Annotated in this window: 50 protein-coding genes (2 of these 50 only partly in view); 16 read left to right on the top strand and 34 right to left on the bottom strand. The window is 67.6% G+C overall.

Annotated elements, in window-relative coordinates; all coding sequences use genetic code 11:
* On the bottom strand, positions 1-429 hold the beginning of the coding sequence (locus tag AB0H21_RS37140) for a helix-turn-helix transcriptional regulator (protein WP_358526197.1). Its footprint begins 1,029 nt before the window's first position; only the first 429 of its 1,458 coding nucleotides appear in the window; it begins with the start codon at positions 427-429; its stop codon lies off the left edge, out of view.
* Between the two features lie 123 nt (positions 430-552).
* Here AB0H21_RS37140 and AB0H21_RS37135 point away from each other — a divergent pair, with 123 nt between their 5' ends.
* Genes AB0H21_RS37135 through AB0H21_RS37100 form a run of 8 tightly spaced genes read left to right on the top strand, consistent with a single transcriptional unit; the run spans position 553 to position 14,968 of the window.
* Positions 553-2,247: an AMP-binding protein gene (locus tag AB0H21_RS37135; RefSeq protein WP_358526195.1), complete on the top strand. Its 1,695-nt coding sequence runs from the start codon at positions 553-555 to the stop codon at positions 2,245-2,247.
* The gene (locus AB0H21_RS37130; protein WP_358526194.1) at positions 2,234-2,485 is read left to right on the top strand and encodes an acyl carrier protein; all 252 of its coding nucleotides are present in this window, start codon (positions 2,234-2,236) and stop codon (positions 2,483-2,485) included. The genes AB0H21_RS37135 and AB0H21_RS37130 overlap by 14 nt, the downstream gene beginning before the upstream one ends.
* A 54-nt stretch (positions 2,486-2,539) precedes the next feature.
* Complete coding sequence (locus tag AB0H21_RS37125) at positions 2,540-10,054, top strand: amino acid adenylation domain-containing protein (protein WP_358526192.1); 7,515 nt, start codon at positions 2,540-2,542, stop codon at positions 10,052-10,054.
* The gene (locus AB0H21_RS37120) at positions 10,051-11,091 is read left to right on the top strand and encodes a pyridoxal-phosphate dependent enzyme (RefSeq protein WP_358526190.1); all 1,041 of its coding nucleotides are present in this window, start codon (positions 10,051-10,053) and stop codon (positions 11,089-11,091) included. Before AB0H21_RS37125 ends, AB0H21_RS37120 begins: the two co-directional genes overlap by 4 nt.
* Entirely contained in the window at positions 11,088-12,110 is a 1,023-nt protein-coding gene (locus AB0H21_RS37115; protein ID WP_358526188.1) for a hypothetical protein, read from the top strand. The genes AB0H21_RS37120 and AB0H21_RS37115 overlap by 4 nt, the downstream gene beginning before the upstream one ends.
* A 23-nt stretch (positions 12,111-12,133) precedes the next feature.
* Positions 12,134-12,901, top strand: coding sequence for a hypothetical protein (locus AB0H21_RS37110; protein ID WP_358526186.1), 768 nt, complete (start codon positions 12,134-12,136; stop codon positions 12,899-12,901).
* Positions 12,898-14,004, top strand: coding sequence for a thiamine pyrophosphate-dependent enzyme (locus AB0H21_RS37105; RefSeq protein WP_358526184.1), 1,107 nt, complete (start codon positions 12,898-12,900; stop codon positions 14,002-14,004). The genes AB0H21_RS37110 and AB0H21_RS37105 overlap by 4 nt, the downstream gene beginning before the upstream one ends.
* The gene (locus tag AB0H21_RS37100; RefSeq protein ID WP_358526182.1) at positions 13,997-14,968 is read left to right on the top strand and encodes an alpha-ketoacid dehydrogenase subunit beta; all 972 of its coding nucleotides are present in this window, start codon (positions 13,997-13,999) and stop codon (positions 14,966-14,968) included. Before AB0H21_RS37105 ends, AB0H21_RS37100 begins: the two co-directional genes overlap by 8 nt.
* A gap of 16 nt (positions 14,969-14,984) precedes the next feature.
* On the opposite strand, the gene AB0H21_RS37095 is transcribed toward AB0H21_RS37100, so the two are convergent.
* Positions 14,985-15,662 carry a pentapeptide repeat-containing protein gene (locus AB0H21_RS37095; RefSeq protein ID WP_358526180.1) on the bottom strand — a complete coding sequence of 226 codons (678 nt, stop codon included), beginning with the start codon at positions 15,660-15,662 and terminating at the stop codon, positions 14,985-14,987.
* Between the two features lie 104 nt (positions 15,663-15,766).
* Between AB0H21_RS37095 and AB0H21_RS37090 the strand changes: the two genes are divergently transcribed.
* Complete coding sequence (locus tag AB0H21_RS37090) at positions 15,767-16,762, top strand: TauD/TfdA family dioxygenase (RefSeq protein WP_358526179.1); 996 nt, start codon at positions 15,767-15,769, stop codon at positions 16,760-16,762.
* Positions 16,763-16,806: 44 nt separating this feature from the next.
* On the opposite strand, the gene AB0H21_RS37085 is transcribed toward AB0H21_RS37090, so the two are convergent.
* Both AB0H21_RS37085 and AB0H21_RS37080 read right to left on the bottom strand, forming a co-directional pair.
* Entirely contained in the window at positions 16,807-17,769 is a 963-nt protein-coding gene (locus tag AB0H21_RS37085; protein ID WP_358526177.1) for a phosphotransferase, read from the bottom strand.
* Positions 17,770-17,871: 102 nt separating this feature from the next.
* Complete coding sequence (locus tag AB0H21_RS37080; RefSeq protein ID WP_358526175.1) at positions 17,872-18,090, bottom strand: hypothetical protein; 219 nt, start codon at positions 18,088-18,090, stop codon at positions 17,872-17,874.
* Positions 18,091-18,836: 746 nt separating this feature from the next.
* On the opposite strand from AB0H21_RS37080, the gene AB0H21_RS37075 reads away from it, so the two are divergent.
* The gene (locus AB0H21_RS37075) at positions 18,837-19,679 is read left to right on the top strand and encodes a phosphotransferase (RefSeq protein ID WP_358526174.1); all 843 of its coding nucleotides are present in this window, start codon (positions 18,837-18,839) and stop codon (positions 19,677-19,679) included.
* Positions 19,680-19,720: 41 nt separating this feature from the next.
* Here AB0H21_RS37075 and AB0H21_RS37070 read toward each other — a convergent pair whose 3' ends face one another.
* Positions 19,721-20,170: an ATP-binding protein gene (locus AB0H21_RS37070; RefSeq protein ID WP_358526172.1), complete on the bottom strand. Its 450-nt coding sequence runs from the start codon at positions 20,168-20,170 to the stop codon at positions 19,721-19,723.
* 222 nt (positions 20,171-20,392) lie between these two features.
* Here AB0H21_RS37070 and AB0H21_RS37065 point away from each other — a divergent pair, with 222 nt between their 5' ends.
* Together AB0H21_RS37065 and AB0H21_RS37060 are read left to right on the top strand one after the other, a co-directional pair.
* The gene (locus AB0H21_RS37065) at positions 20,393-21,256 is read left to right on the top strand and encodes a helix-turn-helix transcriptional regulator (RefSeq protein WP_358526170.1); all 864 of its coding nucleotides are present in this window, start codon (positions 20,393-20,395) and stop codon (positions 21,254-21,256) included.
* 1 nt (position 21,257) lies between these two features.
* Positions 21,258-21,743, top strand: coding sequence for a DUF397 domain-containing protein (locus AB0H21_RS37060; protein ID WP_358526169.1), 486 nt, complete (start codon positions 21,258-21,260; stop codon positions 21,741-21,743).
* A gap of 79 nt (positions 21,744-21,822) precedes the next feature.
* On the opposite strand, the gene AB0H21_RS37055 is transcribed toward AB0H21_RS37060, so the two are convergent.
* The 8 genes from AB0H21_RS37055 to AB0H21_RS37020 are packed head-to-tail and all read right to left on the bottom strand — an operon-like array spanning position 21,823 to position 27,592.
* Positions 21,823-21,975: a hypothetical protein gene (locus AB0H21_RS37055; protein WP_358526168.1), complete on the bottom strand. Its 153-nt coding sequence runs from the start codon at positions 21,973-21,975 to the stop codon at positions 21,823-21,825.
* Positions 21,972-22,406 carry an arsenate reductase ArsC gene (locus tag AB0H21_RS37050; RefSeq protein ID WP_358526167.1) on the bottom strand — a complete coding sequence of 145 codons (435 nt, stop codon included), beginning with the start codon at positions 22,404-22,406 and terminating at the stop codon, positions 21,972-21,974. The genes AB0H21_RS37055 and AB0H21_RS37050 overlap by 4 nt, the downstream gene beginning before the upstream one ends.
* Positions 22,403-22,648, bottom strand: coding sequence for a hypothetical protein (locus AB0H21_RS37045; protein ID WP_358526165.1), 246 nt, complete (start codon positions 22,646-22,648; stop codon positions 22,403-22,405). The genes AB0H21_RS37050 and AB0H21_RS37045 overlap by 4 nt, the downstream gene beginning before the upstream one ends.
* The gene (locus AB0H21_RS37040) at positions 22,645-23,379 is read right to left on the bottom strand and encodes an MIP/aquaporin family protein (protein WP_358526164.1); all 735 of its coding nucleotides are present in this window, start codon (positions 23,377-23,379) and stop codon (positions 22,645-22,647) included. Before AB0H21_RS37040 ends, AB0H21_RS37045 begins: the two co-directional genes overlap by 4 nt.
* A complete protein-coding gene (locus tag AB0H21_RS37035; RefSeq protein WP_358526162.1) occupies positions 23,376-25,445 on the bottom strand; it encodes a tyrosine-type recombinase/integrase in 2,070 nt (689 codons plus the stop codon). Before AB0H21_RS37035 ends, AB0H21_RS37040 begins: the two co-directional genes overlap by 4 nt.
* Positions 25,442-26,512, bottom strand: a complete 1,071-nt coding sequence (locus AB0H21_RS37030) for a tyrosine-type recombinase/integrase (RefSeq protein WP_358526212.1) — start codon at positions 26,510-26,512, stop codon at positions 25,442-25,444. Before AB0H21_RS37030 ends, AB0H21_RS37035 begins: the two co-directional genes overlap by 4 nt.
* Positions 26,403-27,224, bottom strand: coding sequence for an aquaporin (locus AB0H21_RS37025; protein WP_358526160.1), 822 nt, complete (start codon positions 27,222-27,224; stop codon positions 26,403-26,405). The genes AB0H21_RS37030 and AB0H21_RS37025 overlap by 110 nt, the downstream gene beginning before the upstream one ends.
* Complete coding sequence (locus AB0H21_RS37020; RefSeq protein ID WP_358526158.1) at positions 27,221-27,592, bottom strand: metalloregulator ArsR/SmtB family transcription factor; 372 nt, start codon at positions 27,590-27,592, stop codon at positions 27,221-27,223. The genes AB0H21_RS37025 and AB0H21_RS37020 overlap by 4 nt, the downstream gene beginning before the upstream one ends.
* Positions 27,593-27,684: 92 nt before the next feature.
* On the opposite strand from AB0H21_RS37020, the gene AB0H21_RS37015 reads away from it, so the two are divergent.
* Positions 27,685-28,200: an ArsI/CadI family heavy metal resistance metalloenzyme gene (locus AB0H21_RS37015; RefSeq protein ID WP_358526156.1), complete on the top strand. Its 516-nt coding sequence runs from the start codon at positions 27,685-27,687 to the stop codon at positions 28,198-28,200.
* Positions 28,201-28,506: 306 nt separating this feature from the next.
* Here the strand turns inward: AB0H21_RS37015 and AB0H21_RS37010 are convergent, their stop codons facing one another.
* From AB0H21_RS37010 to AB0H21_RS36945, 14 genes are all read right to left on the bottom strand, one after another.
* Entirely contained in the window at positions 28,507-28,647 is a 141-nt protein-coding gene (locus AB0H21_RS37010) for a hypothetical protein (RefSeq protein ID WP_358526155.1), read from the bottom strand.
* A 518-nt stretch (positions 28,648-29,165) separates the two neighbouring features.
* Complete coding sequence (gene ltrA / locus AB0H21_RS37005; RefSeq protein WP_358526153.1) at positions 29,166-30,653, bottom strand: group II intron reverse transcriptase/maturase; 1,488 nt, start codon at positions 30,651-30,653, stop codon at positions 29,166-29,168.
* 701 nt (positions 30,654-31,354) lie between these two features.
* Positions 31,355-34,027: a Helicase associated domain protein gene (locus AB0H21_RS37000; RefSeq protein ID WP_358526152.1), complete on the bottom strand. Its 2,673-nt coding sequence runs from the start codon at positions 34,025-34,027 to the stop codon at positions 31,355-31,357.
* Positions 34,028-34,374: 347 nt separating this feature from the next.
* Positions 34,375-34,842: a hypothetical protein gene (locus AB0H21_RS36995; protein ID WP_358526150.1), complete on the bottom strand. Its 468-nt coding sequence runs from the start codon at positions 34,840-34,842 to the stop codon at positions 34,375-34,377.
* A gap of 15 nt (positions 34,843-34,857) precedes the next feature.
* Complete coding sequence (locus AB0H21_RS36990) at positions 34,858-35,502, bottom strand: hypothetical protein (protein WP_358526149.1); 645 nt, start codon at positions 35,500-35,502, stop codon at positions 34,858-34,860.
* 9 nt (positions 35,503-35,511) lie between these two features.
* Positions 35,512-36,384: an NYN domain-containing protein gene (locus AB0H21_RS36985; RefSeq protein ID WP_358526147.1), complete on the bottom strand. Its 873-nt coding sequence runs from the start codon at positions 36,382-36,384 to the stop codon at positions 35,512-35,514.
* Positions 36,385-37,489: 1,105 nt separating this feature from the next.
* Positions 37,490-38,338 (bottom strand): SAM-dependent methyltransferase, encoded by an 849-nt coding sequence (locus tag AB0H21_RS36980; protein WP_358526145.1) that lies wholly within the window; start codon positions 38,336-38,338, stop codon positions 37,490-37,492.
* An 81-nt stretch (positions 38,339-38,419) separates the two neighbouring features.
* Positions 38,420-38,611, bottom strand: a complete 192-nt coding sequence (locus AB0H21_RS36975; RefSeq protein ID WP_358526143.1) for a hypothetical protein — start codon at positions 38,609-38,611, stop codon at positions 38,420-38,422.
* On the bottom strand, positions 38,608-39,750 hold the full coding sequence (locus AB0H21_RS36970; RefSeq protein WP_358526142.1) for a cytochrome P450: 1,143 nt from the start codon (positions 39,748-39,750) through the stop codon (positions 38,608-38,610). Before AB0H21_RS36970 ends, AB0H21_RS36975 begins: the two co-directional genes overlap by 4 nt.
* Positions 39,732-41,138, bottom strand: coding sequence for a cytochrome P450 (locus AB0H21_RS36965; protein ID WP_358526140.1), 1,407 nt, complete (start codon positions 41,136-41,138; stop codon positions 39,732-39,734). The genes AB0H21_RS36970 and AB0H21_RS36965 overlap by 19 nt, the downstream gene beginning before the upstream one ends.
* Entirely contained in the window at positions 41,135-41,737 is a 603-nt protein-coding gene (locus tag AB0H21_RS36960) for an ATP/GTP-binding protein (RefSeq protein ID WP_358526139.1), read from the bottom strand. The genes AB0H21_RS36965 and AB0H21_RS36960 overlap by 4 nt, the downstream gene beginning before the upstream one ends.
* Complete coding sequence (locus AB0H21_RS36955) at positions 41,715-42,041, bottom strand: DUF742 domain-containing protein (RefSeq protein WP_358526137.1); 327 nt, start codon at positions 42,039-42,041, stop codon at positions 41,715-41,717. The genes AB0H21_RS36960 and AB0H21_RS36955 overlap by 23 nt, the downstream gene beginning before the upstream one ends.
* Positions 42,042-42,067: 26 nt before the next feature.
* A complete protein-coding gene (locus AB0H21_RS36950) occupies positions 42,068-42,466 on the bottom strand; it encodes a roadblock/LC7 domain-containing protein (protein ID WP_358526135.1) in 399 nt (132 codons plus the stop codon).
* Entirely contained in the window at positions 42,463-43,698 is a 1,236-nt protein-coding gene (locus AB0H21_RS36945; RefSeq protein WP_358526134.1) for an ATP-binding protein, read from the bottom strand. Before AB0H21_RS36945 ends, AB0H21_RS36950 begins: the two co-directional genes overlap by 4 nt.
* Before the next feature lie 1,010 nt (positions 43,699-44,708).
* On the opposite strand from AB0H21_RS36945, the gene AB0H21_RS36940 reads away from it, so the two are divergent.
* Entirely contained in the window at positions 44,709-45,956 is a 1,248-nt protein-coding gene (locus AB0H21_RS36940) for a hypothetical protein (RefSeq protein WP_358526133.1), read from the top strand.
* A 34-nt stretch (positions 45,957-45,990) separates the two neighbouring features.
* Positions 45,991-46,869: a DMT family transporter gene (locus tag AB0H21_RS36935; RefSeq protein WP_358526132.1), complete on the top strand. Its 879-nt coding sequence runs from the start codon at positions 45,991-45,993 to the stop codon at positions 46,867-46,869.
* Between the two features lie 484 nt (positions 46,870-47,353).
* Here AB0H21_RS36935 and mobF read toward each other — a convergent pair whose 3' ends face one another.
* Complete coding sequence (mobF, locus tag AB0H21_RS36930) at positions 47,354-52,369, bottom strand: MobF family relaxase (protein WP_358526130.1); 5,016 nt, start codon at positions 52,367-52,369, stop codon at positions 47,354-47,356.
* 483 nt (positions 52,370-52,852) lie between these two features.
* Here mobF and AB0H21_RS36925 point away from each other — a divergent pair, with 483 nt between their 5' ends.
* A complete protein-coding gene (locus AB0H21_RS36925; protein ID WP_358526128.1) occupies positions 52,853-53,374 on the top strand; it encodes a hypothetical protein in 522 nt (173 codons plus the stop codon).
* Between the two features lie 36 nt (positions 53,375-53,410).
* Here the strand turns inward: AB0H21_RS36925 and AB0H21_RS36920 are convergent, their stop codons facing one another.
* From AB0H21_RS36920 to AB0H21_RS36895, 6 genes are all read right to left on the bottom strand, one after another.
* The gene (locus tag AB0H21_RS36920; RefSeq protein WP_358526127.1) at positions 53,411-53,620 is read right to left on the bottom strand and encodes a hypothetical protein; all 210 of its coding nucleotides are present in this window, start codon (positions 53,618-53,620) and stop codon (positions 53,411-53,413) included.
* Positions 53,621-54,063: 443 nt separating this feature from the next.
* Positions 54,064-55,065, bottom strand: coding sequence for a DUF4192 domain-containing protein (locus AB0H21_RS36915; protein WP_358526125.1), 1,002 nt, complete (start codon positions 55,063-55,065; stop codon positions 54,064-54,066).
* 143 nt (positions 55,066-55,208) lie between these two features.
* The gene (locus tag AB0H21_RS36910) at positions 55,209-55,595 is read right to left on the bottom strand and encodes a hypothetical protein (protein WP_358526123.1); all 387 of its coding nucleotides are present in this window, start codon (positions 55,593-55,595) and stop codon (positions 55,209-55,211) included.
* Between the two features lie 465 nt (positions 55,596-56,060).
* On the bottom strand, positions 56,061-56,231 hold the full coding sequence (locus AB0H21_RS36905) for a hypothetical protein (protein WP_358526122.1): 171 nt from the start codon (positions 56,229-56,231) through the stop codon (positions 56,061-56,063).
* Between the two features lie 477 nt (positions 56,232-56,708).
* On the bottom strand, positions 56,709-56,921 hold the full coding sequence (locus AB0H21_RS36900; RefSeq protein WP_358526120.1) for a DUF397 domain-containing protein: 213 nt from the start codon (positions 56,919-56,921) through the stop codon (positions 56,709-56,711).
* On the bottom strand, positions 56,881-57,671 hold the 3' portion of the coding sequence (locus AB0H21_RS36895; RefSeq protein ID WP_358526119.1) for a helix-turn-helix transcriptional regulator. 64 nt of this gene lie beyond the right edge of the window; 791 of the gene's 855 nt are visible here — the last part of the coding sequence; its start codon lies beyond the right edge, outside the window; it ends in the stop codon at positions 56,881-56,883. The genes AB0H21_RS36900 and AB0H21_RS36895 overlap by 41 nt, the downstream gene beginning before the upstream one ends.

The raw sequence follows: 57,671 nt of genomic DNA, 5'->3' as shown, positions 1-57,671 counted from the left end.
TCCCCAGAAAGCGGGCTGTTGGTCGCTTTCCAACTTGGCATCTGCGCGACCGATGATCAGCGGCAGAAGAACCTGGCGTGGCATGCCGAGCAGGTCGGCGATCCGGAGAATCTCCCGGATGTCGTGGAAGGTGTCACGTTTGCGTCGTTCGACCTTGGTCACCACCGACTGCGACCAGCCCAGTAGTGCCCCGAAGTCCAGCTGGCTCATTCCGGTGGCACCGCGCAGGATCGCCAGCACCGCAGCCATGTCGGCGCGGGCCAGGGCCTGGCGCAGGGGCGCTGAATCCCAGATCCACACTGGTGCCGCTCCGGTGGCCTCACGGGCGGCGGCCAAGCAGGGTCCGCACAGCGGGTCGTGGTTGTAGCGGCTCAGCCGTGTGATGCGGCATGCCGGACAGACCCGATCGACTCGCTGCTCCTCGACCATACGCGTCGTCCCTGCCGTCGGCGTCACATGCGTTTTACCCACGGTAACGCGAGCCGACCACTCGATGAGGCCAATGTGGCCTGATCGACTGTGCCGGCGGTAAGCCGTATCGGCGTTGGGTCCATGACGCGGAGCGGTCACGCTCTCCCACAGAGCCGCGAATCGCCGCGCCCGCGAGCAGGAAAAGAAGCAGCTTCCGGCTCGCCAGTCGGCACGCCTCACCGATCCCCATGCAGAAGGGGTGTAGCGATGCAGCCCGCCATTCCCGGACGGTACGTCGAGCTCTTACCTGATCAGGCCCCTTCGGACCTGGAGACCTTGCCAGATCTGGTCCGGTGGGCAGCTGGGGCGTACAGCGAACAGCCAGCGGTCATCGGAGCCGCGGCCCTGAGTTACGGCGAGCTACAGGCTATGGTCGATGTGGTCGCCACGCAGCTGCTGACCGTAGGCATGGCGCCCGGGGGCGTCGTAGGCGTCGCCTCCGGCCGGTCGTACCTGGCGCCAGCACTCATCCTCGGCATCATGCGATCCGGCGCGGTCTACCTTCCGCTGGACCCACTCTATCCGGACGTTCTACTGGAGGCGATGGTCCAGGCGGCGGATGTCGGCACCGTCATCGTCGACCGGGCAGCCGCCGGTCGTGTGCCCACTATGCGAGCCTGTGTCATCGAAGCAGCTTCGCTGCTCTCGCGCGGTCGTTGCGGCACGTCGCTGCCCGCCGTCGATCTGTGTGGCGGGGCGTATGGCATGTTCACCTCTGGATCCACTGGAGCACCCAAGGGTGTCCTGCTGGGGCATGCCGGTCTGGGTGAGTACGCCCGGGCGCTGCCTGGCCGCGTCGGACTGGGCGCCGGGGACCGGTGCCTGGGGGTAGCACCATTGGGCTTCTCGTCCTCGGTTCGGCAACTGCTGCTGCCGCTCGCTGTGGGGGCGACTGTGGTGGTTCCCACCGACGGGCAGGTGCGCACGCCCTGGGAGCTCGCCGATCTGATCCAGGCGGAGCGGGTGTCGCATCTGGATGTGACGCCGTCTTTTTGGAGGGCGTTTTTGGACGCGCTGCCGGAGAGCGATGCGTGCCGGATGCTAGCCGGGGTGCGCCGCGTGCTGTTCGCCAGCGAGTCTCTGGACGTGCCGCTGGCGAACCGCACCCGGCGGCTCGCCCCGCACGCCCGGCTGTGGAACATGTACGGCTGCACCGAAACCACCGGCATCGTTACCGCCTACGAGGTCACCGGCAGCGAACCCGAGGACGCTGCGGTACCGATCGGCACCGCGCTGGACCACGTTATGGTCTCGGTGGCCCTCGCCGATGACGGCCCGAGCTGTGCCGGGTCCGGGCAGATCGTCGTCACCGGCCGCGCCGTGGCCCTCGGCCCTCTCAGCCGTGGGACCACTGCGGGATCGGCATGCGCGGTGCGGCGGCTTGAGACCGGCGACCGCGCCGAGGAGATCGCGGCCGGGCTGGTGTGGCATGGCCGCGGCGACCGCGTGCTCAAGGTCCGCGGGATACGGGTGACAGCCGAGAGTGTCGAACAGCAACTCCTCGCCCACGACCAGGTACGACGAGCCGCCGTCGTGGCCGCCACCGAACGCGGTCTGATCTGCACGGTCGAGCCCGCCCCCGAGACACGCGAGCCCGACCCCGGGCGGCTGATCTCGTGGCTGAGGCAGCGCCTGCCTGGCCACATGGTGCCCGCCGAGATCACCGTGACGACCGACTGGCCGCTGCTGCCCAACGGCAAGACCGACTACCGGCAACTTGCCGCCCGCCATCAGACCGACGACCGCACAGCAGGGGGCCTCGATGCCGACCACTGACGACGCCGACGCACCGGAGGTGGACGTGCGCGAACACGTCCGGAAGCTGTGGCTGGGCATCCTCCCCGACGGCACGAGCGGGACGTTCGCCGAGGCCGGCGGCGACTCGCTGTCCGGGCTGCGCCTTCTCGGCGCGATCCACAAGACCCTCGGCATCCGCGTTCCCTTCGGCGACCTCAACACCGCCGCGAGTGTGGAGGACTTCGTCGATCGCGTCGCGCGCCGGACCACCGGATAGCCCCGGTGACACGGTCCTGCTCTCTTCCCGTCACCTCCTCAGATGGGTATTCCCGTGACCAGTACCGCGCCCCACACGCCCACGCCCGCTGCTCCGGTTGTCCTGACGGAGGCCGAGGCGGTCTTATGGCGCTACCAGCAGCTACATCCCCTCACCTGCGCCTACAACATCTGCGCGGCCGTGGAGATCGAAGGCCGTCTCGACGCCGAACTGCTCCAGACCGCAGTCGCTGCGGTGATCGCCCGGCACCGCACCCTCCACTCGACCGTCGTCGAGGCGGGTGAACGGCTCGCCTGGCACCGAGCGAGCGTTGAGCCGCGCTGGCGAACCGTCCCCGTCACCGCACAAGATGTGCGGGAGTGGGCCAAAGGCCCGGGTGCCTCCTGGGTGCGGGCCGAGGCCCGCCGCCCGTTCCTGCCCGGCGAGGTGCTGCACCGCCTGGTGCTGTGGAGCCTCCAGCAGGCCGGGGCGCTGCTGCAGATCACCCTCCACCACTGCGCCTGCGACGGGCTGGGCCTGCGTCTCCTCGTCGATGAGATGATCGCCACCTACCGGGAACTCGCCGACGGAATGGCCGCGAAACCGGCCGAGCGTGAGGTGCTGCCTTACCAGCCTCTGGTCAGCCCGGTCGAGGCAGCCGCGTTCTTCGCCCCCCGCCTGGAACTGGCGGAATCCAAGGCGCTGCTGCCCCGCGGCCGCAACCGGGCGCGTGCGGCTGACGACGCCGGAGTGCTTGTGCGGCGAGTCCTGAAGGTCACCGTCAACGACGTCGCCGCGCGCGCCCGAGAGACCAGGGTGAGCCCGTTCGCGGTGGTGATGGCTGGCCTCGGGGTGGCGCTGGCCCGGTTCAGCGGCGAGCGGGACCTGGCGGTGCGGGTGCCGTTCAGCCACCGCCCGCCGGCCGAGGACACCGAGGCCAGCTACCGGGTCCGTGCCCTGCCGGTGAGGCTGTCGGTCACCCGCGGCGACACGGTCGCAGGCCTGCTGACCGACGCCGGCGGCGAACTGCTCCAAGCGGCGGTGCACGCGGACTGGGGTGAGACCGACGCCCCCTTCGCCGCCACAGTCACGCCGGGCGGCACCTCGGTGACCGTCGTCAATCAAATGCACCCGACCGGTCTGCTCACCCACTTCCGGCCCCCTTTTCTCCAGGCCGACGGACTGCGCTGGCGGCCCTACCTGGTGGCCAACGGTACGGCCAAGTTCGACCTGAGCATCCATGTCGCCGCCCACGAAGGGCGCCTGGCGTTGGCCTTCGAGTATCGCGCGAACACCGTGGATCGCACCGAACGCGAATGGTTCGCCGACCTCGTCGCCGCCATGGTGACCGACGCCGCCACCGCCGACCTCGACCAGACAGCCGCAATGCTGGGCCGCAGTGCCAGCAGCAGGGGAAAGGCCTGTGGACGACAGCTGCGGCAACGCGATGGCCGGGTCGAGGACCCCTTCTTCGCCTGCGCCGCCAGGGAGCCCAGCCGCATCGCCGTCATCGACCACACCCCCACCGGCGCCAACGCCGTGACCTACGCACAGCTCGCGGCCGCGAGCCTGGCGGTGGCCGAGCACCTCACCGGTCTGGGTGCCGGTGCCGGCCTTGCGGTCGCCGTGCGTCTGCCCCGCGGAGGTACGCTGATCGCCGCCGTCCATGGCGTGCTGCGCGCTGGCAGCGTGCTGTTGCTTCTCGACCCGGACCTGCCCCCGGCCCGCGCCGAGTTCATGCTCGCCGACAGCCGCGCCCATCTGATCATCGAACCCGGCCCGGCCGAAAGCCCCGACACCCTCCGGGTGCTGGACCAAACATTGCAGGTCACCGTGCTGACCGATCGTCCGGAGCCCGTTCCGCTGACTCGCGACGGCGCGGCGGCCGATGCGGCGTACGTGATGTACACCTCAGGCTCGACCGGCCGCCCCAAGGGCGTCGCGGTCTCCCACCCCGGCATCATCAACCGGCTGGCGTGGATGCAGCGCGCCCACCCGATCGGCCCAGGCAACGTGGTGCTGGCCAAGACCCCGCTCAGCTTCGACGTCTGCCTGTGGGAGCTGCTGTGGCCGCCGATGACCGGCGCGACGCTGGTCACTGCACAGCACGGCCGACACGCGGATCCGGCGTACCTGTGCGATGTGCTCGACCGCTACGCCGTGGACACGGTCCACTTCGTGCCCGCCATGCTCGCCGCCTTCCTCGACACCGCGGCCGGGCGCCGCTTGCCCGCGCTGAAACGGGTCTTCACGAGCGGCGAGCGCCTGCCGCTAACGCTGGCCCGCCGCGCGCACGCCCAGCTCGGGGCCGGGCTGCACAACCTTTACGGGCCGACGGAGGCGTCGATCGATGTCACCTGCTTCACCTACTGGCCCGGCGACGGGAGGGCGTTCGTGCCGATCGGCCGCCCGGTCGACAACACTACGGTGCGCATCTGCGACGAGGACGGCCGTGAAGTCTCCCTCGGGGCGCCCGGTGAGCTGGTCATCGAGGGCGTACAGGTGGCCCTGGGCTACGTGGGCGACGGCACGCAGGACGAGGGCCGGTTCGGGGTGAACCCAGACAGTGGGCATCGCATCTACCGCACCGGTGACCTGGTGCGGTGGCGCTCCGGCGGGGTGCTGGAGTTCCTCGGCCGGGCCGACGACCAGGTGAAGATCAACGGACAGCGGGTGGAGCTGGAGGAGATCGACGCGATCTTGGCCGGTCACCCGGACCTGGCTGCCGCAGCCGCCTACTGCGGCGAGGAGGCGGGACCGCGCCGCCTGCGGGCGTTCGTCGTACCTCGCGATGGAGCAGAGCTCACGGCGGCGGACCTGCGCGGCCACGTCGCCCACCATCTTGCGGCCGCCCTCATTCCGTCGGTGTTCACGGTGGTGGAGGCGCTGCCGTACTCGGAGAGCGGCAAGCTGGACCGCACCCAGCTCAGCAGGCTGCCCGGCCGCGACCTACCCGCCGCCACCGGCCGCACCGTGACGGGCGAGGCCGCAGAGCTTTTGGCGTCGGCGGTCCGCGACGTGCTGGGCGAGGCAGAGGTCCCGGCGGACGTCGATCTGTTCCACCTGGGCCTGGACTCCATCACTGCGCTGCGCCTGGTCGGGGTGCTACGCCGCCGCGGCGCGGTGTTGGAGGTCGCCGACGTATTCGAGGCCCGGACCCTGGCAGCGCTGGCCGCCCGGCTGCGGCCCGCGCCCACCTGGGAGCCAGATGCTTCCGCGCAGGTGGAATCGGCCGCGCCGGCCGGGTCGGTGGTGTGGAACGGGCACCGGGTCATGGCGCGGTTCCCGTTGTCCCAGGCGCAGCTGGGCCTCGTCTATCACCGGCAGGCCAGTGACGACTATCTGACCTACCTCACCTCCTATGAGCTCGACGGTCCGGTTGATCCAGCTCTGCTGCGCCAAGCCCTGACCGTCGTGGCCGGCTGGCACGAGTTTCTCCGCTCCGCCCTAGACCTGAGCGACCCGTCCGGGCCGCAGCAGCTCGTCCTTCAGCCCGTGGAGCTGAAGCTGATCGAGCACGACCTTGGTGCACTGGGCGAGACACAGCAGCGCACGGCGTGGGAGCGGTGGGTGGCGAAGATCCGCACACGCCCCTTCGCCTGGGACACCCCGCCCCTGTTCGCCTTCCACCTGCACCGCTTCACACCCAGCCAGGCGGTGTTCTCCATCGTCGAGCCCTTCCTGGACGGCTGGAGCGTGGCCGTGCTCGGCCGGGACATTCTCGACACCTACGAAACGTTCGCCGCCGCCCGCGCCGGTACGCCGCCGCCCGCGACCGTCCAGCTCCTGGACAGCCGACCCGCGCTGTCGTACGGGAGGTTCGTGGCGCTGGAGGCCGCGGCTGCGGCCGACCAGGAGGCGCTCGACCACTGGCGGACCCTGCTGGAGGAGCAGGAGACGGTGTGGCGCTTGGCACTGGCACCCGGTAGCGAGGAGGAGCCGACGACTTGGCACCGGTGGGACCACTACTTCGACGAGGCGAACCTGTCCGGACTCCGCGCGGCGGCGGGCCGACTGGGGGCGTCGCTGCGCACGCTGATGTGGGCGGTTCACATGCGCACCGTGGCTCTGTTCACCGGCAGCGCCCGCAGCGGGTCGGTGGTAATGGTCAACGGCCGGCTGGAAGATTCGGGCGCGGAGGACATGGTCGGGCTGTTCCTGAACATGCTGCCCGCCGCAGTCGAGATCGGTCCCGATACGACTTGGCGGGACCTGGTGGGCCAGGTGGTGGCTGCCGAGCGGTCCTCGTGGCGCTACCGCCGCACCCCCTACGCGCGACTGCGCTCGCTGGTGCCGGGCTTTGAGCCGAGCTGCGTGTTCAACTACACCGAATTCCACCGCTACCGCGACCTGTTCGACGACCCCGGCCGGGCGCTGCGGCTGCGTCAGGTCACGGCGCTGGACCAGACGTATCTGGACCTGACGGTGCAGTGCTCGCTGGATCCGGCCGGCCGCCGCCTGCGGCTGTCGGTCGACCACCGGTCCCCGGCCGTCACCGTGGCGGATGCGCGACGCTTCCTGGACTGCCTGGTGCACGCCGCCCGCGCCGCGGCCCGGGACGTCGACGCACCCGTCGAGTCCGACCGGCTGCCCGTAGCGGAACTTGCGCGGCTGGACGAGGTTGGCCGGGGGCCGGTACGCACCTGGCCCGAGGAGCTGTCCCTCGCCCGCGTAGTCGACGAGCACGCCGCAGACCGCCCAGGCGCGGTGGCCATCGAGGACGGCTCCGAGTCCTACACCTATGCCGAACTGGCCGCGCTCAGTCGCCACTACGCCCACAACATCAGGAAGCACGCCGACGAGGCGCATCCGGTAGTGGGGGTGATGGCGTCCCGGTCTGCCCGTTACTGGGCTGCGGTGCTGGGCATCTGGCGGGCTGGCGGCACCTACGTGGCCCTGGCGCCTGACCTTCCGGCCGAGCGGCTATCCCACATGACCGACCAGGCCGGGCTGCGGCTGGTCTACCTCGACCCCCGCGACACCAGCATCGATACCACGCTGCTGCCCGAGGGGGTGAGGCGACTGTCTCTGGAGGCGCTGCCCGCCGAGCCGGTGCCGGAGCTCGGGCAGCAGCAGCTGGCCGAGGCCGCTTACGTGCTGTTCACCTCCGGCTCCACCGGCCACCCCAAAGGCGCGCGGGTCGGACCGGCGGCGATGGTCAACCACTGGTGGGCCAAAACCGACTTGCTCGGCCTGGACCAGACCTGCGTAGTGGGCCAGTCAGCGCCCGCGTCGTTTGACGTGTCGATCTGGCAGTTCGCCGCGACGTGGATGCGTGGCGGCCGTGTCGTCGTCCTCGACGACACCCTCCTGCTGAACCCGGCCCGCCTGTTTGATGCGCTCGACGAGCGCGGCGTGCGGCTTTTCGAGACCGTGCCGAGCCACCTGGCCGCACTCCTCGACGCCATCGAGTGCGGCGCCGTGCGGCCCTGGCCCCGTCCCCGCGGCGAACTCACCTGGCTGATGGTGACCGGCGAGGCCGTCTCGGCCGAGGTGTGCCGCCGCTGGCTCCGCGCGGGCGGCGCACCGATCATCAACGCCTACGGGCCCACCGAATGCGCAGACGACATCACCCACCAGGTGATCGACGACCCTGGTATCACCGGCGCGGTGCCCATCGGCCGACCGATCCCGAACATCGTCTGCCGGGTCACCGACGAGCAGGGGCAGCCAGTGCCACTCGGCGTCGAGGGCGAACTCCGCGTCACCGGCTCCTGCCTCGGGCTCGGCTACCTCGAACCCGGCGACGAGCCCGGCCGGTTCCTGCGCGACCAGCAACACCAGGTCGTCGCCTACCGCACTGGTGACCGCGTTCGGTTCACCGAGAACGGTGAACTGCTGTGGCTGGGACGCATGGACGCAGAGGTGAAGGTCCGCGGCCGCCGGATCGAACTCGGCGACATCGAGACCCACCTGCGCACGCACCCAGCGGTCAAGGAGACCGCCGCCACCGTCCTGCGCGAGCGCGGCGGACGCCTGCGCGCCGTCGTCGTCCCCCGCGCCAGACACGCCGTGGATGGCCCCGAGCTGCGGGCCTACCTTGCGGCGCACGTGCCCGCGTGGATGCTGCCCGATGAGATCACCCTCGCCGAGCAGATGCCGCTGACCGCGCACGGCAAGCTTGACCGCAACGCCCTGGCCACCGCACACTTCACCCCCGCCCTCACGGCTGCGCCGCCACCCGGCGGGAAGGGAACGCACCGCCGCGTCGCGGTGATCTGCGCCGAGGAATGGGCGCAGATCACCGGGCGCACACCGACTCCGGACAGTGACTTCTTCGCCGAAGGCGGCTCGTCCCTGGACAGCGTCCGCCTCACCGCCCGCATCAGCGCCCGCCTCGGCCGTACGGTCACCGTGGCCGACCTGCTCCACACCCCGCGGTTCGCCGACCTCATCGCCCACCTCGCCCCGCCCGACAACGGCCCCACTCTCGCCGTTGGGCGGATGCCGGCGGCGGTCGCCGGGGTCGTCACCGCCGCTCTGGACGATCCCGACAAGCTCCTGGAACTCGTGCCCGGCGGATGCCTGGATGGGGCCGCGGTCGGCTACCTCACCCCCGCAGCGCTCGCCCGCGCCGGCCACCAGGCTCAAGACGTCCTGGATCGCCTCGGCGGGGCGCCCGTACTGCGCCGCGTCGTGTGCACACCGCTCGGCATGGTCGGCCACTACCTGCTGCCCCTCGTCGGCGACGACATCTTTACCGCTCCCGACCGACTGGCCGGCCTCATCGCCCAGGCCGCCGAACACGCACATCGCTACGGTGCGGCGCGCACCGTGCTGACTGGGCTCATCCCCGCAGCCAGCAAGTACGGCACCGCTCTGCCGCCGCTCGCGACTGAGGTGACGACCGGACACGACGTGACCACGGCCGCCGTTGTCCTCAACCTCGCACGCGCCCTGCGCACCATTGGCACCGATATGAGGAGGCGGCATGTAGCCGTCATCGGCCTAGGTTCGATCGGCCGCGCCGCCACCGAGCTGCTGCTCACCGTCCTCGGCCATCCGGCCTGCCTGACCCTCGTGGAGTCTCCAACCGCAGAACACCGCCTTCACGCCACCGTGCAAGCCGTACGGGGCGCGGGGTACGGCGGGCCGCTCACGGCGGTGACCGCCTCGCCGGAGGAGGTAACGGGTCAGGTGGCCAGCGCGGGCGTGATAGTGGGTGCGGCCAACGCCACCGGACTCCTGGAGGTCGAACATCTCGCCCCCGGCACGATCGTCATCGACGACTCCGCCCCTCACCTGTTCGACACCACCGCCGCCATCGCCCGTGCCCGGACCGCAGAGCTGTACATCAGCGAGGGCGGCGTCCTTGAGTGGCCCGAGCCTGTTCGCGAGGTCCGCTGGCTGCCGACCGACCCGCTCCTCGCCGACGTGCTCACCTCGCTGCGCGGATACCGGCCCACTCCGCACGCAGTGATGGGCTGCCTGACCGCCGCACTGCCCGCCCTGAACGGCCACATGCCGCCGGTGCTCGGCGAACCGGCCCCCGCCCAGACGACCGCGGTCTACCAGCACCTGGTGCAGGCCGGATTCGACGGGGCGCCGATGATGCTGGACGACACCGTCCTGACGGGAGGGCTGGCATGACACCAGCACCCCTACCCGCCCACACCCACGACGCACTGGCCGCTCCAGCGGCCAGTGCGGTAAGACTGCTGCACCTGCCGGTCGCGGGCCAGACGGTGCGGCTGCGGCTGTACCTGGAGGGCGAGAACCGCTACGGGTCGGTCAAGGCCCGCACCGCCCACGCCCTGCTCGGCGCGCTGGAGGAGGCAGGCCGCCTGTGCCTGGGCGGGCAGGTCATCGAATCCACCTCCGGGAACCTCGGCATCGCCCTGGCCGGGCTGTGCGCCGAGCGCGGCTACCGCTGCACCCTCGTCGTCGACGACACCACCCCTGCGTTCAGCCTGAGCCGCATGGCCGACCTGGGCGCCGAACTGATCCACGTGAAGGCCCCGGATGCCGCGCACGCGGTCACCGCCCGCATCCAGACCGTCCGCGAGTTCCTGGCAACCAACCCCTGGGCGGTATGGACCGACCAGTACAACAACCCGGCGGGGCCCGCCGTGCACGCCCACACCACCGGCCCGGCCTTCCTCCACCACGGCCAGCTGGCCCACCCAGACGCAGTGGTCGCGCCCGTGTCCACCGGCGGGACCCTGGCCGGCGTCGCCGCCTACGCCCGCGCACACGCGCCCGAGGTGCTGGTCTGGGCCGTGGACGCCGTCGGGTCCGCCGCCACCGGCCGCAAGGCCGCCCCCAGGCCGGGCAAACTGCCTGGCTTCGGCTCCGGACTGCGCTCCACCTTCCTCACCCCGCGGCACTACGACCACCTCGCGTACGTGACCGACTCCGACGCCGCGCTGGCCTGCCGGATCATCCACGACTGCACGGGGATTGCGCTCGGCGGATCAGCCGGCGCGGCCGTCCTCGCCGCCGTGGCCGCAGCCGCCCGCAGCCGGCGTGTCAGGGACATCGCGTGCCTATGCCCGGACGGCGGCGACCGCTACCAGGCCACGATCTACGCTCCCGGGCCGCCGCGCCTCACCCCCTGCGACCCGGTGACTGTGCCTGCCTTGGCCGCCCTGCACCGTCTCTACCCGGAGAGGGAATCCGACCGATGACGACCCCCGACACCCTGCTGTACCTCGACGCCGCACACGTTACCGAGCTGTGCCTTCGGATCGACCCACTCGAGGCGGTCACCAACGCCTTTCTCGCCGTGCGCGCCGGCCAGGCCGGGATCACCCCGGAGGCCGCGCTGCGTTGGACGGCGAGCGACGGCACCGCCGCCCGCAGCCTCACGCTCCCGGCCTGGCACACCAGCACCTACGGCTGCAAAGTCATCAACGCGTGCATCGGCAACCCCGACCGCGGCTTGCCCCGCGCCCACGGCCTGATCATCCTGGCCCACCCCGATACGGCAGTCCCCGTCTGCATCATGGAGGGCGCCCACCTCAGCGCGCTGCGTACCGCGGCCGTCTCCCTTGTCGCGCTTCGCGCCGTCCGTGACCTGTCCACGGTGCGGCACGTGGGCCTGCTCGGCGGCGGTCGCCAGGCACGCACGCACCTGGAACTGCTCGCCCCCCGGACCGGGCTTGAAACGGTCACTGTCTACGACGCCGACCCGGCGCGCGGGCAAGAGTTCTCCCGGTACGCCAGCCGGCTCCTGCCCGGCGCCCAGATCGTGGTCGCCGACCGGGCGGAGATGGCCGTGCGCGCCGGTGAGGTCGTCATCGCCGCCACCACGACCACCAGCGGATACGTGCAGATCATGTGGCTGGCCGAGGGCGCGGTGTTCATCAACGTCTCCCTCGACGACGCCACCGAGGCCCTGTTGCTCGGGTGCGACCACCTGATCGTCGACGACTGGACGCTGGTCGCCGAGGACACCACCCGGCTGCTCGGGCGTCTCGCCCACGCTGGCCGTGTCACCGGCCCCGGCCACACCCCGCCCCCAGGCGGACGGCAGGCGGACACCGATATCGGCACGCTCCTCGACAGCGCCTACCTGCGGCCGATCGGCCCCAGGGACCGGATCGTGATCAACCCGTTCGGGATGGGTGTCCACGACATCGCGCTGGCCGCCCGCGTCCATGCCACCGCCCTCGCCTGCGGCGCCGGCACCCGCTTGCCTCGCTGACGCACGTGAAGGAGCTGTTTGTCATGGATCTGCTCGCCACCGCGCTGGACGGCTTCGCCGTCCTGGCCCAGAACATCACCGACCTCGCCGACGGCACGCTGCGCGCCTACACCGTCAACGGCTGGCCCTCCCCGAGCTTCTCACCCGTCATCCACCTCGCCTCCCATACGCCCGGGCACCGTGAATTCGCCACCGCCCGCGCCTTCTGGGACCAGCAGTGGGCCGACGCCACGCCGACGGCCTGCCTGCTCGTCCCGGTCACCACCATGCCCGCCCCCGTCGAACTGCCCAGCGGCTGGCACGCCGACGAGCATCCCCTCCACGTGATCGTGGAGGAGTCCGGACCCGTCGAGGTCACCCCGGACGACGCCTCCACCCTGTGTGTCACCCCCCTTGGCGACAGCGAAGCCGAAGAGAAGTTCCTCCACCTGGTCACCGCCTGCTTCCCCGACACGTGCACCGCACCCGAGAAGGTCCTCACCCAGCTCCAGGAGGCCGATGCGCACACCGAGCTGATCACCCTCCACCGCGGCACCCCTGGCGAGCCGGCCGCCGCCTCAGCGCTCACCGTCAAGAACCAGACCGCCTTCCAGACCTGGGGAGCGGTCCCCGAGCCGTATCGGGGGCTGCGCCTGTCCCGGGTGCTGCAGCAGGCCGCGCTCCGCCGCGCTTACGAACTCGGCGCGGCCGCCAGCGTCACCGTCACCCGCAACCCCAGGGTCATCGGCACCCACCGCCCGCGCCTGGACCTTCGGATTTACCGCAACACTCCCAGTGGGGAGTACCGGTGACCGCCGACACCCTCCCCACGACCGCACCGTTCACCGGCCTGCTGCCCGCGCAACTGCGCCAGGTCCTGTCCGACCGGCCCGCTCCCGGCTCGACCATCAGCCTCGGCCGCCTACCCGACGGGGAGGAACTGCTGCGCCTGTACCGGATGATGGTGGTCGGCCGGGCGGTTGAGGACGCCGCGACAGCCATGGCCAAGCAGGGCCTGATGGCCGTCTACCCCGCCGCCCGCGGCCAGGAAGCCTGCCAGATCGGCGCCGCCGCCGCGCTCAGGCGCTCGGACTGGCTGTTCCCGACCTACCGCGACTCCATCGCGGTCATCAGCCGCGGGGCCGACCCAGCCGACGTCCTCGCCGGTCCGCTCGGCCGCCGTCACCTCGGCTACGACCCCTACGAGCAGCGCACCGCCCCGCTGTGCACGCCTCTTGCCACCCACGCACCGCACGCGGTCGGTTTCGCACACGCTGCCCGCCACCACGGCGATGGCACCATCGCACTGGTCCTGCTGGGTGAGGGGGCCACCAGCGAAGGCGACTTCCACGCTGCCTGCACCTTCGCCGCCGCCCACCAGGCCCCCGTCGTCTTCCTGGTACAGAACAACGGCTACGCGATCAGCACCCCTGCCCACCTGCAGAGCGCGGCCCCGAGCTTCGCGCACAAGGGCATCGGCTATGGCATCCCGGCCGAGCGCGTCGACGGCAACGACGTGCTCGCCGTCTTGATGACCACGCGCGCCGCAGTCGAACGGGCCCGCGCCGGGGCCGGGCCGGCACTCGTCGAAGCCGTCACCTACCGAATCGGCCCGCACACCAACTCCGACGACTCCACCCGCTACCGCACTGCGGCCGAAGCCGACCCCTGGAAGCAGAAGGACCCCCTCGATCGGTACGCCGCCTACCTCCACGACCACGGCCTGCTCACACCGGCGACCACTCAGGACGCCGCCTGCACGGCAGAAGCAGAGGTCCGCAAACTCCGGCTCCACGCTCAGGAGACCTTCGTGCCGGACCCCGCCGAGATCACCGCCCACGTCTACACGCAACCGCCCGGCCACCTGCTCGCCCAGACCGCGCGCCTGGCCCTGGAGGAAGACAGCGATGGCTAGCCTCGCCGGCGCACTGAACCAGGCGCTGCGGGACGCGATGGCCGACGACGGCCGCGTCATCACCTTCGGCCTCGACGTCGGTACGAACGGCGGGGTCTTCCGCGTCACCGACGGCCTGGCCGCCACCTTCGGACCCAAGCGGTGTTTCGACACCCCGCTGTCGGAGTCCGGCATCGTCGGCTGCGCGGTAGGCATGGCGATGAACGGCCTCCTGCCCGTGGTGGAGATCCAGTTCGACGCGTTCGCCTACCCCGCCTTCGAGCAGATCACGAGCCACGTCGCCAAGATGCGCAACCGCACGAGCGGCCGCGTCACCCTACCCCTGGTCATCCGCATCCCCTACGGCGGTGGCATCGGAGCGGTTGAGCACCACAGCGACTCCTCCGAGGCGTACTACACCCACACACCGGGCCTGACCGTCGCCACGCCCTCCACCGTCGCCGACGCCTACTCGCTGCTGCGTGAGGCCATCGACCACCCCGACCCCGTGATCTTCCTCGAACCCAAGCGCCTGTACTGGCACAAGGACGACACCCCCCTGCCGCGGCGCACCGGCCCCTTCGGGCAGGCCGCCATCCGCCGCCCTGGCCGCACCGCCACGCTTATCGCCTACGGCCCCACCGTCAACGTCGCCCTCCAAGCCGCCGCCCAAGGCACAGCGGCCGGCTGGGACCTGGAGGTCATCGACCTGCGCACCCTCGTCCCCCTCGACGAGCACACCCTAACGGGCAGCATTCACCGGACCGGACGGGCGGTGGTCGTCCACGAGGCGCCCGGCTTCGGAGGCTACGGCGCCGAACTCGCCGCACGACTCACCGAAGCCTGCTTCTACCACCTCCAAGCGCCGATCGGACGCGTCACGGGCCTGGACGCCCCCTACCCCCCGCCCCTGCTGGAGGAGTACCACCTGCCCAACGTCAACCGCGTGCTCCACGCGGTGCACTCCTTGCTGCAGTACGCATGATCACCAGCGGCAGGTCTCAGCGGTCCTTGACGATGACACCAAGCGCCTGGGCGAACAGCGGCGCCAGGTCCAGCAGCTGCCCGTGGTCAATGGTGGCGCCCTTGAGCGCCTCGATCCCTTCGGCGATCCCCAGCGCCGCAGCGCCCCGCAGGTCCACCTTCTTCAACTGGGCCTTGCTCAGCCGCACCCCCTCCAGGGTCGAGCCGGGAAAGGTCACGTCCGTGAGCCTGGCGCCGCCGAAGTCAACCCCCCGCAGCAGGCAGCCCACGAACTGCACCTCCTGCAGGGTGGCGGTGCGCCAGTTGACCGAGTCGAACTTGCAGTCGAAGAACCTCACCCGGCGCAGCTCCGCGCTGAACGCCGCCACCCCGGCCAGTGCGCCCGAGACGACCTCGGCATCCAGCCAGCTCGTCTCGGCCAGGTCGGTGCCCACCCAGCGCACGGTGTGGAGCCACACGTCATGGAACCGGGCGCGCTGCATCCGACCCCCGGTGAACGTCACCGACGAGAACACAGACTCGGTGAACCCTGCGTTGCCGGCCTCAGCGTCCTCAAAGACCGTCCCGTCGGCGTGGACGGTGTTGTAATCGCCCTCTTGCTCCAGGTCGCCGCGCAGCGGCTCCAGGTAGCTGGCGTAGGGCAGATCGGCGAGTTCGCGGGGCGTGGCGGACGACACGGCAGACCTCACAGACATCGGAAGAGGACATACGGCACCGGTCCGGGCCCGGCGATGGCCTTGCTCGCCGAGCCACAGTAGGAGACCCGACTCTATCGGCGCACCCACCAGCGGGAGAGACAATGAGCCAAGACCACGCCACCAGGATCGCCCTCGCCGGCCCGTCCCTGCACCAGCAGGGGACCGGCCCCTGGCAGCCCGCGACCGTGACCGTGAAGACCGAGCACCAGCCCGTTGACGTGCTCGACTGGACCCGCGCGCATCTGCGTACCGCGCGCTGCCTGCTCACCGACTATGGAGCCTTCCGGCTCCGCGGCACTGTCACCACCACCCAGACCTTCGGCCAGACCGTCGCGCTCATCGCCGACGCCCCGCTGCTGGAATACCTCAACCGCTCCACCCCTCGCAGCCGCATCAAGGGCAAGGTGTTCACTTCCACCGAGTATCGGAGCGACCAAGCCATCCACATGCACAGCGAACAGTCATACGCCGCCACCTGGCCAGCCGTGCTCGGCTTCTGGTGCATCACCCCGGCCACCAGCCGCGGCGAGACCCCGCTCGCCTCCACCGCCGACGTCCTCGACCGCCTCCCCGCCGACCTCGTCTCTCGCTTCCAGGCCCACGGCGTCCGCTACGACCGCTGGTACCGGCCCGGCCTCGACGTTCCCTGGACCGACACCTTCCAGACCGAACACCGGGCCAAGGTCGACCGCCTATGCGCCGAGACCGGTATCACCACCGAGTGGCACGACGACGGCACCGTCCTGCACACCGTCCACACCGCCCAGGCCACCCACGCACACCCCGGCACCGGACGGAAAGTCTGGCTCAACCAGGCGAACCTCTTCCATCCCGCAGCCTTACCGGACGACATCGCCGCCGCAGTCCGGGATCTCCCCGAAGACCACCTGCCACGCAATGCCTGCTTCGGCGACGGAACCGCCATCCCCCACAGCGATATCACCACCATAAACGACACCTTCACCGCGTGCAGCTGGGCCGAACCCTGGCAGCAGGGCGACCTGCTGCTCGTCGACAACACTGCCGTCGCACACGGCCGCCGCCCCTACCAGGGGCAGCGCCAGGTGCTCGTCGCCATGGCAGGGACGGCTCAATGAGGACCGCTGCTCCGCCAACTTCTGTCACCCGGCATGCCGGTGGTTCAGCGAGGTCGGGTAAGCCTCTGGCGGATCAAAGCCACGGCCTGGGCAAACAACGCATGGTCCGGCGGGCGGGTCAGCAGATCCGCGAGCGCGAACAGGTCGAGGGCCTTGCTGATCTCCGGCCACCCCTCCGGCAGCACCCCACCGGCCTTCTCGTACGCCCTAGGAAACTGCTCGGCAAAGCCAGGCGGCAGGTCCCGCGGAAAGCGCAGCATGTTGCCCAGATCGAACAGGCCAGAACCCGAGAACGCGTACTCCCAGTCCAAAACCGCCGACACCTGCCACCCCCCGCGCTCGCCTGGGCGCATGATCAGGTTCTTGGGGTTGAAGTCGGAGTGCACCAACTGATCCGCATCCCCCACCGCGGCCACCAGCGGTGCGCTCGCTGCCGCGAGCGCGATCAGAGCCCGCTTCTCCACAGCGGCGAGCGCAGCATCGGCATGCCCCCTGGCCAAGCTGGCCTCAACGAAGGCCACCAGATCGTCATGGTGATCCGGCGGCGCGGCGTCCGGCCGCAGGGCACCGTCGGAGAAAAAGCCCGGCCGACCGAACCGTACGGAATGAACCGTGGCCAGGATCCCGGCCACGGCCTCGGCCAATTGCGGGCCTTCCTCTTCCCCGGCCCCGGCGAACACCGCCGTCAGCGGCACCCCAGAGACGAACCGCGTCAGCATGAACGGCTCACCCAGCAGCTCCCCGCTGCCGTCGGCGTAGACCACCTCCGGAACCGGAATCCGGTCCGCGACCAGTTGCATCAACGCCGCCTCGACGGCGCACGTATTCCTGCGGGGATAGCGCCGCAGCACGAACGATTTCCCCTGGTCAGTTCGCAACAGCACGTTGTCGCTGCTGAAACCCCCAGACAGTCGGCGCTCGCCGACGACCTGCTCACCGCGAAGCACACAGCGACTCAGAACCGCCAGAGCCTTGCGGCCCACCAAAGTGCCAGGGTCATCAGACATGGGCGCCAGCTTGCCTCACAATACCTACAGCCTCAAACAACACGCGGGACGGCCTGACGCGGCCGCGCAGGACGTGGGGAGATCACCAGGCTGCCGCGCGATCTATGAGCGCGCGAACTGCTGCCGGTACGACGCCCAGCACCGAGCGGCCTCGGCGAGCTTGTTCGCCCGTGGGTCAGATTTGTCGCGGGCGACCGAGGTCCAGAAGCTGACCTGCGTCGCGGCGAAGGAATCCAAGGCGTCATGGGATGCAGTGTCCCAGGACGGTGCGCGTGCGGCGGCGCGCTCGGCGTCGGCCGGGTCGTGGCCGGCCTGGATCAACCAGACAAGCCAGCACGCAGGGGTCGATCCACGCCGCTCCCCGAGGGGGGCAGCTCCAGCCGACCAGGTGCGCCGTCTTCCCGTCGACCAAGACGTTCGCGGGGTTCCAATCGGTGTGCACCTTGAGTGCAGAGCTGCTAGAAGGCGAGGTTTCTTCAGGATGGCTCGTTTGCTGTTACTGGCCGTGTTGGCGTTCCTGGCGCTGGTTCTGCTGCTGGGGCGGCGGTTGAAGTTGACCCAAAGCCTGGGTGCCCTGGGTTTGCTGACGGCGTGGCTGGAGGCGTTGCTCCGGATGCCGCTAGCGGTTCCTGCGCACGCTCGCCGCGAGGCAACCTTCCCTCTGCCCATCACCTGCTGCACCTCCTGGCCACGAAAGCATGGATATGTCGGTGAGGTTCGAGGGCCAGACATTCGTGAGGGGCGGAGCCAGTTCGGCCGGCGGCGGCTCGGTGTCGACGCGATTCGGAGCGGGCCAGTCCGTTCCTTCCCGGCGATTCATAGGATCGCCACGAGGACAGGGGCAGGTCCTGACCCTGCCGGTCACAGGCGGCCGGGATATCCGGGGCCGGTGGCCTGTGCCGACCGTGGCTCTCGATCTCACCGACATCTCGACGCGGGAAGATCAACATGTGGCTCTAACAACCGTCGACGTCTGGCTCCCGTTCACCTACAGAGCCACAAGCACCGGTGTAGCATCGGCGCTTCGCGGTCACGACCAGCAAAGGTAACGCGAACAGGAGAAGCCCGTGACCGGTCCATCGACCACCCACGCACTCGACATCGGTCCCGACACGGTGACCAAACGCTACCCATCTTGGGAACACCAGCAGCCGCAGCGCGAATGGCGCGCCCTGGAGCTGCTGACTGTGCACGCGCCAGGCCTGGCGCCCGCACCTGTGCGCGCCGGACTGGACGCGGTTCCGCCCACGATCATGATGTCCCGCCTGACCGGCGTGCCGCTGGGCCTCACCGCCGTAACGACCGACCAGCTGGAGGCCATGGTCATCGCCATCACTACGGTGCAGGAGACGATCCCGACGCATGTCGTGCGCGAGCTGCCGCCGCGGCTGGGCGCCCCCGCTGCGATGCTCCAGCAGGTGCGCGCGCAGTACAGCCGGCGGCCGGACCTCGGCGGTGACCCGCTGGTGGTCAAAGCCTTCGACGCCGGAGCCGACTGGCTATTCGCCCCGGAGATCGAATCGCTCCTCACAAGCCGATCGCGGCCCGTGTTCGGCTCCGGCGACGGCAACCTCGGCAACTTCCTGTGGGGCACAGACCTGTGGGGCACAGACGGCCGTGTGCACCTCGTCGACTTCGAATACTCCGGCCGCAGCGACCGCTGCCATGAGCTCGCGGAGATCGCCGAGCACATCACCCTGTGGGCGACACAAGCCCTCGACCCTGAGACGCTGCTGGCGCGCTTCGATCTGACCGCAGATGAGAACCCTCGCCTGCGGCAACTTCGCCGCCTGATGGCGTGCCTTTGGTTTTTGCGGCTACTCCCCGGCGGTTCGGCTCACTTTCGCAATCCAGTCGGAACTCTGCAACGCCAAGCCGAGCGGTTCCTGATTCTCCTGCAGGACGGATAGGGGCAGGCAGATCGGGAAGTGGTCTCGCGCAGTGCGGGGCGTCAGACGGCGGCCGGGCAATCCAGCGGATCGACTTCTGCCCAGATCACTTTGCCGTCGGTGAGAACGTTGACGCCCAGCCGATCAGCGTGGCAGGCGGTGATGTACAGGCCGCGCCCGTTTTCGGCGTCGAAGTCCGGCAGGTCGTCGGGCACCTTCGGGATCGCGGGCACGACGGGGGAGTGGTCACGCACATCGATTCGGACATGGGTCGAATAGCAGCTCAGCGTGAGACAGAAGTACCGGTCGGGAGTGTGCTTGGCGTTGCTGCACAACTCAGTGATGGTCGACAGGCAGGCATCGGTTACGCCGGTCATCTGCCAGCGTCTCAGCCACATGTCCGCCGCATACCGGATCACCTGGAGGGCGGCCGGGGCCGGGGTGAGGGTCTGCGCCCAGGAGAAGCGTCCGAGGGCTGCCTGGCACTGATCCGCTGTCCAGATAGCGTTCACTGCTCCTCCACACGGCACATAGGCGGGGGACGCCGCGTGCGTATTGGGGCCGATGAGGCTGGTGTGCTTCACAGCACATGCTCGCCCTACTATGGCATCTCGTCAAGCACATGCCTGGCAAATTGCCAAACTCGTGCATGGGATACTTCGAATGCGTACACGTACCATGTCACCGGCACTGCGGAAACACGCCCGTGCGGGCGGTCATGAGGGGAGCACGCAATGGCAGTCCCCAGTAGCCCGCTCACGGCGCGGCGCAAGCTCGGCGCGGAACTCCGCCGGCTCCGCGACCTGGCCGGTCTGACTGCTGACCAGGTCGGCGAGCAGATCGGTTGTCACGGCTCCAAGGTCAGCCGTATCGAGACCGCGAAACGCACCTGCACCCTTTCCGACTTCCGCCGGCTCATGGAGCTGTACGGAGTCGACGACGAGCGCAGAGCGGAGCTGGAAGAACTCTGCAAGCACGGTCGCCAGAAGACCCCTCCGTGGTGGCACGCCTACGGCGACGTGATCAGCGCCAACTACGCCGAATTCCTTGCCTACGAGGCCGATGCCGTCGAAAGCCGGGAGTACCAGACCGTGTTCTTGCCGGGGCTCCTGCAGACGGAGGATTACGCACGTGCCGTAACCGCGGTGGGATTCGCTGCCCTGGGCCCCGACCAGGTCGACAGCCTCGTCGAGGTGCGCATGGCGCGCCAGCGGCGCCTGCAGGAGGAAGACCCCCTGTCCATCACCGCGGTGGTGACCCAGGCAGCCATTCGATTCCGGGTGGGCGGTGCCGACGTGCAGCACGCCCAGCTGGAGCATCTGATCGCCATCTCCGCGCTCGACAACGTCTGCCTGCGCGTGATCCCATTCGAGCAGGGAGAGAACGGCACCTACACCGGGGCATTCACCATCTTCTCCTTCCCCGACGAGACCGACTCCGATGTCGGTTTCGCCGAGTCGGTCGCCGGCAGCACCTTCATGGATGACCCCCGTGACCTACGCCGCCTGAACCGGCTATTCGCCAACCTCTCGCGGGCCGCGCTGAGCGCGGAAGATAGTCTGAAGCTGATCGAAGACGCCAAGAAAGAGGTCGCCTGACATGGTCAACCCGGCCGACCTGCACGCCGCCAACATCGATAACCTGGTCTGGCGCAAGAGCAGCTTTACCGCCAACAACGGGCAGTGCGTCGAAGTCGCCGACATCCCCGGCCTCGCCGCCGTGGCCATTCGCGACTCGAAAAACACCGGCCTTCCCGCTGCGCGGGTCTCCGTATCCGCATGGTCGGCCTTCCTCTGCGCGCTCACTACGGAGAAACTCTCCGCTCATCACGCAGACCCCGCCCTGGACGGTCGCGCGCTTCCGTCGAAGACGCAGCCGCCGGAGAAAGCCGCGCTGTATGCGGTGGATCTTTCCGACGTCACCTGGCTGGCCGCTCCGGGAAGCAGCCCCGAAGATCGCATCGAAATCTCCTACTTCGCCCTTGGAGCCGTAGCCCTGCGCGATCCCGCACACGCTGACCTGCGCTACACCGAAAGGGAGTGGGACGCGTTCCGGCGGGGCGTTCTCGCCGGCGAGTTCGCCTGATCATCTAACAACTTCGTGCGCAATAGGGATCGGGACGGCCCCGGCTGAGGTTACCGGGCGATGTGTTGGTGATCGTCTGTTACCGGGGGGCGGGGAGCTTGGCCACGTCGAAGTGCTGCCAGGTCGGGGCGGTGGTTTCGAAGGTGGCCTGTCCTTCGTCGATGCCGAGCTGGTAGATGTCCAGCACCCGTCCGGCGTCCTCTTCGGTCATGGCCCGGACGCGCATACTCATGCCGGGCCGGTGGCGGTCGTCGTCTCGGAGGTGAGAAGTTCGGCGATCAGCGCGCCGACGCGGGCCTCGATCTGGTCGCGGATCGGCCGTACGGCGTCGATGCCTTGTCCGGCCGGGTCGTCCAGCTGCCAGTCCTCATACCGCTTGCCGGGGAAGATCGGGCAGGCGTCCCCGCAGCCCATCGTGATGACCACGTCCGAGGCCTGGACCGCCTTGGTGGTGAGCACCTTGGGGATCTCGGCGGAGATGTCGATGCCGACCTCGTTCATCGCCGCTACCACCACGGGGTTGACTGCGTCGGCGGGGGCCGAACCGGCTGAACGGACTTGGATGCGTCCTTGGGTCAGGTGGGTGAGGAACGCGGCGGCCATCTGGGATCGGCCGGCGTTGTGGACGCAGACGAACAGCACGGACGGGACGGTGGTGCTCATGGGCGGGAATTTCCTTGCTCGGAGAAGGATGCAGCGGGGACAGCAGCGTCGACGACTTCGCGGGCCGGTGGGGGAACGAGCGGGTCGAACAGGAGGGCGGCCAAGCCCAGGCCGGTGGCGGCGCCGAGGAGCTGAGCGGCTATGAACGCAAGCGCCGAGGTCGGGGCGATGCCGGCGAAGGTGCCGGTGAACGCGCGCCCGATGGTGACGGCGGGGTTGGCGATTATCTGGACAGATGTCAAGGGGTCACCTCAAGTGGTTGAGCCTCCTGGCTGTTGTGGGGCAGGACGACGTCGGGCGCGCTGTCCTTGATGTTGGGATAGAGGATGGCGATGGCCAGCACGGCCAGCGCGGCGCCGATGAGTTCCGCAATCAGGAACGCGCCGGTGGAGGCGGGAGCGATGCCAGCGAAGCTGTCGGTGAGCGTGCGGGCCAAAGTCGCTGCTGGGTTGGCGAAGCTGGTCGATGAGGTCCACCAATAGGCTGCTCCGATGTAGGCGCCGACGGCGAACGGCGCGGCTGACGGCCGTCGGGATCGGACGACGCCGAAGATGACCAGCAGCAGGCCGAAGGTGGCCACGACTTCGCCGAGCCAGAGGCCGGGCGAGCTGCGATGCGTGGTGGAGATCTGGACCGCGGGCAGGGAGAACATCAGGTTGGCGATGACGCTGCCCGCTGCGCCGCCGAGGAGTTGCGCGGTGATATAGGCGGCGGCCTGGCCGGTGGTTAGGGCCCCGAAGACACGGTCGGCAAGGGTGACCACCGGGTTGAGGTGGGCGCCGGAGACCGGGCCGAGCGCCAGGATGATGGCCACCAGCGCGGCGGCGGTGGCGGTGGAGTTCTCCAGCAGTTGCAGCCCCACATCGTCCGGGGAGAGCCGTTGCGCGGCGATGCCGGACCCGATCACGGCGGCCAGTAGTAGCGCGGTGCCGAGGAACTCGGCGAAGACGCGGCGGGCCAGTGCGGTGTTCATAGGCAGACCTGCCCGTCAAAGTCGTGGTTCTCATGGAGGGGTTCGCCGAGCTCGGTGAGCAGGGCCTGAATGCGGGCGGCGGTGGCCTGGTGGCGTTGGACCTCCCGTTCCCAGCCGCGGGTCCGGGCGTCGTCGATGAGGGTCTGCTGCATGCGATGACGGCGGCGCAGCCGGTCGGCGTAGCGGGGAGTGGTGACAAACTTGGCGCAGGACAGGTAGAGGTCGCACTCGCACGGACCCTCGGCGGGCAGCCGCAGGCAGTGACCAAGTTCCAGCTCGGTCTTGAGGAAGTTGGTGGTGAGCCAGTCAACGGCTTCGGGGCCGAGCCTCCCGCCCCGCAGCGCTTCGGCGGCGGGACCGGCGATGGTCGCTCCAGGAGTGAGGACGGACTGGTAGTCGGCCAGGACCTGGGGATCGCTGATCTGGGCGTAGACCATCGACATGCCGGGGCTGGTGTGGCCCAGAACCTGCATGATGGTGTGCAGGCGAGCGCCGGACTCGGCGAGCTGGGTCCCGACGGTGTGCCGGAACCGGTGCGCGGTGATGGTCGGCTGCCTGGCAGCGTCCACCAGCCCGGCCGCGACGCAGGCAGTCTCCAGCGAGGCGTCGAATAGGTAGGACGCCGAGCAGGGGCGTCCCTTGCGGACGAACAGCCGTCGCACCACCGTGCCGGACAGATCGTCGCGGAAGCCGCGTTCGGCGCCCCGATCGACTTGAACGGCGCGGATGGCGTCGGCGGCGTCAGGGTGGATGGGGACCTGGCGTTCACGCCGGGTCTTGCCTGCGGGAATCCGCAGCCGCGGAGTGCCGTCGGGGTAGGCATCCAGGCAGTCCAGTTCCAGGCGGCGGATCTCGTCGCGGCGGGCACCACTCCACCGGGCGATCAGCAGCGCGGCCCGCTGGTAGGAGTCGGGCAGGCTGGTGACGGCGGCCATCAGCCGGTCCAGTTCGTGATCGGGGATATAGCGGGGCACTCGCCGGGGCACCTTGGGCAGGTCGCCCGCGCCCAGCAGCGGCCGGGTCGGCCCGCCGGGCCAGCCCCAGCTCGCGACGTCGCTAGTGAACACCGATACCGCCGATAGCATCGCGCGTTTGGTCATTATCGCCAGCGGATTTCCCGGCTGGCCGGCGCGCAAGGGGTGCCCGCTTCGGAACCCGGTCGCGGTGTCCAGGTAGGTGGCGAAGGCCAGCGCGTCCTGGCGGGTGACGTGCTCCCAATCGGTGACCTGCGGCGCGTGCTGGGCCAGGAATGCCATGAAGCGCCGCAATCCCAGCTCCACCTTCTCCAGCGTCGATGGGCGGGCGTCCAGCGCGCGGGTTTCCAGGTAGCAGACCAAGATCTTTTCCATCGCCGGTGGTCCGACGTGACGCTGGGCGTAGGTGGGTTTGGCCATGGACGGTGGCTCGGCGAGTTGGCCGCGGTGGTAGAGCACCGTCGCCAGCCGGTGCAAGTGGCTGCGGAGAATCCTGGCACGAACGGTGAACGCCTCCGCCGGGCCGTAGAAGGCGGCCACGTCCTCCCTCTTGGCGAACTCCGTGAGGGCCTGGGCATAGGCGGTCAGATCCGCCTCACCCAGCCGCGCGGGGTCGGCGTGGCCGGCGGCCAGCAGGAGCCGCCCGACCAGTGGCCAGAACGCGTGCTCGGACGACCGGCGGGTGTAGCCGAGCTGTACCGAGTCCGCTACCAGGCACTCGATGCCGGCGGCCAGGCTGCCGCCGACGTTGCGCGGGACCCGTAACGTCGCCGCAGCGGTCAGATACGGCCAATCCAGCCGCAGCCCATGCTGCAGCGACAGGTGGATCACGTAGAGACGGCCCTCGAAACTGATCCGGTCGGTCAGCCGATCGGCGCGCTGGCCGGGCAGGCTGCCCACCCGCACTGGCAGCGGCTCAGCCAGCCAGTCCTCCAGGCGCGGCCAGCGGGCCACGAACGCCCGCCGCCGCGCGGCCTGCTTCTGCCGCCAGACCTTGCTGACCGGCAACTCGGCCAGGTAGGCGGCGAAGGTCTGCTCATCGACGTGGCCGTCCGGCCACTGCCCGGGCCGAAGCGGTTCGGGCAGGCTCACGCGTCCTCGCCCGCGCTCGTGTCGGCGCCGCGGCCGAGCGCTTGGCGATACTCGGCGACCACCAGCGGGTCGGACACCCGGGTGTAGCGGCGGGTGGACTCGGGTGTGGCGTGCCCCAACCGGCGCTGCAGCGCCAGTTCCCGCATGCCCGCCTCCCACATCCTGGTGGCGTGAGTGTGCCGTAGCGTGTGCGGAGTGATCCACGGCTGCCGGATCCCGGCGCGCTGCGCGCACCGCGCGAACATCCGCACCAGCCCGTCGTAGCCCAGCGGCTCCCCACGCCGGCTCCCGAAGCCGATCACGAACACCAGCTCCGTGCTCGTCTCGGCTGGCCGCTCGGTCATCACGTAGGCGCTCAGCGCGGCCAGCGCCGCGCCCTCGTGCAGGTCGACCACCCGCTCGGTCCGTGACTTGCTCCGCACCCCCGCCGGATGATCCTCCCGGTGCCGGATCGTCACCCGCCGCCTGCCGTAGGCGACGTCTTCCAGATACAGCCCCAGCACCTCGCCCGGCCGCAGCCCGCCCTCCAGCATGAGCAGCAGCAACGCCCGATCCCGCAGCGACCGCGCCGCCTCCACCAGCGCCTGGACCTGCGCCTCTTCCAGCGGCCGCGGCAGGCGTTCCACCGTCTTGACCCGCACGCTGCGCCGTACCGGACGCTGCCGACTCGACGACCCCAGCGCCGGGCGATGCCGCTCGCTCACCCGTGCCAGTGCCGGATCGGGCCGCTGCTCGATCGGATTCGCGCCGCCCCACCCACCCAAGATCACGAACTCGTAGAACGAGGACACCGCCGCCAACGCCCGGTTCACCGACGACGGCGCCAGCCGCCGCCCGGTCTGGCCGGAGGAGTCCACGGCCACCGACAAGCCCAGGCGCTGGCCAGGGCCCGTCACCACCACCGACCGCAGATAGGCCAACAGTTCCAAGGCGTGCACCGCGGAGAAGTCCTGCCACTCATACCCCCGCGAGCCCAGGAACAGCCAGAAATGCAGCAGGTCGTAGGCGTAGGCCCGGACCGTGTTCGGCGAACAGCCCCGTGCCGACAGGTGCTCCAAGAACGCCATCACGACCGCCACCGGCCGCCCGTCGACGTCCACCAGCTCCACTACGACCTTGCCGTCGGCACCTACCGAACGCCGTACCCGCACCCGCATCTCCAGCTCTGTCCACGATCGTCCCCCGCCAGGCCAAACGGCACCGGCCGGGAGGAATGATCAACGATGGTGTCCAGATAATGGCGAACGAGGTGGAGGAGGTGAACCAGTAGGCCGCGCCGATCCAGCACGCCACCGCGGCCGGAGCCAGGCGCGCGTGCCCGGCGCGGGCGAGTCCGAAGATCAGCAGGATCAGTGTGCCGGTCGCCACGACCTCGCCGATCCACAGGTGCGGCGCGAAGCGTTCGTGGGTGGACCAGGCCACCAAGGGCCGGGCGAACATGGCGTCGGCCAGCACCGCACCGCCGATCGCTCCGCCGATCTGCGCCGGCACGTAGACGGCCAGCTCTTGCAGGCTCAGCCCATCGCCACCCCGGCGGCCCGTCCACCAGGCGGCCAGTGACACCACCGGGTTGAAGTGCGCGCCGGAGACCGGGCCGAGCAGCGCGATCAGCACGCCCAGGCCGAAGACCGTGGCCAGGGAGTTGGCCAGCAGTTGCACGCCGACATCGCGCGACAGTTCGGTGGCCTGGATGCCCGAGCCGACCACCACGGCCACCAGCGCAGCCGTGCCCACCGCCTCAGCCGCCACCCGGCGAGAAAGCGGAATGGCAGTGCTCACCTGCCGACCCTGATGGCGATCGGGGCCTGGAGCAGGGAGTACAGCCGGGCCAGCGCATCGGGCAGCACCCAGTAGTACACCCACGTCCCCCGCCGTTCCGAACCCACCAAACCGGTCTCGCGCAGCACCTTCAGATGGTGGGAGATCGTTGGCTGGGAGACGTCGAACGGGCCGGTCAGGTCACACACGCACGCCTCGCCGCCCTCGTGGGAGGCGATCAGCGACAGCAGTCGCAGCCGGACCGGGTCCGACAGCGCCTTGAACATCCGCGCCAGCTCGACGGCGTCGGTCTCGCCCAGCGGTTCGCGCACCATCGGCGCACAGCACCCCTCCGTCTGGCCGAGCACCGGAAGCGACTGTTTCGACATGGGGCTATGTTGACAGGCGTCTAATCAGCGTGGCAACCTCCCAATCATATAGACGAACGTCGATACAGGACCGTCAACGAGGGGAGACCGTCATGTCCCGCGTCCAGCTCGCCCTGCGCGTCGCCGACCTGGAAGGCTCGATCGCTTTCTACTCCAAGCTCTTCAACGCCGAGCCGGCCAAGCGCCGCGAGGGATACGCCAACTTCGCCATCGCCGAGCCCCCGCTCAAGCTCGTCCTCATTGAGGGAGAGGCCGGGCAGGACACCCGCCTGGACCACCTCGGCGTCGAAGTCACCTCCACCGAGGAGGTCACCGCCGCCACCAGCCGCCTGAAGGAGGCCGGTCTGGCGACCTTCGAAGAGAACGACACCTCCTGCTGCTACGCACTGCAGGACAAGGTCTGGGTGCACGGCCCCGGCGCCGAGCCGTGGGAGGTGTATGTGGTCAAGGCCGACGCCGACACCCTCGGCAAGAGCGAGATCCCGACCGCCGAAGACGACGCCTGCTGCGGCACCACCATCTGCTGCACCCCCGAAGAGAAGTCCGTCGACCCCAGCCAGACCGTCGCCGAGGCCAAGGCCGCCGCTGGCTGTAGCTGCGGGCGCTGAGCGAGGCGGGTTCTGTGGTGCCGGCATCCGGACGGCCTGCCCGACATGACGGCGATTGCGGTCCACAGGTCAAGGGATGGCCTGCTCCACCCTCTCGGCGTCGACCCAGCATGGCGAATGAGCTGGAGCAGCTGGCCGCGTTCAGCGTGCCGGCCTGACATCGCCCATGCATCAGGGGACTGTCCAGCCTGGGAGTAGTCCTTCGTTCTCATCATCGTTTCCGTACGGGCCGAAGGGCCCGTGCTCGCCCGGGTCCGGTTGCCCCGAGCAGCAGGGCGCCGCCCTTCGCACGGTGCTGTGAGGGGATCACCGCGGTGCCGCTTCCAGCTGGCGCGCGGCGGCGGCCCGCAGCTCCCGCGCCTCAGGGATGTGGTTGTAGAGGGTGCCGGCGGAGACGCCGAGCAGCTTGGCGATGGAGGTGATGGAGTGCTCGGGGTTGGGCAGCATGTCGCGGGCAGCGCGCAGCAGGTCGGCGTTGACGACGGTCGGGCGGCCGCCAACCCGGCCGCGGGCCCCGGGCGGCGGCCAGGCCCTCGCGGGTGCCCGCCACGATGAGCTCCCGGATGAACTCCGCCATTATCTCAAGCCTTCCAGCGCATGTTCTCGATGTTCAGCAAGGTCGCCAGAAGCTCTGTGATCTGGTGTTGTGACGTGGTCATCTCCCCTTCATCCATGACGTTGATGAAGGGGAGGCGCCATGCTCGTACAGCGTGTCGCGTTGCCAACGGTCCGGGTGGACTCGTGGACGGTACTGGGGGACGACGATACGCAAAAGGTCCAAATGCCGAAAGAACCAGCAGACGGACCCGCATCGCTCCCCGCCGCGCCGTCGCCGGCAGCACTTCCGTGAGGTAGACCTGCGGGCGCGGTGCCGGTGTTGCCGCCGGTCGTTTCCCGCAAGTCCCCTCCCGCACCCGGCGTGCGACTCTCACCGCACCGGGCGCTCCACGTGTCTTGCCCGCCGGTCAACCCGTTGGTACTGCGGTTGCTGGGTTCGGGGTCCATGGGGTTGGTATCTTGTTACCGCGATAGCGGTACCGGGTCACGGCGACGCTGGATGCGCCGGTGAACACAACCCCGTTGTAGGCGAATCTCCATCCTGTGCCGCAGAAGCGGCGTCGGATTTCCTTCAGGCTGATCCGGTTCTTGCCCTTGTACTTGGCGCGTATCCAGCGCATCAGCCTCGACCAGGCGTGGCTGTCGATCGCGTCGAACACGTCCTTGGACACTCCGTGCCGGAAGTAGTTCGCCCACCCCACCAGTGACCTGTTGAGGCTGAGGATCAGCTTGTCCAGGTCCATATGGAGGGTCGACCTATACGTCTTCTCCTTCACCTTGTCCTTGATCGCTTGTACCGCTTTCTTGGACGGTTTGGTGTAGACGTAGTACTTCTGTGTTCCTCGTTTCCGCATTCTGCGTATGGTCATGCCGAGGAAATCGAAGCCCTCGTCTATGTGAACCACGCGGGTCTTTTCCGGTGACAACCGCAACCCCAGTGTGACTAGGACGGTCGCGACCTCCTCACGCAGTGCCTCAGCATGGTGTCTTTCCCCGAACACCATCACGACGAAGTCGTCGGCGAAACGGATAAGACGCCAGTTGCCCAGGCCCTTTCTTACGCGTTTGGCCCGCTGTGATTTGGTTCCCATCTCCTGCTGCCATTGCCGGTGGAAGTGTTCGTCCAACGCCGACAGAGCGATGTTCGCCAACAGCGGGGAAAGCGGCCCGCCTTGTGGGGTGCCGGTGATGGTCTCTTCCCGGTCTCCGGCTGTCGTCATGACCCCGGATTTCAAGAACGCCTTGACCAGCGCACACACGCGTTTATCCTTGATCCTACGCCGCAATCGGTCGAGTAGTGGCGTGTGCCCGATCTCGTCGAAGCACGCGGCGATATCCGCCTCCAGCACCCACCGGTAATTGGTAGGCTCGGAGGCCAGATGGTGTATCTCGGCTATTGCGTCGTGTGTGCGCCGGTTAGGACGGAACCCATACGAACACGGCAGAAAGTCTGCCTCAAAGATGGGTTCGAGCACCAGCTTCAGACTTGTCTGGACCACGCGGTCAGCGACAGTAGGTATACCTAGTTTGCGGAGTTTCCCGCTGGCCTTTGGTATCATCACCCGGCGCACTTCGACCGGCTGGAACTCGCCCGACTTCAACGAATCCCGGACGTGGCCCAAGAACACATCCACCCCAACCCGGGTTTCGATCCAGGCCACCGTGGCCTTGTCGACTCCCGGGGTCCTCGCCCCGACATTCGATGCCACACGTTCCCACGCGTGAACCAGAAACGCCGGGTCATAAACAAGGTTGTAAAGGTCACCGAACCGACGGGAGAGCTCCTCTCCCGCCCAGCGATGTAACTTGGTCTGCATCCTCCGTACCGCGAAAAAGGCTGAATCCTGATCCGGCCAATCCACGGCGCCGGTGTTCACCGGCGCATCTTCGGACATTACACTCCCTCCTTGAACTGACACGCTGCCGTTCTTCCCCATGTACGCGGCTTTCCCGCGCTCGGAGTACTACAACGGCTCCGCCCCACCTGCTCCTTCGGTCGGCGTCGCACCTATCCCTGGTTCCCTCCCTGGCTGGGCAAAGGGACTCCGTGGAACGGTCGCAGGTGGTTCCCACGTTCACGGGTGTTCGGTCGACGGGTTAGGCACTCGGCTGTACCCCTGCGGCATCGCCAACGGTTACGCCGTAGTCATTCACCGTGGCCTCCCGACCCAGACCGCAAAGACCCAATCGGGAGTTCTCCATCCGTCGTCGACGAACGGATACGCGCCGCCACCCAGCCCACATCCGCCGGATTAGAGCTGGTAAGGCCGTCAAGAGGCGTAACAACACCGATTCCTCACGTGTACCTTCCCGTCTCGCTCACCGCGCTCGGCCCATCCGGCAGTACTGAACCGACGCGACTTTGTCGAGGCTGCTCTCACCCTCCCCGGCGACCCCCGGGTCGAGTTGCCTCCAGCTTCACCCTGCCGCTACGACGGCAAGGCGATGGACGGTCTTTCACCTCCATCCGCAACACCCGCGCCTCGTGGCGCAATCACGGCCGCCCTACCGGTGGCCTACGGCCATGCAGCCGGCCACGGCGCTCCCGCACTGATCACAGGAGGCCACCAGCCCGCAATATTTGGCCCCGAGCCCATCATTCAACACGTGGCGAGCCTTGATCCGCGCCCTTCCAGTCCATGCCCAGAGCATCCAATGCGGCAATCTCCTGGACAGACAACCGCCCCTGCCGCCTAAGCCTGCGTTGCTTTACTAAGAAATGCACTAGATCTCTTTCACCTGGCTTCCGTGCCTTCCGGGACACTCGCAGATGCCCATGCTTCGCGTGGAACTCTATTAAGTCGTCTAGCCCGCCCGCACCGCTACCCCAGGTGAACCCGTGCTTGGTCAGCTCGTTGATCGCCTTCGCCGTGAGCACCCCGCGAGCCCGCTTGGTGCGCTGCGTAGCCACCCACACGTCAAGCCGCAATCCGCCTTCCACTTGATAGCCCACTGGGACGTCTAGATCTCCATGCTCCGCCACATAGCGCTGTACGGCTTGCAACCCCCGTTCCCACGGGGTTGCCCATATGAATCCACTGGCGTCCAACTCGGCGATCTGCTCTTTAGTCAAACGACCCCTCTGTCGATCCAGGCGTCGGTTAGCAACCCATCTGTGCATGGCTACTCCCTCACTAGACCTGTACGACGTCGGGATATGGTGATGCTTACCGGCCTTGCGAAGCTCCTCCCACCCCCTGACACCACGCTCCCAAGGCGTATCCCAGACAAAGCCCAGTTGGTCGAGTTCCGCGATCTGCGTCTCGGACAAGCTGCCGTTACGGCGGTCAATTCGCCGTTTCTTCGCCCAGGCGTAGAGCCGGAAACCGGTCGCTGTTTTGTAGTCGTAGGGGACGCGTAGATGCTTGTTCGTCTCATAGAAATCCCTAGCAGCCTTCATCCCGCGTTCCCAAGGACCGACCTCCCAACGAAAGCCGAGCCTCCTTAAATCTGCATCCTCCTCCTTTGATAAGCTGCCTGACCTCCAGAGCGTACGCAGGTATACGACCTCCTTTCCGAGCCGGAAATCACCGACGCTGTAGGTCCCCGGAACCTCACAGGTACCGTGTTCGAGATGGTATTCGCGCAGCATCTTGAACAACTTCACCCGGCTTCGCTGCATCGGCTCCCACCTCATCCCGAGGGCATCCAATGCACGCACTTCGGACGTGCTCAACCGTGAACGCCGATCTCCTCGCAAGGACGCGATCCACCGGCCCAACCGCACACCGTCCTGCGTGACGTAAGCAGCCGGAACCTCCAGATCACCATGCTTAGCGTGGTAAGCACGTGCCGCCGCGATGTACGTTTCCGTCCCTGACGAGATCGCGCGTACGATCCGTACGGTGATGGCGCTGCCGAAATTCGGGTCAACTTCGCTACCGACAAGGTGAAGCCACGGAGGGAGTTGAAGCGATCCAGAAGAATACGAATCGGCGAACACCGTATTCCGCGCACTGTCCAGCCAATTCGTTACACGGCTGTCATGTGCGCGCAGCGCGCGTAGCACTTCCCACACGGGATCAAACTTCGAACCTCGCAGTGCCGCGTCCGGGGTTTCGCCCTCGGCCAGAACTATCGGCACTATGATAGTCGCGACTTTCCTTCTCTCCCGAGTATCGCCGAGACGAACCACGCGGCCAATCGCCTGCACGATATCAACGACGCTGTTGCGCGCATCGGCAAACATAATCGCGTCGAGTTCGGGCACGTCCACACCCAACCCCAGAACTCTAGCGTTCGAGACAATCACTGTCTTGTCCCCGGGCTGCTCCAGCCGACTTAACACTCCGTAACGCCTGTCTAGAGACATCGTTCCGGATACGACATCCGCGTCTATCGCGGTCGGCCGTTCTTCTCTAGGCAAGAGTTCCGCGACACTAGGGAGAGTCGCAGCGAATTGCTTTGCCCCAGCCACCCGACTGTGATACGTAATCACCCGCCGGAGTCCGTATTGGCAAGCCGCTTTCAGCAAAGCGATCTGCCCCGCGAGCATCTCAGTTGAAACAGCCTTCGCCCCAACCTTCACGACGGGCCTTCCTCGCATCGCTCGCAGCACCTCGTCAGTCGTGACAAATGGGACTACGACCTGATAGTCAGCGACCAGCCGTCGCTTAATGGCTTCGCCGAAACTGAGGTGAAAGACCTCATTCCCATAGACGCTGTCATCGTCCATGCTCACCGCGTCCGCAGCTTCTAAGATGCGCGGAGTCGCGGTCATGAATATACGCCGACTAGCACGAATATAATCGTCCCGCGTAACGCCGCTCCATTTTTTGCCGTCATGCCCCGCACTAAGATGTGCTTCGTCAACGACCATCAGGTCCCAGTCGTGTGCGCCACGCGCCTGCGCATCCGAGACCACACTCTGGCTTTGATACGTGCAGAACACCGTCAGGCGATCCCAACGTCTCATGATGCCCGCCAGAACATCGGGGCTGGTCGTGATTCCGGCCGTAAGAGCGCCAAGGCTCGCATTGATCCGCGCGGCCTCGATCATCACGCTCGGATCGCTGCAAACCGCCGCCATGACTCCCGTACCGCTACCGAGATAGTCCGCGTACGCCCGCGCAGTCTGCGCGATCAGCTCCAGGGTCGGAACGAAGACCACGGACCTGCCGCACCCGATACGCTCCAGGAATCCAGCGCCCGTCAGCGTCTTACCCGACCCACACGCCATGGTCAACCGCGCGCGGCCACCCGTCGCAATCTCGCGGTAGAGGGCTTCAACGGCGGTCACTTGATGCGGCCGTAGAACCTTCGCTGTCACATCTCTCCCTAGGGCGGCACGGCCGCCCGCCACGTCGTAGCGGACGTAAAAAGCGGCGCCGCACAAATCGTCCGCACCGTCGCCGGCAGGACTCCCTCACGGTCGCCCCTTCGGGGTGGCCTTTGGCCATCCAGCCGGCCACGGCGCTCCCGCTCACAGAGGTAGCCCCCGGCACGGCAAGCCGGGGACTACGTGGGGTATCTCTGTCACTGATCAACGGCACCGATCGATAGGCACTCTCCTTTCGCCCTCCGCCTCCGATCAGAGGCGGCCCCGAGGGGATCTCACATCCGAGACCCCAGCTCTTGCGCGTGGCCCGCAGTCCAAGCGCCTCCACGCTCACAACGTCACTCGGCGACGCGAGGCCCCCGCCACAGCAACCCCGCCGCGCGCACCACGCCCACTCGCAGCCCTAACGGCATTGGCGGCGGTGCCAGCAGGGCCATTGCCACCGTCCACAGATGATCCTGAATCGATTGCCCCGCACGCATTGACCGGGCGATCTTCATCACGGCGAGGTTGGCATCCCGCCCGGCAGCACGCACCGCCGCCACGTCACAGACGAGCGTGTTCCCGAAGCCCATGACCGGCATCACCGCCACCAGGCCCATAACCGCCACGCCAAACGGCAGCGGCAAGAACCCGGCCACCCACCACCCGGCAACGGCCAAGCCGTTCTGTACGACCGTCCACCCATTCATGAACCCGGTCGTCTGCCGCAAATGGTGATACAAGAACGCCTTGAGAACCGGAGGGCTCAAGTGCGCGGCCCTATACCCCAGGGTGACCACGCGCACCCTGCCCAGCCACATCACGCCCACAACGAGGCACTAGCCGTGATCACAACCGCCGTCCTGCCTGCCGTCCGGGCACGGCAGAAAGAACGGATAGATCCCCTTGATACGCCTACTATTACTGGTCAGCACTCTTGCCATAAAGGCCGCGAGCACATGCTGTGTCTCTTCTGGCACGACGTGACGCCGCTCTTGCAAATAGGCGGTCGCCGTTGCCCAATCCACGGGGCCAAATGCCGTCAGCGGAGCGCTGACGAGAACACGTCCCACCGCCACGACCACAATGACCGAGATCCCCGCAGCCACCGGCAACGACAGCCCCACCGATAAGACATCCAGCAGAGCCCGCACCCCCAAGCCGACACCGAAGGCAGCCACCGCAATACCCAGACGGCGAACAAAAGGCTTCCGGCCGGTCCATGCCAAACCCGCCCGGGGAACATCCCCGAGAGGCACCTCCGCAGCCGTATCGACCGGGACACCATCGTGCCGGGGGGAGCCGGTAAGGAGAGTAAGGACCTCTTCAAACGACTTGAGACACTTTTCCATTGGAATGTTCGCTTCTCTTCTCGTGTGGATATGTGGAAACAGCAACGACTGTTGCCGTCGCTGAAAGGTGGAGAGATGATGACAAGGCGACGGCGCGGGTTGGAGGTCGTCGCCGCGCCGCCGCCAGCTCATGGCAGATTGCTACTGCCCCGGCAAACCCTCGGCCCCGGAGCCGTCCACGGGCACGACAGCGTGAGCCTGCCGATATTTCCAACCCTGCGGAATCCGATCAACGCCATTGAACCGGACGGCCTGACCCACCGGAAGCCGCTTTAATCCAGGCGGAAGATCAGCCACGCCGACGAACCACGCCGTTCCGTGCTTGTCCCGGATGAAGCCATGATTCTGGAAATGCTCCCACCGCTGAACCGTCCCATACCGATACCCGTCAGCAGCGCGCGGACTCCCCATAGTCCCCGCAATTGGTATGTTGAACGGATACATCAGCGGATAAGCAGGATCGAGCGCGGCCGAAAACAGATCCTCCCACTTAGGCGCACGATCAGCGGCCTTTACCAGGAAAGCAGCGGTGCGCGCCGTGGTAGCGACACGCTCTGAGGAAATCTGCGGAATGACCACCGGAACACCCATACTGCGGAGCCGGTCAATCAGCGGCAAATAGTCAGAGTCCCCAGTAACGAGCACCACAACATCTACAGCCCGGGAGGTCGCCGCCGAGTATGCCGCCAACGACAGTGCGACATCCGCCCCCGACTCCTTGTTGCCGTCGTACACCACGCTATGACGGACGATCCCCGACTTCTTGAGAACAAGATCCCATCTCGCCGACGCGATCCGCAACGCCGGAGCGGATTCGGTTCCAGACCCAACGAACCGCCCAAGAACGAAATGCGCCTCAGAGACGACGATCTCATCCAGATAAACACCGAATTCTCTGTGCACGTACCAGCGCAGCGCATCATGAATCCCCGGGAATGACGGGCTCGCCTGCCATTCAGAGTGATCCGCCATGAACTGCCAGAAGTAATCGAACCAGGTGCCGTCATAGAACACACCCAGCCGGAGAGAGGTAGCCCGCGCCGTCCTCAGTGAAGGCCGATTCGCAGACGTAGAACCAGAGCGACCCATGAACAGTATTCGCTTACCTAATCGGTGACATCGGATTGGGGGGCCTTCGACTGTGTGAACGCGGTAGCCGAAGGCTCGCAAGGTATGCAGTTTTCTCGACAGTTTCTAACCTATAGAGGGCCTCCCTCTTGCTGGTATCCGGGTAGAGACGGCTAGAAGATCTGCACGCACATCAACCGGTGCGCCGCCTCACGGGTGAAGTCGAAAAGCAGTTCGTTCCCCTTCGAGGCGTCACCTACCTGAAACCGGCGACAGAACCGCGGGAGAATCACTAACGCCTCATCGCTTCCCGATGTCCCCCGGCTCAGGAGATAGCCGGGGGACACTGTGGTGAACACATATCTCCGCCAAAAGACCGATACGTCAGCTTTCTATATCCAACCTCCATCGCCAGGCATCCCGAAGGCCGCATGTAATTCAGTGCCACTCCCCGATATCCCCGATACCTGACAGGTCACAGAGCGGGTGAAAGTCTCCGCGAACCGCCGTAACGGGCAGCCAGCAAACCGACTGCGTACGGGCGGAAGGATTCGAACCTCCGACGTCTCCAAGCGAACCGCCTATCGACATGCAGGAACATGGAAAAAGATCATGCCAGTCGTAATGCCCGGGTTGATGATGCACTTCCGTCTATTCGGCCCCGCGATCTAACTCAGCCGACTGGCGTCATCCTCACTCGTATTCGGCCTTATCGACGCAACCGGGAAAGGACTCCCCCAGTTGGACGACGCCGTTGGCTCTACTTCCTGATAACGGCGATAGATACGCTGTGCCGCCGAATTAACTTGCTGTATGAGAGCGTAGGTTTGCACGTGACGCCTACCGTCCCGGGAATACCGGCCGGTCCACCAGCGATACACCAGACCGGCCGGCCGCCATTCACACCGGACGATCAGGTCAGGACCGACTGACACCACTGCCGCATCGAGATCCTCATGAACGTCAACGGAAAGCCCGTATCCTTGATATAGGCGCCGTTGCAGTCTCCGTGCGGCGACAACAACCGACGGCACGGCCAGCGGAGGGAAATTCACCGCTTGACTCCCACCCCGCACAGCACGGGCATGGGACGGTGCTCCGCCTCGTGCTGGTCGAAAGGATTGTCCGGCCGCCATCCGGGCATCGCCACCAGGCCCGGCTCAACCATGTGCAGTCCACGGAAGAAGGCAGCGACTTCCTCGCGACTACGGGGCACACCTGGAGCACTGGCACCCTCGTAGACACGCGCCGCCTCGGTCATCGACGGGTCACGCAGCACGTGCGAGAGGATCAGCAAAGACCCCGGGGCCAGCGTGCCGACAAGATCCGCCACAATCCCGTGCGGGTCCTCGTCATCGGGGATGAAATGCAGGACAGCGACCAGCAACAGCGCAACCGGTCGCGTGTAATCGATATGCGGCATGCTCGCCCACAGAATCTCCGCCGGCGACCGGAGATCACCCTTAATGAACCAGCTGCGCGAATGCTTCTTCGTCTGCGAGTCGAGCAGCGCAGCACCATGAATGGCAACGACCTCGTCATTGTCAACGTAAACCGTTCGCACCTTACCCGGCGCTACCTCTTCCGCCACCTCATGAACGTTCCGTTGCGTGGGATATCCACTGCCGATGTCGAGGATCTGACGCATACCAGCCTCACCCACTGCATACTCAACAGCACGCCCAAGAAAACGCCGATTCGCCTTCACCATATGCGCAATACGCGGATTCAAAGCCAAGATCTTGGCCGCTGCCTCCCGCTCCGAGGCGAAGCTGTCCCGATCATCGCCAAGCAGAACGTTGTAGATCCGTGCCACACGCGGAGTATTAGTGTCCAAAGATGGACGAAGCTGAACTAACTCCCCACCATCGGACGGGCCGCCTTTAAGTAGGCTCGCCATGACCGCTTCCTCCGAATATCAGCAGTTTCCGCCAACCATGCAAACAGTTCGTTTCGGTGGGGCCATAGGACATCGACGAACTCATGCCGCTGCCACCTCTAACAGCCGGCCGCCGCCGCTGAGCTGACGCCACCACTGGGCGATCCAGTCGGCCGCGGACTGTGGACTGTTCACTGGCACGTAGGCGTAGACCCTGAGGCCGATGCCCTGTGAGTACCGGCCGGTCCACCAGGAGAAGTACGCGCCCCACCCCGGATGATCGTTGATGGTCATTCTGCGCCCGCCGACTCCGCGATAAGTACGACCGGAAGCGTGCGGTGTCCGTTGGCGATGAACGAGTCCAGGGGCAGCAGTTCGTGCGGGGGGACGGCGAGGGCGAGGTCGGGAAAACGGGTGAACAGGGCAGGCAGCGCGATCCCGGCTTCGAGCCGGGCTAGGGGCGCGCCGAGGCAGTAGTGGACCCCATGGCCGAAGGACAGGTGGTCGCGGCGGGATGGGCGGGTGAGGTCGAAGCGGTCGGCGTCATCGCCGTGCTGGGCTGGGTCGCGCCCCGCAGCGGCGTAACCGGCGAGGATTGCCTCCCCCTTGCCGATCACGATGTCCTGGCCATCGAGGTGGATGTCCTGGACGGCGTAGCGTAGCGGGACGGTGGCCACCGGCGCTTGCCAGCGCAGCGTCTCATCAATGACGTCGTCCCACGAGGCGCTGCCGGCGTGGACGAGGTCGAGTTGGTCGGGGTGGGTCAGCAGGGCGTGGATGGCGTTGTCGATGAGGTTGACGGTGGTCTCATGCCCGGCTGCGACCATCAGGAACAGGGTGTCGATCAGTTCGGTTTCGCTGAGGCGGGAACCGCCGTCCTGATCGCGGGCGGCGATCAGGTCGCTGGTCATGTCGTCTCCAGGGGTTTCGCGCTTGGAGGCGATCAGGTTGCTCAGGATGGTGTACGCGTCGCGTTGAGTGGCCATGACCTCCTCTGTGTCGGCGGAGGTGTGGAAGACGCTGTCGACGACGCGGCGTAGGTCATCTCGCGGGCTACCCGGGAGGCCGAGCAACTCGGCGATCACCCGCATGGGCAACTGGTAGGCGAACTCCTCACGAAGGTCGACGGCTTCACCGGCTGCGGTGCCGGCCATTCTGTCGAGGAGGTCGTCGGTGATCTGCTGGATGCGTGGCCGTAGCACTTGGGTGCGGCGTGGGGTGAACGCCTTAGAGATCAATGCGCGTAGCCGTTTGTGATCCGCGCCATACGCAGTGAACATGTTGTCCACCGCGACCCAGGTGTACAGGGGCCAGTGCGGCGGAATCTCCCCGTTGATGTAAGCAGGCCAGTGCTGGCGGGGGTCCTTGGATACGCGCGGGTCGGCGAGTAGCCGTTTGAGCGTGTCGTGGTGGGTTACCGCCCACGCAACCACGCCACCAGGGAGTTCCACCCGCGTCGCCGCGCCGGCGTCGCGGAGTCGGGATGCCTCGGCGTGGATGTCGGGGCCGTGTGCGTCCAGGTGGATGGGGCGGGGCTGGGATTCCACGGGCTGTCTCCAGGTGTGGCATTGACGCGGATGGGGGTGAAACGTACGGGCAGGGCGATCAAGGCCCGGTGAAAAGGTCCAGGTCGCCACTGAAGCCGGTCGGCGGGGAGGGCCAGTTCCATGTCCGGCAGGCGATCCAGGATCCGTTCGATCGCGACAGCTGCGATCAGACGGGCGTGATTTTGCGCGGGGCAGGCGTGCGGGCCGGCACTGAACGACAGATGAGCGCGGTTGCCCGGCCGATGTATGGGCGCCGAGGCCAGCTGCGGATCGGTGTTGGCTGCGGCGAAGCCGATGACAACCGGCTCGCCCGCGCGGAGGCGAACTCCTCTCAGGTCCAGCTCACGCACCGGGTAGTGGATGGCGTAGTTGACCATGGGAGGGTCCTTCCACAGCACCTCATCCAGCGCGGCGTCGATGGGCATGCTTCCGCCGGACAGGTTGCCCGCAAACCGGTCGTCGGCAAGCAGCAGCCGCAGCGCATTGCCGATCAAGTTCTTCACCGGCTCGGTGCCGGCCGCGATAAGCAGCGTGCATTGATGGACCATCTCCTCGTCGGTCAGCCGTACCGGATGGGACATCAGCCACGACGTCACGTCCGCCCCCGGCTGGGCACGCTTCAGGGCGACCAGGTCTTGCATGTATCGCGTGAAGATCGCGTCCCCTTCCTTGGCTCCCGTGCCGCCTTCGAACATTTTGGCGAGGGCGGCGACCAGTCGATCGCTGTCGGAGTCGGCCAGGCCGAACATCTGGTTGAAGATGAGCAACGGCAGGACTCCGGCGTATTGGGTCAGCAGTTCCGCATGGCCGTTGTCGGGCAACCGGTCGATGAGCCGATCGGCGCTGCGCTGGATATGGCCGCGCAGCGCGTGCGGGTCCACACGCTCAAGGCTGTCGGTCACCGCCTGGCGCAGCCGGGTGTGGGCTGCACCGTCGGAGAACAGGCAGTTGGGCCGATATCCCATCATCGGGATGACGGAGTGGTCTGCAGGGATCTGCCCCGTCGCCAGGGCGCGCCACCGGCGAGGGTCCTTGGAGAAGTCCTGCGGATTGCGCAGCACCTCAAGGGCGGCGTAATAACCGGTGACCAGCGTGGCGTGCACGTCGGGAGCGAGCTCGACCGGCGCGGCTGGCCCGTACTGGCGCAGCTGGTCATAGACGCGGCTGGGGTCAGCGGCATAGTCGGGTCCATACAACGGCACAGCAAAGGCGCGGCCGGTGTGCGCCGGGCAGCCTGCCGGCGGTGCGGACCCGTGGTCGGGGTGGGTGGTCACGCGTGCTCCTGATTGCTACGGGCATGCAGGTACTGGACGAGGGCGATCAGCGCGGCGGTGGCCGATGTCCGGTCGCGGGCGTCACAGACGACCAGAGGCGTCTCGCCGAGCAGATCGAGGGCCTCGCGCAACTTCTGTTCGCCGAACGTAGGCGCACCTTCGAAGTGATTGACAGCGACCGCATAGGCCAGGCCGTGTTCCTCGACCATGTCGATGACGGGGAAGGAGCACTCGAGGCGGCGGGCGTCGGCCAGCACCAGCGCCCCCAAGGCTCCGTAGGCAATGTCATGCCATAACTGCTGGAAGCGCTGCTGCCCGGGGGCGCCGAACAGATACAACACCAGGTGGGGGTTGAGGGTGATGCGGCCGAAGTCCATCGCAACGGTGGTGGTGTCCTTGCCGTCGACTCCGGCCAGGTCGTCCACGGCTGCCCCCGCCTGGGTCATGGTCTCCTCGGTACGCAAGGGCGTGATCTCCGACAGGGTGCCGACCAACGTGGTCTTCCCGACGGCGAAGTGCCCCACGACCACGACCTTGACCGCGGTCTGCACGGTGTCGGGCAGATAGACGTTGGTGTCACGCCAGGGCGCGGAGTCCATCGAGCACCTCCTGCAGAAGCTGGGTGTCAGGTCGTGGGGTCGGCGGTGCAGGGGCGCGGGTGATGATGTGGCCGCTGTCCACCAGATCTCCCAGCAGGACCTTGGTGACGCTGACGGGGAGCGACAAGTAGCCGGCGACCTCGGCGACCGACAGTGCGCCTCCCCGGCACAACACAATGAGGTCGCGTTTTTCGGGGCTCAGGCCACTGAGCGACAGGTCGTTGGCGGCGATCACCAGGGACACCAGATCGAAGGTGTTGCGTGTCGGGTAGGCGCGACCGCCGGTCACCACGTACGGCCGCACCAACCCGCTATCGCGTCTGGGCGGAGTCATACGCTGGCGGTGCCCCGCCGGGGCGGACTGGTCAGCTCCTTGCCAAGCCGGTCGACAAGTTTGTGCATCCGGAAGCTGACGACCTCCAAATCCACTCCATGGGTGCTGGATACCGCGAGGTAGGCGCCCGGACCGGCAGCGGTGATCAAGACGTATCCATCGGCGAATTCGACCAGGGTCTGCCGCCACGGGCTCTGTGGATCCGCGCAGAACTCCGCCGTACTGCGGCTGAGCGACTGCAATCCAGCCAGGGCGGCGGCATGCTTATCAGCCTCGTCCCGGCTGATGCCCGCAGAGTGCGCCTTCAACAACCCGTCAGCGGACAGCAAGATCGCATGGCGCGCCTCCGGCATGTTCAAGGCGTCCTCAAGCATCCAGCTCAGCTTGTCGTTCATACCCGCAAATCCCCTTCGTGGTCGGAGTCGTTGGACGCACGGCCGGCCCGGGTGCCGCGTTGGAACGCGCCCAGGTTGGCCGCGGCCTCCTGGGCTGGGCGGTCGGCCCTACCCAGCACGGGCCCTGCGAGCGTCGGCTGCGGCTCGGCCGGTTGACGACGGCGACGCCTGGGCAGCCCGTCGACCAGCCGAGCCTGGGAGGTTTCGGATACCGACCGGCGCATTGGCGCCTCAGGCACATCTGCTACCGAAGGGGTCAGCAACGCATTCGGGAGGAACACCACGGCGCGCACCCCTCCGTAGGGCGAGGCCGAGTCCACCGACGCATGGAACCCGTAGCGTTTGGCGAGCAGGCCGACGACGGGGAATCCGAACTTGGGGGGGTCGCCGAGCTTGGTGACGTCCACCGCCTTTTCGCCGGACAGCAACACGGTCGCCTGTCGCGTCTCCTGGTCGTGCATGCCGACGCCGCCGTCATCGATCACGATGACGGCCCCGTTGTGCATCGCACGAATGCTCACCTCGACCGAGGTATTGGGCTGAGAGTGACGCGCGGCATTGTCCAGCAGCTCCGCGACGGCGAGCACCACCGGCTCGACCACCCGGCCGACGACGGCGGTGTCGATCTGCGCGTGGACCCGGACCCGCCGGTAGTCGCGGATCCGCGAGGTTGCGCCGCGCACCACGTCCTCCACTGGGCAAGCGGCCCGCTGGCGCCCCGGCCACGCCCCGCACAAGACCGCGATGACCTGCGCACGTCGGCCGAACTGCGCGTTCGCGTGGTCGATCTCCAGCAGACCCCCCAGCACGTCAGGGTTGTCATACCGGTCCTGCATGCTCGAGATGGACAGCTGCTGCTCGCTGGCCAGTCCCTGGAGCGCCCGCATCGCGGCCATCAGCGTGGCCCGTGCCGACTGATCGGCGCGCGCCTGCACGGTGTTCAGGCTCTGGGCGAATAGCCCCATCACCATCTCAAGGCTGCGGCCATACTCCGATCCGGTCAGGTGCTCATGCAGCGGGCCGGGTACCGGGACAGTTTCCAGCTGCAACGACTCCATCAGCGCGGGGAGGCGAACGGTAGCCAGATGCAGGGCCTCCTCGTCCCGGGCGTGCAAACTGCTCGTCAGCCTCGTGCGCAGGGCGGCGGCGCTTCGCCATTGGCGCACCGCCAGGACCACGGCAACAAGCAAGCACATCACCAGACTCCAGAACAACGCCTCCAGCAGCGACATCAGGTCCTCGTAATCGGGTGTGGACGGATGGGGTCCCGCACTGTGCTCGAACTGCCAAGCGCTCTGGCGCGGACCGGACTTCCCACCGGAGCACGGGGCTGACGGAAGACGGCTCGTATCCCGGTGGCGAGTGGCGCGCCACAGCGAAGATTCCCGCCTGCGCGTGGACCTTGCAGGCGTTCTGGCAGCCATGTCCGGAGTTATCGACGGGGTCGGCATCTGATCGTCATCCACTGCTGAGCTCCCCGTGCCACTCCTCTGGAGAATGAGGCAGCGGGTTCCAGCAGCGGTTCGGTACGGGTGCCGTCTGTGCCAGGTTTGGAGTATGGGGGTGATCTCATGCCTTCGTGCACACCGGCGGGCCAACGCTCTGGCGCTGACGACGAGCGGGCGGCGCGAGAGCGTGATCACGCCCGATACTCCTCTCTTCTCACGTACAGGTGCGTGAAGGTGAGCCGACATGGCCACGCACTCCAACAGCGCGCCCAGACGGCACAGGTGCACAGTTCTTGACGCACGGCTGAGTTCTCCCCGGCCCGCGCCAACGTCACATGTCGCAATCGACACCGGACTGGCACCGCACGCCTGCGAGGGCGGCGGTGGCACGCGCACCGTGGCGCGAATACCCGTGCCACCAGCCCGGTGTGCTTACGCGTCGACTTTCTGGGATATCGGCGTCATCAGGCAATCCCATTGGACCGGGATCTTTTTGCACACGTATCCCGATCGAACCGGGAGTTGTGGCGCTGAGCTGCGGAACGGTAAATGCTGTAGCGATAACGTCGGGGGCTCGATTTCGCGAGGGCAATGAGTCGGTAGACGGCCCATATGGGACGGTGAGGGCGATGGCAGACAGAACAAGCAAACTGAAGAGAGACCAGACAGCTTTCGTCACGGAGTTGCGGGCCCGGGACCGAACATGGACGCAGATCGCTGAGGCATTCAGCGCGCGATATAAGGTCAACATGCGGGTGGCGTTTAGGATGGCCAGAGGGTGGAGTCAGCGCAGGGTGGCCGAGGAATGGAGCAGGCGCTGGCCGGACGACCGGAAGACCGCCAAGATCATCTCAACTTGGGAGGTCTGGCCCAGGAGTACCGGTCACGCGCCGTCGCTGGACACACTCGGCAAGCTCGCTCAGTTGTATGGATGCCGGGCCGCCGATCTCCTCCTCGACTGGTGCGACTACCGCCACCTGGATGAGGCCCGTCAGGTTCGCACACTCGGGATCGGTCCTGGTGACGTCGACAAGGCTCACATCGGATCCGAGCGTGCTGTGATGCCGGGCAAGTACATCGAAGCTCAGGCGATGCCCCGGACGGTCATCACAGTCAGTTCCGCAGGTGCTGCCGGGTCGGGTATCGCTCTGTCCGCCCCGCTCATCGAGACCTTTCGCAGGCTCACGGACACCTACCGGGTCATGGATTACCAGACCGGAGCGCAAAGCGTGCAGCCGCAGGTGGCCGGCCATCTCACACACATGTTGCAGCTGACCGGCAAAGCACCGACCACCGCAATCGGCCGTGACCTGTACCAGGCCGTGGGGGACGCCGCGCAGTTGGCCGGCTGGCTGGCGATCGATTCCCAGCACTACGGGCAGGCTCAGTCTTACTGTCAGATAGCGTTGGCTGCCGCCGACCAGGCCGGCGACCGTGGCATGCGCGCCTACACATTAGGGGTGATGAGCTACATCCACCTGCATGCGGGCCACGGGCAGGACGCGTTGAAACTCCTGTCCACAGCAAGCGAACTGGCCACCAAGGGCGTTCCGCCCGCAGTGCGGTCATGGATCGCCGAAGCCGCCAGCGAAGCGCACGCGTTCGCAGGCGACCCCTCAGCCGGAATGCGGGCCCTGCACCAAGCAGAGCGTGCCTTCGACGGTGTTACCACCGGCAACACGCCCGCCTGGCTCAGCTTCTTCAACAACGAGGCGCACGCGGCGCGACTGCTGGGCCGCGCCTTCATGCGACTGCGCCGCCCAGCCGAGGCAACCACCGCACTGCACGAAGCGCTGAACCTCCTGCCGGACACCTTTGTCCGCGAACGCGCCGGAACCTTGATCGATCTGGCATACGTGTGCATACAAAAGCAGGAAATCGAGGAAGCCTGCCACGTTGCACTCAACGCCGAGGCCCTTGCCAGAGCCACCGCGTCCGAACGCAACCTGCGGCGGCTGCGCGAGCTCCTGGTCGAGCTGATGCCCTGGACAGGCCTGGAATGCGTACGAGAGCTCTACCGCAAGCTCCTGCTCGACTATTAACTAGAGAGATGCAGCCACACAAGATCGCCAGCCGATGAGCCGACGCGCCTGGGTCGAACTCCTGGTGCTGTCTGCTCTGTGGGGGGTGGTGTATCTCCTGATTGAGATCACCCTGCGCGAGCTGTCACCCGTCCTGGTGGTCCTCGGCCGGGTGGCGCTGGCCGCACTGCTCCTCACCCCGCTGGCGATCACGCGTGGCGCGCTGCGGCCGCTGCGTAAGCGTCCGCGGGCGGTGATCGAGACGGTGCTCGTGCAGGCCACTGCCCCGCTCCTGCTGCTCACCTTCGGCCAGCGATATGTCTCCTCTGGCCTGGCCGGGATCCTCACCGGAGCACAGCCACTATTTGTCGCACTTCTCGCGGTGCGCTTTGCGCCCGATCAACGGCCCAACGGCTGGCGAGGCGTGCTCGGCATCGTGCTCGGGCTGCTCGGCCTCATCGCACTGTTCGGCATCGACCTGCGAGACGGGCACGGAGCCCTGCTGGGAGGGCTGTTCGTCGTGACGGCAGCCGTGTGCTACGCAGCGGGAGCGCTCATGATTCATCGACGCCTGAGCGACGCCGAACCACTCGGAGTGGCCACCTCGGCCATGCTCGTCTCCACAGTGGCGCTGGCCATACCCGGCGTATTCTCGCTCCCCGATCACCTGCCTGGTCTGCCGGTGGCGGCGGCCCTACTGGCGCTCGGCGTGGTATGCACGGGCTTCACCCTGGTGCTCTTCTACACGCTGATCGCACAAAGCGGACCGGCACACGCGGCTCTGGCCTTCTACCTCTCCCCAGGCTTCGCCGTCCTGTTCGGGACGGTGTTCCTGCATGAGAAGCCCTCTGTGACCACCGTCTTAGGCCTGGTCGCGATCGTAGTCGGCGCCGCTCTGGCGAGTAGAACACAGAAGTCTCCCGGTGCGACCTGACGCCTCCACACGGCGGCGCCGCCCTGAGTGCCGACGAAGATCCGTTCCCACCGCCTGGAACACGCCCATGGTCGCTCAACGGGTTGTAACCGGTCGACTCGAGAGGCGGTGTAACGCCAGGTATTCGGCCGAATACCCACAAGCGCAGCCCGTCGGGTGGCCCGACCTTAGCTGGGATCCCAGCATGAGAACCCTCATGACATGCGATTTCTCCCCTTGGCGTACGGGAGTACATCGAGACCGCCCGGACCCGGCAGGCTCGAGAACCGGGCGAAGCCAGGGAACGCGAGTGATTCATCCCCGTGGGCACGGGGCTGACACGGGGCCGCCGGTTTCTGTACCGGCAGCACGAGTTGCCCGCCGCGGCATGCGGGATGGTCCCTTCAAGCCCTTAATGAAGTCAGCTCTTTCTACGTCGCCCCTGCGCATGAGGGTGGTCCACCTGTCCTGGCCGCCCGCTCGGTAACCGTAATCGATATTTCTGTTACTGGCCGAGCTGGCGTTCCTGGCGCTGGTTCTGCTGCTGGGCCGGCGGTTGAAGTTGACCCGAAGCCTGGATTCCCTGGGCTTGTTGACGGCGTGGCTGGAGGCGTTGTTGTTGCTGTTTGCGGCGGGCTTGTGTCCGCAGTTTCGACAGGCGGGCTCGCTCCATACGGGCGGCGCGTTCGGCGTCTCGTTGCGCTTTGCGGTGAGCGGCTAGCTGGGCTTCGATTGGCTGCTGCTCGGCTGTATGGCCGCCTTGGTGGCGGCTGTCGGTCACTTCGCGCTTGACGCCGTCCAACAGGGATTCGGTGAGATGGCCGCGCTCGAGGAGGACCTGGTGCAGTCCGCGGGAGTTGACGGGCTGGGTGATGGCGAGGTCGTCGATGCTGTGCCGGTTGCCGAACCAGAGGTCTCCGAGTCGCTGGACCACGGCGGTGTGGACAGCGGCTCGGTCGTCGTCAGGCAGCGCGAGATACACATCCATGGCGACCTGGATGCGCGCAGGATCGGGGCCAGGCTGTTCCGGCTCGGGTTCGAGTCCGGCGATGATACGGGCGGCGACGATGGAGTTGACGGCGTGCCAGTACGCGGTGTGCTCGGGCCGACCGGGCCCAGGGTAGGGGCCGAGGATCTGACGAGGGTCGTCGGTGATGACCTTCTGCTGGTCGCGGTAGGCGGCGATGATCCCGAGATGGCGGGTCCATTCGGTCCGCTGGTGCAGCTGCTCGGGGGCGGCTCCGAGCAAGGTGGACCAGGCCGGCCGCGTGCTGGTCGTGATGTCGACGAGGTGTCGAACTCGCGCCGAGATCAGCTCTTCAGCCTTACCCATATAGCGGATGAGCTGGTGGTCGGGATCGCGATGAGGTTCGCCAGTGATGAGCCAGGGCAGGGGCGCGGTGTCCTGCCCGGTCTCGACAGAGGAGATCTGGGTGGAGGCATTCTGGGCCTGCTGAAGAACGTCGGCCAGCGTCGCCGCCTCGGTTAGGTTAGTGACCTGGGTGAGGTCGGCTCCGTTCTCTTCCAGCCCCTTGAGTGTCCAGGCGAGCAGCCGCCAATCGGTTCGCATCGGGGGCTGGTTGCTCGCCTGGTCGGGAGCGGCCTGGGTGCTGAGATAGCGGCCGAGTCTCCAGGCCAGGAGCTGGCTTGCAGCCTCGGCCGAGGAGAACTCTCGGGCTTGGGCGACGCGCCGGAGCATCTCCACAGGGTTGTAGCCGGTGCGTTCCGTGCGGCGCAGGGTCGCGGCGAGAGCGGGCCAGGCCGGCTGGGCGCGTAGCTGGTCCGCGGTCTGAACGCCGAGCGCTTCGGCGGCTATGACAGCGGGTTTGAGCTGGGCCGGGACGGTGATCGGGTCGGTGGCAGGGTCGGCTTCCAACAGGTGCCGTGTGGTTCGCGAGAGCGGCGCGAGATCGTCGATTCGGTGCTCTGGATCGGTGCTGGCGGCCGTGGCGGCGGTCAGGGATCTGACCAGGCTGGGGACGTCACGGCCGCTGCGGTCGGCGGCGGCAAGGCTGGCGGCGAGATGGGGCCAGGAGCGGTGAGCGGTGACCTGGGAGACCGGCACGCCAAGGACGTCCGCGGTCGCCTCGGCGTAGCCTGCCAGCGCTTCGGACGAGACATAGGTGCTGCGGCTGGTGGTGGGAACCCCGGTCAGGATTGCAGGAGTGCGGATCGCGTCGGCGGGGTCCAGGGCGTTCGGGGCGGCGAAGGGACGCAGCAGATCGGCGTACCGGATGGCGTCAGTGAGGGTCGGCTGAGCGAGCGGGCCGGGCGTGGGACGGTCCTGGATGTAGGCGTTGATGCGCCATGCCAGCAGCCGTCCCGGTGTCTCGGCGGCCGGCAGGTCTGCGTCTCGAGCGGTGGCGGCGAGCAGGTGCCGGACCGGCCAGCCGAGCGCTTCGGCGCGGGCGAGGGCGGTGACGACCGAGGGCCAGCCGTCGCAGCCGGTGAGGGTGTGGGCGAGCGGCCGGGCCAGCATTTCGGACGCGAGCCGGGTGTAGTGCTGGGTGGCCAGCAGCGTGGCGGCGTACTGGTGGCGAGGGACGAGCACGGCGAGGGATCGGGCGTCGTCGGCGGCCTGGCGGATGCTTTCGGTCGCGGAGACCTCGTTGCCTTCACGGCCGAGGATGTTCTGCAGGACCTCGCGGGCGGCGTACTGGCGGGCGTCGTGGCGGACCCGGTCGAGGCGGTCATCGGGGTCATAGGCGAGCAGCTCGTGCGTGACCACGTGCAGAACGGTCCGCTGGCGGGCGCGGGAGAGGATGACGTACAGATTCTCCCTGGTCATCTCCGCGGTGATCAATGGGTGGGCGGTATCGACGGTGGAGCCCTGCGCCCGGTTGGTCGTCGTGGCGTAGAGCAGCTCGACGTCGGCGGCGACATAGTCGGCGGGCAGGCGTACGGTTCCGCGGTGCTCCAGGTGCCGCACGGTCAGCGAGCCGTCGTCGTGACGAGACACAACAGACCAGGCGTCGCCGTTCTTCACCCAGTCCTTGCCGCGGTGGACGCGCAGCTTCCGTTCGTTGTGGCGGGTGACGATCCAGTCCCCGGCGCCGGCGAGGTTCCCGTCATGAAGCTGGACGCCTTCGGCTTCCACCTGCCCGGCCTCGACGCGGTCCAGGCGGGCCTGGGCGGCGAGCGCGGTGACGTTCACGCCCGTCGCGGCCGCCATCAAGGTGGTGCGCCCGGCGAGCATGTCCGCCTTCCAGTTCGCGTAGGACTCCTCGATCATGGCCTGCTTGGAGCCCGATCGGATCCGGTTCTCGCCGGCGTAGAAGTCCAGGCCGGCGGAGTCTCCGACCCGGATCTTCAGGGTGGCTTCGGCCTCAGCGGGGTTGTCGAACCGGTAGAGGACGTTCAGCTCGACGGCGCCGACCTCGGTGGCGATCAGGCGCAGCGCGCCGCCGGACTCGACCGCGCCGAGCTGCCGGTAGTCACCGAGAAGCCGCACGACCGCGCCACGTTGAGCGGCGATCTGCACGAGCCGGTCCAGCAGGAGGGTGCCGGCCATCCCGGCCTCGTCCAGCAGCACCACATCGCCCGGGTTGAGGGCGAACATGCGCGCCCACTCGGGCACGTGCTGCCCGGAACGGAGCTGGGCGGCGTAGCGTCCTGTGGTGTACTCGTGGACGAATTTGTGCAGGTTTTCGGCCCTGACCCCCAGCTCCTTGCCCAGGACGTCGGCGGCTGCCGAGGAGGTGGCCAAGGCAACGATCCGCTGCCCGGCCTGTCCGGCGACGTGGGCGTACGCCCGCATGGCAGTGGTCTTTCCCGCTCCCGCGGGGCCGAGCCCCGCGACGATCAGCCGGTCGTCGGTCGCGAACGTGGTCACCAGCTGGCGCTGCCCGGCGTCCAGTTCGATGCCGCGGGCGTCGAATCCGTCCAGCGCGGCGGCGACCTGACCGCCGGCCAGCCCGACCGCGGTCCGGGTCTTGGCAGCGGCGACCAGGCGTTCTTCGGCGTCCAGGATGAGGCGGCTGGTGAACCGCGCGGAGGCATGTTCGACGAACACCGACGCCCCGTCGGACCGGCGCAACAGTTCCGGCTCGGACAGTAGACCGGGCCCATCAACGGTCACCGACAGCGTCGGCGACAGGCACTCCTCAACGATGCGGACGACCATCGAATAGTGCTGATCGGGGGAGTCGAAGACCATGCTGGAGCGGGCCAGCCGTTCGGCTTCGGCACGCAGATTCCACACCGTCCAGGTGGAGCGCATCTCTGAGACGCTCGCCACCACCTGGCTCGCCATGGCGGCGATGTCGACGTCGGCCACGGTGGTGTGCACGCGGGGGAAACGGTCGGGGACGGCGGCCATGAGGCGGCCGATCGCATCCGCGCCGAACCTTTCGGTGAAGGACTGCGTCCAGTCGGTGCGCATCTCCTCCAGTGAGCGCGCGGTCTTCTTGGCGTCGCGGGTTTCGAGGTTGGCCTGCCGGGCGAGCTGGTGGGCGACCTGCCTGTTGGGGTCGTAGCCGTGTTCGCGGCGGAACTGGCGCAGCAGTTGCTCGTATCGCGCTTCGATATCGGTGCGCCGGGATGAGAAGAACTCGATGAACTCCAGACCGATCCCGGTGATCTCCCGGATAGGTTCCCGGTCGTCGCGGGTGTCGGATCGCTCGGTGAAGGTGACCGGGATCCGCTGCTGGAGCTGGGTTTCGAACGCGGTGTTGTAGAACTCGCTGGCCGCGACGGTGACCCGGTAGAGCGCGCGGGCGTCCAGGCTGCGCCACTTGCCGTCGGCACCCTGGATCTTGCTGGAGATGGCGACATGGGTGTGCAGGTTGGGGTCACCGGCCCGGCTGTCGTAGTGATCGAAGACGGCGGCGATCAGGCCGTTGGTCTGGATCTGGGCGATGCCGCCCTTGCCGGTACGGGTGAACGCGGCGTGCTGCTCAAGCATGTCCAGCGCGGCGTCGCGCGCGGCTTCATGGGCTTTGCGGACCGCCTGTCGTACTTCGGGACGAGGGTCCAGGGCCCACAGCAGAGCGGCGGACTTCACGGGCGCGAACACAACGTCGAAGCCCGCCACGGCGGCCCGCGCCCGGCGGGATTCCTCTGCCTGGACCCGCTTCACATCGGTTGCGGTAGCAGGCCGCCCGGTTTCCCGCTCGATGACCTCTAGGTGCCTGTCGACGCGGGTCTTGAAGTGCTCCAGCGGCGTGTAGACCGGGAATCTCAGGCCCAGTGTCGCCGCCCGGATCGCCTTCGCTTGGAGCGCCTCAAGCTGCCGTTCGGTCATCTGAGCCGTGATGTTCTCGGAGAGATATCGGCTCACGATGGCGTCCGCGCGAGGGTGCATCCCTGCCCCGTACAGGGCCTTCATCTGGTCCTCTGTGACCTGCTCACCTTCCAGCCCAAGTAGGGCAACGCCGCGCCCCATCCATCTGCCCGGGGGGTTGCCCTTGGCGGTGTAGTACTCGGCCGCGGCCTGGCCCTGTTCCCACTGGACGTCGCCGCCCGCGACCTGCCTGGTCAGGTACGTGTAGCCGTCGCCGGCGGTGAGTTTGTGGATGGTCATCAATGCGACCACCCCGGTATCCCGGGGCTCTGCGAAATGCTCCGCCGACGACTGAGGCGGCCTGTGGAAAAGCCTGTGGATGCGGTTCGGTCGGCCTTGTAGGTGCGCGTCGGTCGCTTGCGAGCGCCGGGTCGGCGGGGCTCTCGCAACCGTCCCACCGAGCGGTCCCGGGCGTTACTGCGGCCCCGGCTCGCGGCGTCGGGCGAGCGATCTTGCTGGAGGTGCAAGAGGTGTCTTGTTGGCTTTGGGGCTGAGGGGGGCAGATTTTCTCGAACGGCGGGCGAGCGGTGCGGAGGCGAGAGCGAGCCTATGGAGGGGCGCGCGCAGGGCGGGGGCGTCCGCGAGAAGGCGTGTTGGGGCTGGCGTGCGCGTTCGCACCACGTGAGGTGGCCGGCCCGGTGAGGCCCCGCCTTGACAGCTCCCATATACATGAGTTTAAAGTATTGCGAGTGTTTAGCCAATGTAGAGATGTGAGGTGTGTGATTGGGGCAACGAACCACGTCCCGCCGGGCTGCCGCGCTGCGGAAGGCCCGGGAGGCCAAAGCCGCCAGGGACGCCGAACGGCTGATGCGCGAGCGGCAAATCGAAGCGGCACTCGCCGACTTCTTCGAGTCCTGGGGACGGGCGGAGCAAATCAGACAGGAGGCCGGCCACAGAGCCAAGAAGATCCTCGACTACGCCGAGCGTGAGGCGCGTCAAGCCGACATCGACGCTGGCGAGGCCATCCGTGCGCTGCGCAAGCTCGATCAGACCAACGCCGAGATCGCCGAACTGTGCGGGCTGAGCGTCCCCATCGTCAGGGCCATGGCCAACAACACCCCCGGGGACGATCCCCGCGATCAGAAAGATGAACGATCAGTAGACACAGCGCACGGTCACGGCCGTGAGGTCGGTGTCGAGGTGGAGCCCGATGCAGGAGGGGCACCCCTGCTCGGTCGCGGCTGGCCCCTCACCGCGGGCGATGAGCCGGAACCGTACACGAGCGCGTCAAGCGGCCAGTTCTAACGGAAGGGGCGGGGGCGACGGCCCCCGCCCCGGCGCTCACCAGCGGGCGTCCACTTCCTCGGGCAGCTCGCGCGCGGCGGCCTCGGCGCCGGCGATCCACGCCGCCACCTCCGGATACCACGGGTCCTCCGCGCCGCGATCGGTCACCTGCCCCTCCAGGGGCGAGTCCAGCTCCTCGGGAGTGGGCAGCCACGCGGGAGGCTCGGTGGTCTGCGTGACAGAGGTCTGAAGGATGGGCTGGTTCACGGTCGGGCTCCGTCCTGAGGGCGGGAGCCCGAGGGCTCCCGTGCGGTGTTCCTGTGCCTCGGCCCCCAGCGGGCCCGGCCGTGTCGCGCAACTTCCACGCCAGGAGTTCCAAGATGTTTCGGACGAAGGAGAAAGATCTTGGAACTCCGGAGCCGGCGCAGAACCTGCGCCTTGGAGCCGGGCCTTGATGCAGGTTGCGCGGCGCGGGTGGGTCTGCTGCGCTCTGGGCACTGGAATGCCGTGGGGGAGCCCGACTCACGGCAACGCGGTGCTCGACGCCCCCTGCCCATCCGGCCTCCGACGCCGATCGGCAACACCCTTGGCCCGGAGCTTCGGCTGGTGCACGACGCCGGTCGTCCCGCGCTCGACGGCAATAGACTGCCACCGCCGTACGGTCAGCCGGCCGGGGCGGCGTAGAGCACCGCCGCCCCGGCGCGGGCGTGTCACACGTACTCGGCGGAGTCCCCCCGGGACTGGGGGAGCATGTCCCGGGTGTCGAGAATCTTGTCGCGCACGGTCTCCGGCGGGATGCCCAGGTTGAGGCAGTCCCGGATGAGCTCGGCCATCGAATAGGAGGGCGTGACCTGGCGGCACCGGTCGAGCGCGATCCTGGCCAGGCTCCCGTTCCCGTTGATGTAGGCGAGGAAGGCCAGCAGCGCCGCCGGTGCGGCGGCGTACTCGCCTACCGCACGGCGGGTGACGTCCAGCCACAGCCGCAGCTGTTGCTGCGGGTCCAGGCCGGGGATCCGCACCCATGCCTCGTCGCGAACCCGGATGTGGGTGAGGACGATCGACAGTCGTGCCACCTCATGGTCGGTGAGCCTGCGGTCCTGGCCGATGAGCGAGCCGACCAGCGGCAGCCCTACCTCAACCAGCAGCGAGGAGGACGGCCCGGCGTGCAGCAGGTCCTGCTCGGCGCGCTCGGTCTCGGCCACCATCCACACCCGATCCTCACCCTCGACCGGCGTCAGGATCGCCGCCATCTCCTCGCGGCTGCCGTAGGCGACCAATCCCGCGAAGGTGGCCTGCGCGGCGAGGCGGGAGGTCTCGACGTCGTACGGCGTTCCCTCCGGAGGGCAGCACTCCAGGTTGGCGCACATCAGGGACCACCACCGGCCCCCGTCCACGCGCAGGACGTCGGTGACCGTGACGAGGTCCTGCAACGCGTCCTGAACCTCGGCCAGGAGGGGAACCACCCTCTCCCGTGGCCCGTAGCCGAGGAGGATCGCCGCGTCGGCGTCGTTGCGGATCAGGAGACCGGACAACTGCATCAGCAGGTCGCTGTAGTGCTCGGGGCCCACCAGATCCAGGCGGAACGCGAAGCTGCGCTCCCCGCCGTGACCGAGGACCACCAGGGAATCGTGGGGATGGAAGCCCAGCAGGTAGGGAGTGACGGCGACGGCGTCGGACGGGCAGGTGATGAGGAGCTTGTCGGGCGGGTTCATAGCGATGTCCTTCCAGACACGAAAGGGCGCGCGGGCAGAGCCGGCAAAGGTGGGAGAACGGCCCGGCGCGTTATGGCGACCGGGCCGCAGAGGACGGGGACCGCCCGCCCCGGGCGGCTGCGGCCGCCCGGGGCGACGGCTGGTCAGGACGCGACGCTCACACCGGCGAGGACATCGCTGCTCTCGGGAGTCTGGACCGTGACGTGGCGGATCTTCTCCAGGGTGAAGACGGCGCTGCCGGAGATCCACTCGCGCTGCTTGTTCTGCCAGGGCTTCTCGACCCGGACGTTGTCGGCGATGATCTCGACGAAGGCGCCCATCTGGTAGTCGCGGATCAGGCGCTCGGCCATCACCGTGTCGTAGGTGACGACCTTGACGCGGGTTTCGGCGGTGGTGGGGATGCCGACGGAGTTGTAGAAGCGGCGGGTGACCAGGACCCGCAGGTCGCAGCCGACCCCCTCGCGCAGGGAGAACGTGCGGGGCGCGGCGATGAGGTGGCCGACGATGTGAGCGGACAGCTGGCTGTTCATGGGATCCTCCCGGTTCCTGCCGGGACGGGTCGGCCGCCGTGCTGGCGGCCTGGGGTCGTCTGCCCCTTCCCGGCAGCAGGCGCCCGCGACGCACGCCCGCCGGGACGCAACCGAGCGGTCCCCGGGCCGCCAAGATGTTTTCCGACGAAGGAGGAAAAGATCTCTGGCCGGCCGGGGATGAGCGCAGCGAAAGCCCGGTTGCGGCTACGGCCAGTGCGGCGCAGACTGCAAGGCCGGGATCAGGGAGCAGGCAGACCCACCAGCACAGGCGGCGTGAACGCCCACCTCAGAACCCCCGGGGCGATCCCACAGCCAGATACCGCAACCCTCATGATCAGCCACCGCAACGTGACGACCGGCCTCATCGATCGCAAGCGTCGTCTCGGCTTCGGGAACCGGGCGTCCATTGGCCGCTGCTGCGCTGGTGGTGGTCGCCTCGCCGAACGACCCACAATGACCAGCCCGTCACAGGTGAACGCCGCGCGCATTGAGCGTCGGGGGTGTGCCGTCGTCGCGGCCAGCGGCGTGGTGGGGCATCCGCAGCTCAAGCCAGCCTGGGAGGGTGGTCAGATGCTGCCCGGATTGCTCGTCCACGGACTGCACCGTGGTGCCGGTGATGCGGCCGCGGTCGGTCACGAGCGTCTCCAGGGGTTTTCCACGGGATCGAACAGCCCTGGCGGGATCACCTCGGCCAGCGGCTCGTTCCTGGCCGCCGCCGGGAATGCCTCAGGTTCGGCGGGGTGGCTGGTTCCGGGAGCGAGACGGGGGGTGCTGGCGGCGGCGCGGGTGCGGGCCGTGACCCGCCGGTCGCGCGCGATGCGCCGGGCGTTGGGCCTGTCCGGTTACTCGGGTCCGGTGTTGGCTTGGCCAGCAGGGCGGCGACCGCGTCGGCGATTTCGGCCTCGGTGGCCTCATACGCGGTTGGTGTTCCTCGGTGCAGGGTTTCGCCTCGGGCTTCCTTCCCACTCCGCCTCGCAGCGACGCGGTTGCCTCCGGCTCGGAGTCAGCACCGCCTCTTCCTCCAGGGGACTTCCGCTTCCAAGGCAATCGCCCATGCCGGGTGTACCGCAGAAGGGCCCGTGACGATCGTCACGGGCCCTTCACGTCCCAGTGCTACGCGTCGGTCAAGCCGTCAGCCTTGACGCCGGCCACGAACGTGGCCCACGCCTCGCCCGAGAGCACCAGTGCGGGGCCGATGTTCTTGCTGTCCCGCACGCCCGTGTACCCCCTGGACAGGCGGGCCACCTCCACGCAGTCGCCGCCGCTGCCCCCCGAGTGAGAGGACTTAGTCCAGTTCGCTGTCTTGAGTTCGTCGCTGTGACTCATGGACTTCTCGTATCTCCCGAATCCGCTCAATGGAACTTCGCCCGGGAAGGGCCTCGGCTCGGAGCATCTCGTATCTCATGCGATGGAGTCGGACCTCTTCCACACGTTCTACGAGTTGCCCGCTTCCGACAGCCTCGATGTATACCGTATCGGCCCCGCCGGGGATCTGTGCCATCACAAATCCGCCTTCCAGCCCTGCGGTGACATACGAGCTGTAGGGCAGGATGTGGATCGTGATGTGCGGTGTCCTGGCGAGTTCTTCCAGCCTTCTGAGCTGGCCGATCAGAGTCTCTGGGCTCCCTACGACGCGATGCAGGACGCCCTCGTCCAGGATCACCCAGTACATCGGGGGCTCCGGGCGATCAAAGATCTTCTGCCGCACCATGCGGGCTGCGACTTGCTCCTCCACCACGTCCGAGGTCGGTCGAGGCTCTCCCAGGAAGATCGCCCTCGCGTAGTCCTCTGTCTGGAGGAGCCCAGGTACCACCAGCGGTTGCCAGGCATGGAGAACCGTCGCCTCGCGCTCCAACTCCAGCCACGGCCGGAACCACGTTGGCGTCGCCGAGTGGTAGGCGAAGGGCCAGAGCCGGATCAGAGCACCTTCGAGTTCGAGTGCCTCATCGACGGCGACGGCGAACTCCCTAGTCGGTGGGCGTCTGGCGGTCTCCACCGCACTGATCAGCGGGACCGAGAACCCGATGCGTCCGCCAAGCTGTTCTTGGGACAAGCCCGCTGCCTTCCGATAACGGC

This window comes from Sphaerisporangium sp. NPDC051011, from assembly GCF_040653595.1.
GTDB lineage: Bacteria > Actinomycetota > Actinomycetes > Streptosporangiales > Streptosporangiaceae > Sphaerisporangium.
Note: the sequence above shows the minus strand (reverse complement) of the source record. Positions and strands in the feature narration are given on the sequence as shown.

What these genes read in the sequence shown, in the direction of transcription:
- AB0H21_RS37135 (WP_358526195.1), top strand. Translation starts at nt 553, where the DNA reads ATGACGCGGAGCGGTCACGCTCTCCCACAGAGCCGCGAATCGCCGCGC.
- AB0H21_RS37130 (WP_358526194.1), top strand. Translation starts at nt 2,234, where the DNA reads ATGCCGACCACTGACGACGCCGACGCACCGGAGGTGGACGTGCGCGAA.
- AB0H21_RS37120 (WP_358526190.1), top strand. Translation starts at nt 10,051, where the DNA reads ATGACACCAGCACCCCTACCCGCCCACACCCACGACGCACTGGCCGCT.
- AB0H21_RS37115 (WP_358526188.1), top strand. Translation starts at nt 11,088, where the DNA reads ATGACGACCCCCGACACCCTGCTGTACCTCGACGCCGCACACGTTACC.
- AB0H21_RS37110 (WP_358526186.1), top strand. Translation starts at nt 12,134, where the DNA reads ATGGATCTGCTCGCCACCGCGCTGGACGGCTTCGCCGTCCTGGCCCAG.
- AB0H21_RS37100 (WP_358526182.1), top strand. Translation starts at nt 13,997, where the DNA reads ATGGCTAGCCTCGCCGGCGCACTGAACCAGGCGCTGCGGGACGCGATG.
- AB0H21_RS37095 (WP_358526180.1), bottom strand. Translation starts at nt 15,662, where the DNA reads ATGTCTGTGAGGTCTGCCGTGTCGTCCGCCACGCCCCGCGAACTCGCC.
- AB0H21_RS37090 (WP_358526179.1), top strand. Translation starts at nt 15,767, where the DNA reads ATGAGCCAAGACCACGCCACCAGGATCGCCCTCGCCGGCCCGTCCCTG.
- AB0H21_RS37085 (WP_358526177.1), bottom strand. Translation starts at nt 17,769, where the DNA reads ATGTCTGATGACCCTGGCACTTTGGTGGGCCGCAAGGCTCTGGCGGTT.
- AB0H21_RS37065 (WP_358526170.1), top strand. Translation starts at nt 20,393, where the DNA reads ATGGCAGTCCCCAGTAGCCCGCTCACGGCGCGGCGCAAGCTCGGCGCG.
- AB0H21_RS37060 (WP_358526169.1), top strand. Translation starts at nt 21,258, where the DNA reads ATGGTCAACCCGGCCGACCTGCACGCCGCCAACATCGATAACCTGGTC.
- AB0H21_RS37055 (WP_358526168.1), bottom strand. Translation starts at nt 21,975, where the DNA reads ATGAGTATGCGCGTCCGGGCCATGACCGAAGAGGACGCCGGACGGGTG.
- AB0H21_RS37050 (WP_358526167.1), bottom strand. Translation starts at nt 22,406, where the DNA reads ATGAGCACCACCGTCCCGTCCGTGCTGTTCGTCTGCGTCCACAACGCC.
- AB0H21_RS37040 (WP_358526164.1), bottom strand. Translation starts at nt 23,379, where the DNA reads ATGAACACCGCACTGGCCCGCCGCGTCTTCGCCGAGTTCCTCGGCACC.
- AB0H21_RS37030 (WP_358526212.1), bottom strand. Translation starts at nt 26,512, where the DNA reads ATGGCGTTCTTGGAGCACCTGTCGGCACGGGGCTGTTCGCCGAACACG.
- AB0H21_RS37020 (WP_358526158.1), bottom strand. Translation starts at nt 27,592, where the DNA reads ATGTCGAAACAGTCGCTTCCGGTGCTCGGCCAGACGGAGGGGTGCTGT.
- AB0H21_RS37015 (WP_358526156.1), top strand. Translation starts at nt 27,685, where the DNA reads ATGTCCCGCGTCCAGCTCGCCCTGCGCGTCGCCGACCTGGAAGGCTCG.
- AB0H21_RS37010 (WP_358526155.1), bottom strand. Translation starts at nt 28,647, where the DNA reads ATGCTGCCCAACCCCGAGCACTCCATCACCTCCATCGCCAAGCTGCTC.
- ltrA (WP_358526153.1), bottom strand. Translation starts at nt 30,653, where the DNA reads ATGTCCGAAGATGCGCCGGTGAACACCGGCGCCGTGGATTGGCCGGAT.
- AB0H21_RS36990 (WP_358526149.1), bottom strand. Translation starts at nt 35,502, where the DNA reads ATGAGCTGGCGGCGGCGCGGCGACGACCTCCAACCCGCGCCGTCGCCT.
- AB0H21_RS36980 (WP_358526145.1), bottom strand. Translation starts at nt 38,338, where the DNA reads ATGGCGAGCCTACTTAAAGGCGGCCCGTCCGATGGTGGGGAGTTAGTT.
- AB0H21_RS36975 (WP_358526143.1), bottom strand. Translation starts at nt 38,611, where the DNA reads ATGACCATCAACGATCATCCGGGGTGGGGCGCGTACTTCTCCTGGTGG.
- AB0H21_RS36960 (WP_358526139.1), bottom strand. Translation starts at nt 41,737, where the DNA reads ATGGACTCCGCGCCCTGGCGTGACACCAACGTCTATCTGCCCGACACC.
- AB0H21_RS36950 (WP_358526135.1), bottom strand. Translation starts at nt 42,466, where the DNA reads ATGAACGACAAGCTGAGCTGGATGCTTGAGGACGCCTTGAACATGCCG.
- AB0H21_RS36945 (WP_358526134.1), bottom strand. Translation starts at nt 43,698, where the DNA reads ATGTCGCTGCTGGAGGCGTTGTTCTGGAGTCTGGTGATGTGCTTGCTT.
- AB0H21_RS36935 (WP_358526132.1), top strand. Translation starts at nt 45,991, where the DNA reads ATGAGCCGACGCGCCTGGGTCGAACTCCTGGTGCTGTCTGCTCTGTGG.
- mobF (WP_358526130.1), bottom strand. Translation starts at nt 52,369, where the DNA reads ATGACCATCCACAAACTCACCGCCGGCGACGGCTACACGTACCTGACC.
- AB0H21_RS36915 (WP_358526125.1), bottom strand. Translation starts at nt 55,065, where the DNA reads ATGAACCCGCCCGACAAGCTCCTCATCACCTGCCCGTCCGACGCCGTC.
- AB0H21_RS36910 (WP_358526123.1), bottom strand. Translation starts at nt 55,595, where the DNA reads ATGAACAGCCAGCTGTCCGCTCACATCGTCGGCCACCTCATCGCCGCG.
- AB0H21_RS36900 (WP_358526120.1), bottom strand. Translation starts at nt 56,921, where the DNA reads ATGAGTCACAGCGACGAACTCAAGACAGCGAACTGGACTAAGTCCTCT.